Annotated in this window: 36 protein-coding genes and 1 other annotated feature (2 of these 37 cut by a window edge); of the genes, 10 read left to right on the plus strand and 26 right to left on the minus strand. The window is 38.0% G+C overall.

Annotation, left to right across the window (positions count from 1 at the left end; all coding sequences use genetic code 11):
* The 6 genes from WR164_RS06915 to WR164_RS06940 form a co-directional block, all read right to left on the minus strand.
* A protein-coding gene (locus tag WR164_RS06915; RefSeq protein WP_286136799.1) for an ABC transporter ATP-binding protein crosses the window boundary here: on the minus strand, positions 1-487 show its 5' portion. It extends 398 nt beyond the left edge of the window; 487 of the gene's 885 nt are visible here — the first part of the coding sequence; the start codon lies at positions 485-487; the stop codon falls past the left edge of the window.
* A gap of 31 nt (positions 488-518) precedes the next feature.
* The gene (locus WR164_RS06920) at positions 519-851 is read right to left on the minus strand and encodes a helix-turn-helix domain-containing protein (RefSeq protein WP_286136800.1); all 333 of its coding nucleotides are present in this window, start codon (positions 849-851) and stop codon (positions 519-521) included.
* Positions 852-1,120: 269 nt separating this feature from the next.
* A complete protein-coding gene (locus tag WR164_RS06925) occupies positions 1,121-1,993 on the minus strand; it encodes an SPFH domain-containing protein (RefSeq protein ID WP_286136801.1) in 873 nt (290 codons plus the stop codon).
* 100 nt (positions 1,994-2,093) lie between these two features.
* Positions 2,094-2,927 (minus strand): C39 family peptidase, encoded by an 834-nt coding sequence (locus WR164_RS06930; protein WP_286136802.1) that lies wholly within the window; start codon positions 2,925-2,927, stop codon positions 2,094-2,096.
* An 89-nt stretch (positions 2,928-3,016) separates the two neighbouring features.
* Positions 3,017-3,922, minus strand: a complete 906-nt coding sequence (locus tag WR164_RS06935) for a C40 family peptidase (protein ID WP_286136803.1) — start codon at positions 3,920-3,922, stop codon at positions 3,017-3,019.
* Between the two features lie 105 nt (positions 3,923-4,027).
* On the minus strand, positions 4,028-5,500 hold the full coding sequence (locus WR164_RS06940) for a peptide MFS transporter (protein WP_286136804.1): 1,473 nt from the start codon (positions 5,498-5,500) through the stop codon (positions 4,028-4,030).
* A gap of 189 nt (positions 5,501-5,689) precedes the next feature.
* On the opposite strand from WR164_RS06940, the gene WR164_RS06945 reads away from it, so the two are divergent.
* The gene (locus WR164_RS06945; protein WP_286136805.1) at positions 5,690-6,451 is read left to right on the plus strand and encodes a sulfite exporter TauE/SafE family protein; all 762 of its coding nucleotides are present in this window, start codon (positions 5,690-5,692) and stop codon (positions 6,449-6,451) included.
* A gap of 70 nt (positions 6,452-6,521) precedes the next feature.
* On the opposite strand, the gene WR164_RS06950 is transcribed toward WR164_RS06945, so the two are convergent.
* On the minus strand, positions 6,522-7,718 hold the full coding sequence (locus WR164_RS06950) for an aminotransferase-like domain-containing protein (RefSeq protein WP_286136806.1): 1,197 nt from the start codon (positions 7,716-7,718) through the stop codon (positions 6,522-6,524).
* A 302-nt stretch (positions 7,719-8,020) separates the two neighbouring features.
* Between WR164_RS06950 and WR164_RS06955 the strand changes: the two genes are divergently transcribed.
* A complete protein-coding gene (locus WR164_RS06955) occupies positions 8,021-8,512 on the plus strand; it encodes a DUF6568 family protein (protein WP_286136807.1) in 492 nt (163 codons plus the stop codon).
* 67 nt (positions 8,513-8,579) lie between these two features.
* Here WR164_RS06955 and WR164_RS06960 read toward each other — a convergent pair whose 3' ends face one another.
* The 7 genes from WR164_RS06960 to spx all read right to left on the minus strand — a co-directional run bounded on the left by WR164_RS06960 (position 8,580) and on the right by spx (position 13,196).
* Entirely contained in the window at positions 8,580-8,873 is a 294-nt protein-coding gene (locus WR164_RS06960; protein WP_286136809.1) for a hypothetical protein, read from the minus strand.
* A 154-nt stretch (positions 8,874-9,027) separates the two neighbouring features.
* Positions 9,028-9,315 carry a hypothetical protein gene (locus WR164_RS06965; protein ID WP_286136810.1) on the minus strand — a complete coding sequence of 96 codons (288 nt, stop codon included), beginning with the start codon at positions 9,313-9,315 and terminating at the stop codon, positions 9,028-9,030.
* A 10-nt stretch (positions 9,316-9,325) separates the two neighbouring features.
* Entirely contained in the window at positions 9,326-9,934 is a 609-nt protein-coding gene (locus WR164_RS06970) for a hypothetical protein (protein WP_286136812.1), read from the minus strand.
* A 200-nt stretch (positions 9,935-10,134) separates the two neighbouring features.
* Complete coding sequence (locus WR164_RS06975) at positions 10,135-10,755, minus strand: YdhK family protein (protein WP_286136813.1); 621 nt, start codon at positions 10,753-10,755, stop codon at positions 10,135-10,137.
* Positions 10,756-10,894: 139 nt separating this feature from the next.
* Positions 10,895-11,809 carry a putative bifunctional lysylphosphatidylglycerol flippase/synthetase gene (locus tag WR164_RS06980; protein ID WP_286136814.1) on the minus strand — a complete coding sequence of 305 codons (915 nt, stop codon included), beginning with the start codon at positions 11,807-11,809 and terminating at the stop codon, positions 10,895-10,897.
* Positions 11,810-11,857: 48 nt separating this feature from the next.
* A complete protein-coding gene (locus tag WR164_RS06985; protein ID WP_286136922.1) occupies positions 11,858-12,655 on the minus strand; it encodes a Cof-type HAD-IIB family hydrolase in 798 nt (265 codons plus the stop codon).
* Between the two features lie 142 nt (positions 12,656-12,797).
* A complete protein-coding gene (gene spx, locus WR164_RS06990) occupies positions 12,798-13,196 on the minus strand; it encodes a transcriptional regulator Spx (protein ID WP_286136815.1) in 399 nt (132 codons plus the stop codon).
* A 313-nt stretch (positions 13,197-13,509) separates the two neighbouring features.
* Between spx and WR164_RS06995 the strand changes: the two genes are divergently transcribed.
* On the plus strand, positions 13,510-15,072 hold the full coding sequence (locus WR164_RS06995) for a bifunctional metallophosphatase/5'-nucleotidase (protein WP_286136816.1): 1,563 nt from the start codon (positions 13,510-13,512) through the stop codon (positions 15,070-15,072).
* Between the two features lie 55 nt (positions 15,073-15,127).
* On the opposite strand, the gene WR164_RS07000 is transcribed toward WR164_RS06995, so the two are convergent.
* From WR164_RS07000 to WR164_RS07015, 4 genes are all read right to left on the minus strand, one after another.
* Positions 15,128-16,375 (minus strand): homoserine dehydrogenase, encoded by a 1,248-nt coding sequence (locus tag WR164_RS07000; RefSeq protein WP_286136817.1) that lies wholly within the window; start codon positions 16,373-16,375, stop codon positions 15,128-15,130.
* A 122-nt stretch (positions 16,376-16,497) separates the two neighbouring features.
* The gene (rny, locus tag WR164_RS07005; RefSeq protein WP_286136818.1) at positions 16,498-18,078 is read right to left on the minus strand and encodes a ribonuclease Y; all 1,581 of its coding nucleotides are present in this window, start codon (positions 18,076-18,078) and stop codon (positions 16,498-16,500) included.
* Between the two features lie 130 nt (positions 18,079-18,208).
* Entirely contained in the window at positions 18,209-18,892 is a 684-nt protein-coding gene (locus WR164_RS07010) for a type 1 glutamine amidotransferase (RefSeq protein WP_286136819.1), read from the minus strand.
* Positions 18,893-18,983: 91 nt separating this feature from the next.
* The gene (locus WR164_RS07015) at positions 18,984-19,940 is read right to left on the minus strand and encodes an alpha/beta hydrolase (RefSeq protein WP_286136821.1); all 957 of its coding nucleotides are present in this window, start codon (positions 19,938-19,940) and stop codon (positions 18,984-18,986) included.
* A 93-nt stretch (positions 19,941-20,033) separates the two neighbouring features.
* Here WR164_RS07015 and WR164_RS07020 point away from each other — a divergent pair, with 93 nt between their 5' ends.
* Together WR164_RS07020 and WR164_RS07025 are read left to right on the plus strand one after the other, a co-directional pair.
* On the plus strand, positions 20,034-20,450 hold the full coding sequence (locus WR164_RS07020; RefSeq protein WP_286136822.1) for a helix-turn-helix domain-containing protein: 417 nt from the start codon (positions 20,034-20,036) through the stop codon (positions 20,448-20,450).
* An 18-nt stretch (positions 20,451-20,468) separates the two neighbouring features.
* Entirely contained in the window at positions 20,469-21,311 is an 843-nt protein-coding gene (locus WR164_RS07025) for an SAM-dependent methyltransferase (protein ID WP_286136823.1), read from the plus strand.
* Positions 21,312-21,354: 43 nt separating this feature from the next.
* Here the strand turns inward: WR164_RS07025 and WR164_RS07030 are convergent, their stop codons facing one another.
* Positions 21,355-21,882, minus strand: coding sequence for a hypothetical protein (locus WR164_RS07030; protein ID WP_286136824.1), 528 nt, complete (start codon positions 21,880-21,882; stop codon positions 21,355-21,357).
* Between the two features lie 80 nt (positions 21,883-21,962).
* Here WR164_RS07030 and WR164_RS07035 point away from each other — a divergent pair, with 80 nt between their 5' ends.
* Positions 21,963-22,841: an RluA family pseudouridine synthase gene (locus WR164_RS07035; protein WP_286136826.1), complete on the plus strand. Its 879-nt coding sequence runs from the start codon at positions 21,963-21,965 to the stop codon at positions 22,839-22,841.
* Positions 22,842-22,886: 45 nt separating this feature from the next.
* On the opposite strand, the gene WR164_RS07040 is transcribed toward WR164_RS07035, so the two are convergent.
* The 5 genes from WR164_RS07040 to WR164_RS07060 all read right to left on the minus strand — a co-directional run bounded on the left by WR164_RS07040 (position 22,887) and on the right by WR164_RS07060 (position 41,832).
* Positions 22,887-23,288 (minus strand): MerR family transcriptional regulator, encoded by a 402-nt coding sequence (locus WR164_RS07040; protein ID WP_286136827.1) that lies wholly within the window; start codon positions 23,286-23,288, stop codon positions 22,887-22,889.
* A 2-nt stretch (positions 23,289-23,290) separates the two neighbouring features.
* Positions 23,291-24,034: an SDR family oxidoreductase gene (locus WR164_RS07045; protein ID WP_286136828.1), complete on the minus strand. Its 744-nt coding sequence runs from the start codon at positions 24,032-24,034 to the stop codon at positions 23,291-23,293.
* 131 nt (positions 24,035-24,165) lie between these two features.
* Positions 24,166-38,127, minus strand: a complete 13,962-nt coding sequence (locus WR164_RS07050; protein ID WP_286136830.1) for a DUF5776 domain-containing protein — start codon at positions 38,125-38,127, stop codon at positions 24,166-24,168.
* A 315-nt stretch (positions 38,128-38,442) separates the two neighbouring features.
* Positions 38,443-40,827 (minus strand): phosphoketolase family protein, encoded by a 2,385-nt coding sequence (locus tag WR164_RS07055; RefSeq protein ID WP_286136832.1) that lies wholly within the window; start codon positions 40,825-40,827, stop codon positions 38,443-38,445.
* Positions 40,828-41,106: 279 nt separating this feature from the next.
* Positions 41,107-41,832, minus strand: a complete 726-nt coding sequence (locus tag WR164_RS07060; protein ID WP_286136834.1) for a GntR family transcriptional regulator — start codon at positions 41,830-41,832, stop codon at positions 41,107-41,109.
* A gap of 142 nt (positions 41,833-41,974) precedes the next feature.
* Here WR164_RS07060 and ybaK point away from each other — a divergent pair, with 142 nt between their 5' ends.
* Positions 41,975-42,478: a Cys-tRNA(Pro) deacylase gene (ybaK, locus tag WR164_RS07065; protein WP_286136835.1), complete on the plus strand. Its 504-nt coding sequence runs from the start codon at positions 41,975-41,977 to the stop codon at positions 42,476-42,478.
* 3 nt (positions 42,479-42,481) lie between these two features.
* Here ybaK and WR164_RS07070 read toward each other — a convergent pair whose 3' ends face one another.
* Positions 42,482-43,120, minus strand: coding sequence for an HD domain-containing protein (locus tag WR164_RS07070; protein ID WP_286136836.1), 639 nt, complete (start codon positions 43,118-43,120; stop codon positions 42,482-42,484).
* Between the two features lie 41 nt (positions 43,121-43,161).
* Here WR164_RS07070 and WR164_RS07075 point away from each other — a divergent pair, with 41 nt between their 5' ends.
* The 3 genes from WR164_RS07075 (at position 43,162) to brnQ (ending at position 46,667) form a co-directional block, all read left to right on the plus strand.
* Positions 43,162-43,911, plus strand: coding sequence for a type I 3-dehydroquinate dehydratase (locus WR164_RS07075; RefSeq protein WP_286136837.1), 750 nt, complete (start codon positions 43,162-43,164; stop codon positions 43,909-43,911).
* 54 nt (positions 43,912-43,965) lie between these two features.
* A complete protein-coding gene (locus tag WR164_RS07080) occupies positions 43,966-44,811 on the plus strand; it encodes an aldo/keto reductase (RefSeq protein WP_286136838.1) in 846 nt (281 codons plus the stop codon).
* Positions 44,812-44,890: 79 nt separating this feature from the next.
* Positions 44,891-45,133: a binding site (T-box leader), on the plus strand.
* 136 nt (positions 45,134-45,269) lie between these two features.
* A complete protein-coding gene (gene brnQ / locus WR164_RS07085; protein WP_286136839.1) occupies positions 45,270-46,667 on the plus strand; it encodes a branched-chain amino acid transport system II carrier protein in 1,398 nt (465 codons plus the stop codon).
* A gap of 152 nt (positions 46,668-46,819) precedes the next feature.
* Here brnQ and WR164_RS07090 read toward each other — a convergent pair whose 3' ends face one another.
* Positions 46,820-57,671 carry the end of a DUF5776 domain-containing protein gene (locus tag WR164_RS07090; RefSeq protein ID WP_286136840.1) on the minus strand. The gene runs 11,813 nt beyond the window's last position, so only the last 10,852 of its 22,665 coding nucleotides appear in the window; its start codon lies beyond the right edge, outside the window; its stop codon occupies positions 46,820-46,822.

Raw genomic sequence — 57,671 nt, forward strand, 5'->3', positions numbered from 1 at the left:
GAACTAAAATGGTGGATTCGATATCTAATCCATTCATTGGTTCATCTAATATCACAAAATTTGGATTATTCAATAACGCCATTGCAATTCCTAATTTTTGCTTCATTCCTAATGAATAATTTTTAGCACGACTTTTGATATAATTTTGCATTTTTAATTGTTTGACTACCGTTTTCATGCTGTTTTTATCTTCAGTATATAGTTCAAGATTTTGTAATCCTGTTAAAAACGGGTAAATAGCTGGATTCTCAATTAGTGCTCCCACTTTAGATAGAGCCCGGTGGTTATCCTCAGTCACATTTCGATCAGCAACACTAACTTTACCGGTAAATTTTAATAATCCAAGGATCGTTTTCATTATAGTAGTTTTTCCAGCACCATTAGGACCAATAATACCGACAATTTCTCCAGGTTTGACTTGAAAAGAAACATTTTTAATAATATGTTTCTTCCCCATAAAAACATTAATATTATTTACTTTTACCATTAATATCACTCGATTTATATATTATTTTTAATTAGCCAAATGCAACCACAACCATCATCCAAAGAAAGAATATAATTATAATTGCCAAAATCCATCCTTTACGATTCATAAAATACCAAAAATCCGAAGATGAATGGTCATCAATGATGATGCTTTGTTTTAAATTTTGGTCACCTTTAATCAAACTGTCTAAGCTAACGTTAAAGAAATCACTAATTTGAATTAAACGTTCAATATCTGGATAAGCGGTACCTAATTCCCATTTAGAAATGGCTTGACGGCTAACATTCAGTTCCCTTGCTAACTCATTTTGCGTCATTGAATGTTTTTCACGTTCTTCTTTAATTCTGGTTCCTAAAATCATTTTTAAAATTCCCCTTTAATTTAAATGTAGTACTTTTAATTCTACTACATGTGAATTATTCATTACATCAATGATTAAGCATCACTCCTTACTTAAATTTCAATTCATTTTCATCATCACACCAATCACATCAAACGTCACGATAATCCTTAGAGCATTAGTGTCAACTAATGGTTGCATACCTATTATTACAGTATTGATAGCAGATTTAACCACAAAAAAAGATTGCCCATTTTTCATGGACAATCTAAAAATCATTTCAATTTTAACTAACTATTATCACTGCCAGTATTCATCACATTTTGAGTCCCACGTTCATTAATGATGGATACTAAAACGTTATTGATCATTCGGGCCTTTTGTTGTTCAGATAATTGAACTGAATTATCCTTTTCAAGTTTATCAATTGCATTTTCAGCAATGGAAACCGCACCGCGAACGATAATTTTTCGAGCAGACAAGACAGCACTAGCTTGCTGACGCTGTAACATGGCGCTAGCAATTTCGGTCGAGTAAGCTAAGTGGGTGATTCTAGTTTCTAGAATTTTTAGACCGGCCTTATCCAAACGGCTTTGCAATTCTCTCGTTAAAGCAGCGGAAACGTCAGATGCATTCCCACGTAAAGTCTTTGTATGATGATTATCAAAATTATCGTATGGATATTCACCAGCAATGTGTCTAATTGCCGATTCACTTTGCAAGCGAATAAACCGTTCGTAATTATCAACATTGAATCTAACTTTCGCAGTATCTTGAACTTGATAAACAATGACAGCCGCAATATCCACCGGGTTACCAACGGCATCATTGACTTTAATGGTCGGACTATTAAAATTTTGAATTCTTAATGAAACTTTTTCGGTACTGACTAGTGGATAGGTCATAAAGAATCCATTTTGTTTAATGGTTCCAATATATTTTCCCATAAAAGTAACGATTGCTGATTCATTCGGATTGATTGTAACCAATCTTCCAGTCACAATCCAAGCCAACAGAAAGACAATCGCACCAATCACAATCAAAGTTAAATTTGTTCGATCCATGGCTCCTAAACCAATTAATGCAATTCCAATTAACACCCCGATAATTTTAACCGCAAGCATTAAATAACCACTGATGTAAAAAGCTTTCTTTTCGTGCATACAATTCACCCTTTCATATTAAGGTAATTCCATTATACAATTAATCAAAATTAATCCGAAAACAAAAAGGATTGGAAAGCATCCAATCCCTTAATTAATTTTAGTAACTTAAAGTGCGATATGCATCTTTTTTACGATGACCATTAAATTCATTTGCATTCATGCTGGTTCGTTTATTCTTCCACGGATCATTATAGTAAATCCGGGTGGCATCATAACCATTCATTGTGACGGCATGGTTAGGAAAGCCATCAAAATTAGCAACCCAAACAACTACCGGATGATTACGGTTAATCTGCTGTTTTAAATTTTTGATTTGAGCACCAGTCATATTCTTAACGTGATGTAAATATCTCTTAACAACGGGCGCAATTCCCTTTGGAAAAACGTACCAGCCAGAAGCTTTCGTTGGATCACCAACAAATCCTTTGTTGGGATTCTTACTTCTTACCGTTGCTTTTGCAACCTGCATTTTATTAACTTTAACGCCAGCATAGCGTAACATCATCGTGACCGCCGTCATTTCACAACCAGTCGGCAATTGTGGCCGTTGTGAAATCAACGGAACATTTAACCAACGGGCATTATGATAAAAGGCATTGGCATTTAACCAACCCTTCGCATGCTTCGTCCGAAATTGAAGCCAAGTTCCATTAGCAGTTTGCTCAATCGCTTCAACTTGAATAATCCGGTGGCTAAATTTTTGAGTATGATACATTGGCTTCATATTATCTTGAGAAGTTCTCGGTGCTCCAGATGAGTAAACTGCATACTTACCGGATTTCACTTTTAAATCGTAGTTAATTTTCTGGTACTTAATAATGGCCTGATATTTCTGCGAAGGATGATTTTTAACTTGCTGATTGGATGTCGTCTGATTCTGATTACTACCATTAGCGGTCGTATCATCAGCGTAAGCTCCTACACTAGTCATCAATAAAAATGCCATACTAAAACTAATTATAAATAAAAATATTAATTTTTGTTTCATTTTTTAAAATAATCTTCTTTTTGATTTATTTATTAATCAACAAATGGACGGGCAACGCCAGCAATATCAGAACGTTGAGCATCCCGAATTGGTGAAACCATTGTCTTTGGTGGCCAGCTTTCGATTACTTTATTATGACCCAAGTAAATGGCAACGTGCCAGATAGTGCTAGTGCCAGGTTGGTAGTAGAAAATCAAATCACCACGACGCTTCTTAGCGTATGAAACGTGTTTGAATTTCTTACTTGCGAATAAATTTCTAGAATTCCATTCGTTACCTGGATAAGCATGGTGAATCGAACTAATGGGTGCTGGATTAATTCCGCCGGCATATAATGATTGCATGACTAAACCAGAACAATCAGTGCCATAACTTGGATTAGAAGATGATCCAACTAAGTATGGGTTACCCTTGTAGCGATAAGCTTGCTTAATCATGGCTTCAATGTGACCCCACCTTGTTTTTGCTTTCGTTGTTGGTGCCACGTAGCTATCGATTGATTTAAACTGGCTTGGCTTCAAACCTAATTTATTCCAGGTCTTTTGATCAACATCACCGGTTGCTTTTAAATGGTGACGACGCTGGAAATTTTTGACGGCATTGTAAGTTGTTGAATTATACTTATTATAACCATTATAAGTTCCCAAGCGTTTCATGATTTTATAGGTCTTGATGCCTTCAAATCCTGGTTTAACAGTGTAGCCAATTTTGCCGTCAGGTTTAATTTGCTGATATTGAACCTGGTAATAACGCTTTGGATTTTGAAATTTCTTCTTACTTTCCTTAGTAGATTGCTTAGCATGCTTCTTAACCACGCGATGGGTCTTAACATTTGTGTTCGCAGTCGTTGATTTTGATTGTGCCTCATACAATGCAGCCCCACTAAAAAGCAAAATGCCAAGTGATACTGTCGACATTAAAAATATCTTTTTCCTCATTATTATTCACACCCCTTTGTCATTATCTTATCATATTTATAATATATTTTAATGATTTTGCCAAACAAAAAACACCCCTAATAATTAAGGATGTTTTCAAACATTTTAGCGAATGCCCTGCATTAATTTTTTAAGTGGTTTGACAAACATAACTAATATTAAACCGGCAACGATGGCAAGCAGTCCGATGATGCCAAAGTACATCGCTTCATTTTGAGAGTAGGAGCCAACGATTTGAGAACTAATAGCCTGCCCGACTGCATCGGATAAAAACCACATACTCATCATTTCAGATGAAAATGCCTTCGGTGCTAACTTAGTCGTTACCGACAAACCAACTGGTGAAATTAACATTTCCGCAATTTCAATGATAGCCCAACTGCCGACTAACCATAATGGACTGACTAGTGATTTAGTACCAAACATAACAACTGGAATTACCATGAAAACGTATGATAAACCAGCAATCACCATTCCCATTGAGAATTTAACCGGTGAACCAGGTTGCCGTTTCCCAAGTTTACCCCATAACCAAGCAAAGATGGGTGAATAAATCAAAATGAAAAGCGGATTCAAAGTCTGGTAAAATGATGCTGGAATTGTTAGGCCCAAAACGTGGTTCTGGGTTTGGGTAGCAGCAAACATTGCTAAAATACTGGAGCCCTGTTCTTCAATCGCCCAGAAAATCGCGGAAGCAATAAATAATGGAATGTAGGCCCAAACATGTGAGCGTTCCACTGAATCAACTTTTTTACTAGTCAGCATAATCACAAAGTATACGACCGTTAATAGTAAAGTAATAATCGTAATCAAAGTGATGATATTGGCAATGTTCAAAGCATGATTAAGGCTCATGATGAAGATGATCACTGCCAGTGCAATAATTCCTAAAATAACCTTGGTAATAATTCCCCTTAATTCATTCGATTGAATGGGGTTACCTGGTTTCATACCATGCTGGCTGAGGGTCTTTTTACCTTCGACCACGTATTGGAATAGTCCGAAGAACATCCCGATTGCAGCCAGTGAAAAGCCTAAATGGAAATTAACATTCTGGCCTAACCAGCCGACTACTATCGGTGCAATTAATGCGCCAAGGTTAATCCCAAATGTAAAGATGGTAAAACCGGCATCACGACGGGTGTCACTAGGTCCATATAGATCACCGACCATGTCAGAAACATTGGGCTTTAAAAGACCGGTTCCCAAAGTAATCAGAACGATGGAGGTAAATAGTGCCGTTAATCCCAGTGGCAATGCCAATGCAATGTGACCAAACATGATCAAAATCCCACCATAGAAGACGGTGCGACGACTGCCTAAAATCCGGTCACTAATGTAACCACCCACAACGGAAGATACATATACAAGTGCACCATAAATGGACATAATGGACATTGAAAGTCCACGGTCTAACCCTAGTCCACCCTGGTTAATCGCATAGTACATATATAATAGTAGGATGGCGCGCATTCCATAGTAACTGAAACGTTCCCACATTTCAGTAAAGAACAGTGTTGATAATCCTTTGGGATGTCCTAAGAATGCCGTATCCATGTTGGGAGTCTGTTTTTTCATAAAAATTCTCCTATTCAATTTAAAAATAAAGACTGCAAAGTAAAGACAATTAATATTTTACTATATCAGTTCATCATATAGCAACAGATGTGTAAGATTTATTAACAAATTTTAATTTACTTTACTGATTTATAATATCAAGTGTATAATTATAAATATTATACTAATTTTTAGGAAGTGGTTGATTAAATGCATTTTGCAATTTGGCAAATCTTGGCATTTATTCCCGTCGGCATTGTTGCCGGCATTATCAGTAGTAGTGTTGGAATGGCCTCACTGGTCACTTATCCTTCACTATTATATCTTGGTGGTTTATCACCCGTTGTCGCAAACGTAACTAATACGTCATCGGTCATCTTTAACGGAATGGGTGCTGGATTATCCTCCATCCGTGAATTAAGGGGTCATATTAAACAAATGGTCTTTACGATGACGATGACTTTTCTTGGCAGTATTGTTGGTACATCCCTTCTATTGATGGGATCCAACCAGGCCTTTGCTAAGATCGTTCCATTTTTCATTTTCTTTGCCGGTGTTACAATTTTATGGCCAAGCAAAGATGATGGACAGCATACTGGAAAAGTTAGCCCTACTATGAAAGTCATTGCAACGATTGTCTTCCTATTAATGGGAGCCTACATGGGATACTTTGGTGCTGCCGCTGGAGTAGTTATGATTGCTGCACTATCGAAAACAACCAATGAACCGTACCCAATTTATAATGCAATTCGAAACGTGGCAGCATTATCAGCAAACCTTTTAGCAATGGTGGTCTACGCATTTAATGCCAACGTTCAATGGGTGTTAGTAGTTCCACTTGGGTTAGGACTATTTATTGGTGGTTATATTGGACCAAAGATTGTTAGGCGGGTTCCCCATAAAGTTTTAACAACCATTGTTGGTATTGGGGCCTTTGTCCTTGCCGTGATTTTATTTATTCAAGCATATTAAGATGGGACACAAAAAAAGCGATGAATTAAATTCATCGCTTTTTATTTGTCTTTATTAATCGTTTAATTTTTTATTTTTGCTTGGCAGTCATGAATTCATTCAATGCATCACAGAGCCTGTCGACACCCTTTTTGATGGTAGCTGAATCAACGTTTGAGAAGTTCAACCTGAATGTTCCTTGAGTAACCTCGTTTGGATAGAATGGTGCACCAGGAACGAAAGCAACGTGGTGCTTGATACATTCTTTGAATAGGTCAACGGTATTAACCGTTTCTGGAGCTTTAACCCATAGGAACATCCCACCTTCAGGAACACTATGGGTAACGCCCTTCGGTAACTTAGCATCCAATTCCTTCATCATTGTATTAGCACGCTTCTTATAAAGAGCACAGATTTGGTCAACATGTGGTTGAACATCATTTTCAGATAGGTATCTAGAAACGATGTATTGTGATAAGTTATCGGAATGTAAATCAGCAGATTGTTTCATGGGAAGTAATTTCTTCATGAATGCTGGATCAGCAACCATCCAACCTAAACGAACGCCGGGAACCAAGAACTTTGAGAAACTACTCATGTAGATAACGTTACCAGTATGATCAAAATGTTTAACTGGATATTGAGTCTTACCAGTATATCTGATCTTTCCATACGGGTCATCTTCTAAAACAACGACGTTATGGGCAGCTAATAATTTTTCTAATGCTTCCCTACGGTCGTTTGGCATCGTATGACCAGTTGGGTTTTGGAAGTTAGGAATCGTATAAAGCATTTTAGCATCTGGATGCTCTTTCAATGCTTGCTTTAATGAATCAACCCGCATTCCATCAGCATCCATATCAACACCAACTAATTTTGCGCCATAACTTCTTAAAACATCTAAGGTACAAAGATACGTTGGTTTTTCAACTAAAACGGTGTCGCCAGGATTAACTAATAATTTCCCAACTAAATCAATCGATTGTTCAGATCCAGTGGTAACCGCAACGTTATCAACTGTACAATCAACGCCACGTTCTCTTGTCATCTTAGCAATTTGTTCCCTTAATTTTTCATAACCAGCAGCTTGTCCATACTGTAAAGCTTCTTTAGCATCGTTATCAAAAACTTCATCGGCAGCCTTCTTAAGTTCCTTGACTGGGAATAAATCTGGTGATGGTAACCCACCGGCTAATGAAATAACCTTTGGATCAACCGCAGCCTTTAAGATACTACCAACTGCATCGTCATCATTTTTTGGTACGCGTTCGGAAAAATTAAATTTCATGATAAATCCTCCTAAATATGTAAATCAAATTCAAATGTTATATGTGATTTAAATATATAATAAGAGAACGGTAATAAAATGTCAATGGTATTTTAATAATTATTTAATTTTATTTTCATTTTAGGCAAATAAAAAGTATATAAATAAATTTGCGTCTTAATGAGAATTATCTTAAAAATATTTTAGAGAATAATAAAGAATAATATCATTAACAATTTTTAAATAGACAAATACCATATTATTAAAATTATTGAATTACAATAATTAATGAATTATTATAATAAAAAGGGGTTGATTTTATTTTGAAAACTATTTATAAATCTCTATGTATATCAATAATGTTATTATTAGCATTTATGTCAATAAATTTTAATAAATCATATGCTGATAATAATCATAATATTCCAAACGTTAGTGAACGTAACTATAATAAGAATGTAAAAAATATTAATAAAATAAGATACGAAGAATTAAAGAAAAAAATTAATAGAAAAAAATCATTTATCTTATTTATTGGATATAAAGAATGTAAATACTGCAGAGCTTCATCTCATTTACTAAAAAGATTTAATAATATATATCATAAAAAATTTTTTTACTTAGATTTAGATAAAATAAGTCACAAAGATATAAAAAATGGATTTTATAAATTTGCTAATTATAAACTAAAATTATTTGCAACTCCCACTATTATGCCTATTAAAAATGGTAAAATTAACTATAAATTTTCATTTGTAGGCTATGGATTTACAATGAAGAATCTTAAATTTATTTATAGTAAAATTTCATATTAAAAATAAGAGATCACAATTTAATTTTTATTATTAAATTGTGATCTTTTGTTTAGATTTAATTTTTTCATTATTTATTTTTTACATGATTTTTTATCAATTTATAAAATTGTAATGATAAAGAATAAGCATTAAGTAAAATTAAAGCCGGAATCCCTAATAATTTAGTATCTGTTACAAAATCATTAAGAGCATCCTTCAAATTATCTCTAAAAAGTAAAACTGGACCAATATCATAAGTTAAATTAAATATAATAATGCAAAAAATAACTAACAAATTTGCAAAAATTAAAGAACCCAAATAACTAGGGTGATTCCATTTATATTTTAATCTTTTTTTAGTTTTATTATTAATTTTAAACATCTTAAATCACCTATTTTTAAAAATAATATTTATTTATCCTTATCATTTATAAAAATTAAAACCAAAGTTAAAATAATAAGAAAATAAATTCCTAAAATAGACAATTTATTGTCCAATTTTAGGAATTTATTTCAAACTCTCTTTATTCATTATTCTATTTTTTATATTTTTTTAATAAATCATATATTTCTGATGATATTGAGCATACGTTTATAAATAACAAAACGGGAATGCCTAATAATTTATTATCAGTTACAAAATCATTAAAAGCATCTCTTAAATTATCTCTAAAAAGTAAGGCTGGACCAATATCATAAGTTAAATTAAATCCAACAATACAAAAAATAGCTAATGAATTGATAATAATTAAAGATTTAATGTAATTAGGATGATTAACTTTTCTTTTTATTTTTTTCTTAGTGTTATTTTTAATCTTAAACATTAAAAATCATCTACCTAGTTCTCCATAAACATTCACCAGTCCATATAGCTAATGATGTCCATCCAAAATATGGAGATACATATTTAGCAATAGCTTTTATTAAAATTCTTGCAATTTTCTTGGTTAATTTATGTTTAATATTATTCATAATCACTGCAGATGCTACTTTCCAGGCATGTGACTTTAAAGCCCGTATTACCTGTTTATTAAAAACATTCGTAACAAATGATTTTGCATAATATATACCCATTTTCTTAAAAAGACAATTACCAAAATTTTTCGCAGAAAAAGCAGATATGTAATAAGGATTTTGATTAGTTAAACTAGAATTAGTAGATGAATATTCCAATAATCCTTTTGCAGCATCTTCTTCAGAGAAATTTGAGTTATTTTTATGGTTAATATTATAAACTTTTTGCAGTCCAATAGCTAAACCGCTGATTGCTTTATTATAAGTATCTTGAGATACAATATTCGTATTGCTATCATTACTTGTATTATTAACTTCATCGGCATGAATAATACTACTAGAATACATTATTGGCGTAACAAACGTTATTAATGCAATAAGAAAAAGTGTACAATGGAAAAATTTATGTTTAACATATAAAGAATTCATGATTAATTCTTCCCTTCCTAATAATTTTATAATTATTTTATTAAATAATAACAATAAAATGATTATTTGTTAAGCAAATTATTAATATTTTCTAAAATAATTTTATTCTTCAAATAGTGTCTAAAATCACAAAAAATAAATCCCTAAAGCAGAGAATTTATTGTCCAACTTTAGGGATTTACTTTATTTCAGATCATTAATTATTTCTTAATTTCACTTTGAACTAACCACATATGATTCTTAACGACCTTGCCACCAGTAGTTGGCTTGTAGTTAATCATGTATGCAGGTCCCTTGTGGATGGCAACAATCTTAGCTTTAGCACCCTTCATCCCTTTCATATGATCAGTATTCAAGGTAACTTTTGTACCAACCTTCAAGGCATTATGGTTAGACTTCAATTCAGATTTAACTAGCCACTTATGATTCTTAACGACTTTACCACCAGTGGTTGGTTTGTAATCAACTTCATATAATTTAGTGTTATAAGCGTTAACAATCGTTGCCTTAGCACCCTTCATGCCCATCATATGATTAGCTAATGAAATGACTCGTTCACCCTTCTTGAACTTCGGGTGTTTAGCAACCTTTAAGCCCTTCAATGAAGATTTTAATGAAGATTTAGAACCCATGTTCATATTCATGTTACCCATTGAGCTCATTGATTTCTTAGAACTCTTTTTATGACTCATTCGCATTGTCTTTTCATGATGCATTGACATATGTGAAGCTTTCTTGGAACTTGCAAATGCTGGTGTTGAAAACAATAGTAGCAAACCAGCAGCAGTAGATACCTTAACTAATGAACGACTCATTTTCATCATAATTCCTCCTCATGGATATGTTTACAAATGTAAACTAAGTGGCTAAATAAAATGTAAATATTACAATTAATATTTACATTCTTAATGTTAATGATTTCAAAATAAAAATCAACTAAAACCTTCCTAAAATCTGCAACTATGATTTAGCGGAAGTAGATTGAATTCTTCTTCTAATGACCTTACCAGCCAATAGAACTAACCCAATCAAAAACGGAATAATGTAGTAGCATAACCGGTAAATCACAACCCAGAGTAAAGATTGGTTTAGACTTAATCCAGCCACTAGATGTAAAGTTGGAATCATGGTTCCATCAAAGGTTCCTAGACCACCAGGAATTAATGAAATGGCTCCAATAATTCCGGCTAAAACGACCCCAACATAGACGCCAACGATATCATAATGATAGTTTAAGAAAAATCCAATACTGGTGAAGAATGCCAAACAAGCAAGCCATTCAAAGGTCGAACCAATTAAAATTTTAATCACATCTTTTTTCTTCATCGTATTATTTTTCAAGAAGAATGGCACAATAATATAGAGCGGGAAGCAGTACAAGACTAATTGCATCGCAATATTAAACGAAAGGTGGTTGGTGAAGTATAATACGATGGCTAAAAGATCGTTTGTAACCAAGCCAGAAAGTGTGAATAAAGCAATTTGGGCGATAATCTTCACCGTTTCAACGTTCGATTCTAAATTACCAAATAGGAAAACTCGTAAACTTGCTCCAACTGCCCCACCGGAACCACCAATATTTGTAAAAGTATTGATAATATAACTACTGGTCATTAACTCTGGTTTGGACGTATGCAAATTCGTCTTGCTAGCGTAAATAAAGTCATAGACAAACATTGGTGTCACCGCCAACGCTCCTAAAATCACTAAAATAATTATTTTAGTGATTGATAATGAATGCATTGCTTCCATAAAATGTGGCCAAGAAATTTGACCATGGATTGAGTAAATGGCATAGAGAATAAAAATAATAATTAATCCAATGTAGACCCGTTTTAAAACCTTCTCATGCCGTTCAAAGAAATCTGTACACACTTTAATGAATGAATTTAATGTTTTTATGATATTTCTTCCTTTCAGTGATTAAAGATTAAAATAGTGCTTCAAATAAACGCCGACGCCATCTTCATCATTAGTTAACGTTTGATCATCCGCAATTGATTTAATTTCAGGTTGGGCATTGGCCATCGCAATTCCCTTTTCAGCTTTCTTAATCATGCCAGCATCATTTTCTGCATCCCCAAATGCCATTAATTGATCAAAATTCAAATGAAGATGTTTCAAAAGTTCTGCTAAGCCGACCGCTTTATCCATCTTTGGCGCCAAATATTCCATTAAATGGGGCTGGGATCTAACCACGTGGTAACGGTTCTTAATATCTTCCGGCAAATTTTGCTGGACATCATCTAATTTTTTAGGGTCGTTATCCGGCATCAATGCTTTGCTGTATCCAATATCCTTTAAATCATCAAAAGAAGTTGGAACGAATTGTAAAACATCGCGTAAATGTTGATTAAAATGAGCTTCTTTCAATCCAATGATTGGATAAACCCGTTTGAAATCTAGAATACCAAGGGCCAATGCTCGATTTTTAGCAAATTGATAAAGGCTTCTGAAATCTTCCTTTGCTAATGTATGTTTAAACAAAATTTTCTTAGTTGCATTATTAAGTACTAAGGCACCATTAAAAGTGATGGTAAAATCAAAATCAGTATTTAATCCCAATTGATCAATATATTGCTCCACCGCCTTAAGTGGCCGACCAGTACATAAAACAATTCTAATCCCGTTTCGATGTAATTGTCTTAAAATTTTTTCGTTAAAATGGCTAATCACTTTATCGCGGTTCAAAAGTGTATTATCCAAATCAAGTGCAATCATTTTTATCAATATTTTCCCTCCCAGGACGTAATATATAACTCAAATTATATCAGATTTTACGCAATATCAAAAAAAAGCATTAATTTCATTTAGAAATTAATGCTTAATCTTAATTTTATATTCAATTGTGGTCCGATTGAGCTTATGCGCCAAGTTCCATTTCCAACTTGTGGAGTTCTGCTTCACGAACTTTACGAGGTAAGAAACGACGGATTTCTTCTTCGTTATATCCAACTTCTAGGCGTTTGCCATCAAAGATAATTGGACGTTTAATTAAATCAGGGTATTTTACAACCAAGTTGATTAATTGTGAAACAGAGAGATTATCTAGGTCTAAGTTCAACTTCTTGTAAATGTTGGAACGGGTTGAAATAATATCTTCACTACCGTTTTCGGTTAAGCGAAGAATATTTTTAACTTCGTCAGCATTTAAAGGATTTGAATTAATGTTACGTTCCTTAAATGGAATATTATGAGCTTTTAACCAAGCCCTTGCTTTACGACTAGATGCACTACTTGGTGCGACATAAAGATTTAACATATTTACCACTCCTAACGTTCATAAAAATGAACTACCAAAACTATGGTACGTATTAGGAAACATGCAAAGTTGTAATAACAACTCACTATTACCTGCGGTTCGTCCATACCGCATCGCTACAGATATATATTATGCATTAGATATCCATAACTTACCTAAATACTATCATACTTTTTTAGATAGTCAATGCCCATTTAGCACTTTATTTTCAAACTGCTAAAGAAAAAGCGTTTACACTTCCTTGAAATAAGATTATAATTTTATTATGATATTTTTATTAAACGAGTTAAATTATAAAATGGAGGTGGAATAGATGAAATTAACAATTTTGGCCACAAGTGACACCCATGGCTACGTTTCACCTACTAATTATGTTAATTCAAACGCTAATATGCCCTTTGGATTAGAACGGGCTGCTTCATGTATTAAGGAACAGCAAGGGAAACATCCTAATAACATCACCATTGATAATGGTGATTTTTTAGAAGGCTCGCCGATGACTTATTACATGGCTAAAATTAAGCATCAAAAATCTGCCAAACAGCTTTGCGATGCGTTTAACTTGATCCATTATAATTATGGAATCGTTGGTAACCATGAATTCAACTACGGATTAAATTACTTAAAAAATACCATTCGCGATTCGAAACGCCAATTTTTATGTGCCAATGTGATTGATCAAGACGGTCACCACCCACTTGGCAAACCGTATGATATTAAAAATATCAATGGCGTCAAAGTTGGAATCTTGGGTGTTACCACTCAGGGTGCTACCAAATGGGAAAGTCCTTCTAATATTGCTGGCTTAAAATTTATCTCCGTTGTTAAATGCGCTAAGAAATACATCCCAATTTTAAGAAAGCAAGCGGATGTTGTCATCGTTGCATATCATGGTGGTTTTGAACGTGATATGAACGGTAAACCAACTGAAGTCATTAGAAACGAAAATGAATCAGAAAATGAAAGCTATTCCCTTTTAAAGAATGTTAAAGGCATTGATGCTTTGGTCAGCGGTCACCAACACCGTATTTTGCATGATCATTTATTTGGCGTTCCATTTATTCAGGCTGGCCACCGTGGTGCATATGTCGGAAGAATCACCTTGGACCTTAAAAAGCAGGGTCAACATTGGCAGGTCATTGATAGTCAGCCTGATTTAATCAAAACTGATACATATGAACCTGATCAATCAATTGTTAAAGAAATCCACCCCCTAAAAAATCAAGTTGAAGCCTGGCTAAACAAGCCATTAGCTAAAATTAACGGTAGTCTTGAATTTAACGATGCCTTTAAAGCTAGAACCCATGAAACTAATTACATTGAATTCATTCAAAAAGTCCAAATGGAAACAATGGGTGCAGATATATCAGCTACCGCTTTATTCAATAATGAAGCCCACGGATTTGAAAACCCAATTACGATGCGAAACATCATTACTAATTATATTTTCCCCAATAAATTAGCACTAGTTAAAATTACGGGAAAGGATTTAAAAGCTGCGATTGAAAAAAGCGCTCAGTATTTTGATGTCCGAAACGGCAAAATTACCATCAGTAAGGATTATTTATATCCAAAACCAAGGCATTATAATTATGATATGTATGAAGGCATTGATTATGTGATTAACGCATCTAAACCGCTTAATCATCGGGTCGTTAAACTAACATATCATGGTAAACCTGTTTCAGATGACCAAGAATTAAAAATTGTTTTAAATCAATACCGTGCTGCTGGTGGTGGTGATTTCACGATGTTTTCTAATCAAAAGGTAATCAAAAGGAATTCAGTCACAATGAGTCACACCATTGCAGACTACTTAGTCAAACATCCTGTGATCAATGCAACTAATAATCATAATTTTAAAGTCATTAAATGAACATTATAAATTGATCCAAATAAAAACTAGCTAATTAAATTAGCTAGTTTTTTGTTTATGATTTAAAAATTGGAAAAGCATGCACGATTGTTCCGGGATGAACATGGTTTTTAATTTTCTTCAAAAGTAATTGTAATTCTGGATACGAAATTTCATTTGTCATCATCGTACTGATATTATCAAATTTAATTTTTTGAATTGATTCAAGTTTGGCAACCGAATTAATTTGATTATCACGGAGATGAATAATAATTAAGTACTGACTCTTCCCACCATTTTTGATAATCTGATAATCATTATTATTATCATTTTGTAGCGCCATGCTGTAACCATTGGTTTCAGTATTAGCAGAAGCAATCAAATCACTTAAAACACTGTTGGCAGTCGGCAAACTACCAGCACCTGCACCAGTGTAAGTGGTTCTGCCAAGGGCATCACTGGTAACTTGAATGGCATTCTGGACACCGTCAACGTTGGCTAACTGTTCGTCCTTTTTGATTGCGGTTGGCACAACGGATGCCGTTAATTGCTTATGTTTGCGCTTCAAATTAGCAATCAATTTAATCTTGTAGCCATCATTTTGGGCTGCTTTCAAATCTTCAATGCTAATCTGGTCAATCCCCTGTAATCGGATTTTTGAAACTGGCAGGAATTGGCCAAAAATCAAATATGACAAAATCGATAACTTGTATGCAGCATCATATCCCTTAACGTCATTTCTCGGATTAGCCTCAGCATATCCTAATTGTTGAGCTGCTTCCAGAACCTGGTGGTAATCAGCTTGATTCGTTAACATTTCAGAAAGGATGTAGTTAGAAGTTCCGTTGATAATCCCATTCACCTGTTCAAAGGAGTCGGTTAAAATGCTTTCACTTAACACCCTTAAAATTGGGATTCCACCGGCAACACTGGCTTCATAAAAGAAGTTAACTTGGTTGTTTTTAGCGATGGTATTTAAATCATTAATGTGGGATGCAAGCATTTCTTTATTGGCGGTAATCACCGATTTACCAGACTGCATTGCTCTTTGAATTGCATGGTATGCACCATCGACATTGCCAGTTACTTCAATCACAATTTGAATATCCGGATCATCAATAACTTTTGAATCATCATCGCATAATTTTGTATTTGCAGGCAATTCAACGTTTCTTTTTTTATTAACGTCCCTAACTGCAATTGTTTTTAAATTAAAATGAACACCGTAAATATTTTTAATTTTAGCTTGACGTTTTTTAAGTAGTTGAACGATTCCAATGCCAACCGTTCCCAGTCCTAATATACCAATATTAATTTCTTTCATCATCATTCCCCCGTTTTTCAAAAGATAATTAATATCATCTTATCATAATGTGAAATCATTAGGAAAACTAAAAAGTGGATTAATCAATTAAGATTAATCCACTTTTTAATCATTCACTAATTTTAATTGGCCTTGGCAAAACGTTTATTTTTACGTTTTGGTCCGCCACCAACGTATTGAATTGATTTAAATTTGCGAATCGTAGTAACTTTAATTTTACCAGGATAAGATAATTCATTCTGAATCTGATTCCTGACATGATCGGTCAGACGGTCACTGGCACCATCGTCCAACTGCTTTGGATTAACGATGATCCGTAATTCACGGCCGGCTTGAATGGCATAGCTTTCTTTAACACCATCCTGCTTATCAGCAATTGCTTCTAAGCTCTTCAAGCGGTTAATGTATTCTTCAACCGATTCACTCCGGGCACCTGGTCTAGCACCAGAAATTCCATCAGCGGTTGAAACTAAGATGGCATATGGACTCTTTGGTTCAACGTCCCCATGATGGGCAGCAATTGCATTCACAATGATTGGATCTTCACGATACGTTTTAGCAAGTTTAACCCCTAACTCAACGTGGGTTCCATCAACTTCATGATCAATTGATTTACCAACATCATGCAACAGTCCGGCTCGTTTAGCCATTCTCGGATCTAAGCCTAATTCGTCAGCTAAAGCACCGGCTAATTGAGCAACTTCAATTGAATGATAAAGTACGTTCTGACCATAACTGGTTCTAAACTTCAATCGACCGATAATCTTCATGAATTCGGGGTGCATCCACCCCAATTTCAATTTTTCAACCGTATCTTCACCAGTCTTTCGCAAATCTTCCATGACTAATTTTTCAGCCTTATTGACCTGTGTTTCAATTGTATTATTAGTAATTTGGTTGGAAACGATTAAACTATTGATGGCAACTCTAGCAGTCTCTCTTCTGATGGCATCCGCTGAACTAATGTATAGACTCATTGGATTATCAGGATCAAAAATCAAATCAACCCCGCACAAAGTTTCAAGCAAACGTAAGTGTTCAAAGTCTTTCCCAATAATTTTACTTTTAACGACTTCGTTCGGAACGACAATGCTACGTTCAATGTGGCTTCTTGGAATGTCTTCTGGTCCGCATTGGATTGCATTGATAATGACAGTATTCGCAAGTTTAGGAGCTCTGGTTGCAATTAAATCCTCATCATATTTAACATTAACGTCACTTTCACGCTTTAATTGATTGGAAGTATCGTTAATAATCATTGTTTTAGCATCCATGTCATTTAAATGACCCTGCTCCTGCAAATTATGATGATACGTTTCAATCAATTGATCAGCATGTTGCAAAGTTTTATTGATTACTTCTTTTTGCTGATCATTTTTCAATTTCATTTCAGTTAAATGTTGTTTATGTTCATTGACACGTTTTTCAGTAATTCTTAAATAATTATCACGTTCATTTAACCGTTTTATACGGCTTTCATTATTATTGCTCTGAAGATCTAATTCATCATTGGTATTCCGGCGATACTCTTCAGCTTCACGCCGGTTGTCTGAATCAATTTTGGCAACTTGATGTTCCAATTTATTTTGATTGTTCCGAATCATTGAATTGGCTTCTTGATGAGCGTTGATTAAACGCTTTAACTTCATTTGTTTACCGACAAAAGCACCAATTGCAATGGCAACAATCATCGATAACAACAAGATTAAAACAAAGATTTAAACCCCTCCCTTCTTTTAAATTATCTAATATAATAATAACATTTTAGAAACTCAAATTGGCACAAAAAAAGCTTAAATTATCAAAAAATAATTTAAGCAATTATAATTTTAATTAATTTTTAGTAATTTGATCCAAAAGATAATCCAAAACTTTTTCATTATCGGATGGAATTTCTTTTGCATTCATTTCTTCAGCTGTTTGTTGAATGGCATTGGGTGCATCGGATTCCTTAATAAAATCAGCATCAAAATCAGTCAATTTTTTAACTTCTTCCGGCGTCATTTCAAGATGGAATTGTAGGGCAACAATATGATCACCAAGCATAAAGCCCTGTTTATCATCCACCTTCGTACTGAATAATAATTTAGCATTTGCTGGCAATGTGAAATCTTCACCATGCCAATGGAAGACAGTCATCTGATCCGGAATATTGGAATCACCAGATACATTCTTAACTGGTAACCAGCCGATTTCCTTAGCAGTGCTATGAACAACCATGCCGCCAAAGGCTTTGGAAATTTCCTGGCCACCTAAGCATGCACCATAAATTGGTAAGCCGGCTTTGGCAGTCCTTTTTATTAAATTCCGTTCATCCTGCAACCATTTTAATGGATCGTTAGCACTTTGATTGCCACCCAAAATTAATAGAAAATCAAATTGATCGGGTCTGATTTCAGCCAAAGAATCACCTTGATCAGGTCTTTTAATATCTAAATCGTAATGGTGCTTAATTGCCCAATTTTTGATTAATCCTGGCCCTTCAACATCATTATGTTGAACTACAATCATTTTCATCTTTTATCACTCCTACTAATTATTTTTTGCTAAATTCCGTTTCCTAAATACAGTTAAGATTACATTCTTAATTGTATCACTGATTTAAAAATTACTTGATATAGTGAGCTAGAAATTTTTGAATTGATTTTACATACAATTTTGGATCAGTTTGATATGAAGCTGCATGGGGAGCACGTTTAACAATCATCATTTCTTTGGGCCCCCGATCCGCTTGATAAACGACTTTAACCATTTTAGTTGGGACAAATTGATCGTTTGCACCATGAATGAACATCATCGGGCGATGGTTCCTTTTAACCTGGTTCACTGAACTAGCTTCTTTCAAATAGTAACCAGCCCGAACTTTAGCAATCCCACTTAGAATTGGCAGCAGTGGATACAATGGGAACGTCTTCATATGGTACATTTGCTGGGCTTGATACTTAATTTCATCATGAACGCTTGTATATCCACAATCTTCAATGTATGCTTTCACCTGTTTTGGAACATCGGGTTGACCACTAACCATCATCGTGGTGGCTCCACCCATGCTAACCCCAAACATAACAATTTGAGAATCACTGCCGTTTTTCTTTACGACCTTTTGAATCCATTTAACGTAGTCAAGGCGATCAGGCCAGCCATAACCAATGCTATTTCCCTGGCTCTTACCAGCACTTCGATCATCAGGGACTAAAACGTTGTAGCCCATCCGATGAAACATGGCGGCATAAATTCCCATTTTACTTTTATCACCCATAAAACCGTGGGCAATCACAGCCGTCTTGTTTGTTTTTCGTGCTGCTTTAATATAATTAGCATCTAGTTTAAAATGACCAGTCGCAGATGTTTCATGCCATACTTCAGGCTTGCTGTGGTGTAAATACCACTGATTATCTAAATCAAGTGGGCTATTTTTAGTGAAATGCTGACCTGAAATAAATGATTTATGTGATGGGATAAAGGCAACGTGATAGAAATACATCCCGGCACCAACGAAACCAATCCCGATTACAATGACCAAACTGAATAAAATGATGACAAAACGTTTTAATTTTCGATTCAAAATATCTTCCCCTAATTTCATGTTCAATACATTTAGAATACCATATTCAACGTCAAAAAGCGGTATAATAAGAATGTTAGGAGTGTGGTATGTTTGTTTGCACAACGATTAAGAGCATTAAGACGGGGGCAAAATTTAACTCTCAAGGGTCTTGCCAACGGTCTTAATAAAGCTTTTCCAAAGGATCCACATAAAAATACCAGTTCCCAAATTGGCAACTGGGAGCGTGGCTTACGGGCCCCATCATATTTAGAAATCAAGAAGTTAGCTAATTTTTTCGACGTTTCAATGGATTACATTGCTGGTAGAACCAACATTAATCAGCATGATTTAGCTAAAATGTTAATTGCCAATCATAATTTATTGTTTAACGATCAAGAATTGAACGATGAAGACCAGTATCAGATTTATCAGTTAATTGATGGTTATTTAACTGGTAAGAATCATCGTCAATATAAGAAACATAATGGTCATGATCAGCAAGAAGATTTAAACTTAAATTTAAAATAAGGAGGATCCTTTTGATTTATGAATAAAAAGAAACTCTTAAAACGAATGAAACACCAGCATAAAATTAAACGTGAAATTCCATACATGGATCAAATCAAAAAGTACTACCACATGTTTGATCACATCCCCGAAATTAAATTTATTTTAAACAATATTTTGGAAAGCAACCGTTTACTATCCAACAAAATTTTGCCACAAGATTTACCAGAATTATTGTTGCCGGATAACATTCAGCAAATTGTGATTAAACAACTTAATCAGCATTATGCTCAGAATGACCAGAAAGGTGATCAACATTGGAATGAATTATCGAAAGCACTTCCTAAGTTAGACAAATTGGTTCGTAACTTTCGTGACTATTTAGAGCAAGAATACGGAATGTGGGCATATATTTCAGCTCCATTTGCAAAGGATTTAGCAGAATATTGTGGCCGTGGTCCTGTTTTAGAGGTAATGGCCGGTAACGGCTACATTTCAAAGGGGCTTCGTGATAACGGGACAAAAGTCTTTTCCACCGATAGTCTCGCCTGGACAAAAGAAAATGAAACCGGTAAGCATTTAGTCACTAAAGTTGAAAAATTAAGTGCTATTGATGCATTTAATAAATATAAAGACCAAATTAAAGACGTCATCATGTGTTGGTCACCAGACGGAGTCGAAGATGACTGGCAATTACTTCAAGCCATTCGAAAATCAAAGTTGAATTTACCATTGATTACGATTGGCGAAAAGAATGGTGCGACCGATTCAAAAGTCTTTTGGCAAAATGCTAAATTTATTAAGCAGGAAGATGCCAAGCATTTGAATCGTCACCACCAACCATTTGATTTAATTCATGATCAAGTTTATATTATTAAATAATTAAAAAAGCCCCTAAAGATTTATTCTTTAGGGGTATTCATCACTATTTTTTAGTTGTTTTCTTTTTGGTTGAAGTTTTTTTATTTGAAGTCGCTTTTTGGGTCTCTTTTTTACTTCCGCTCTGTTTATTATCATCAATCTGTTCAAATTGATTGTTGACCCAGGCTTTAAATTTCGGTAAATATTGGTCGGGATTTTGATTAAAATCGTCAGCAGATGCTAATTCATCAATCCTTAATTTAGAGCGGTTAACGTCCGGTGATTCAATCACCATGTAAACGTTTAAATCGTAATTAGCATCATCTTTAGTTACCTTTCCAATGTTTTTAGCATAACGAAGTGGTAAGTTAATGACGTTTAATTCTAGTCGAATGCTTGTTTCAGGACGCTTCGTCACTAATTCAGCTTGTGCAATTTGATTTTTTTTAATATTTTGAACGATAAAATTAACGGCTGATTTAATGGTTGCATTGAAGTGTTTGGTTAAATTTCCTTTCGTTGTTGATTGACTTTGTTTTTGAAATTTTTCATCGGTTATTTCTGAAATGAAATTTTTGATGTTGATTTGCATTAATTTTCACCCATCTTTATATTATTTATCATGCTTAACAAAATTATCTTAAATCAAGAATAGAAAGAAGACAAGCATCTTTGAAATGGCAATATAATTTAATCGTAACACATATACATACTAAAACGAGTGTCAGGAAGTACCTAAGCCAGCGCTTACTCATCCCGAAACACTTGATTTTTCAACTAAGAAAGCATTATCGGGTCACAATTAATCACAAATATTTACCAATGAATTTCGCAGTTCATAATCAGGATCAGCTTCAATTAACATTTGTTACTAATGATTTTAAACACCCGTTTCCAAACATCATTCCTGATTCAAGCGTTAAACTATCGATCCCATTTGAAAACGATGATTTAATGGTCGTCAATAAACCAAGGGGCTATAAAACCCATCCCAATCAACCACATGAATCCGGCACCGTTTTAAATTTTGCCGCTGCTTACCTTCGAAAAAAGCATCAATTACCATATATTGTTCACCGTTTGGACATGGAGACATCTGGCGCTCTAATTATTGCTAAAACACCACCCGTTGTGCCAATTTTAGTCCGTTTAATTGCGGATAAAGTAATCCAACGCTCTTATTTAACATGGGTTTCAGGAACTGGATTGCCAAAGAGTGGTCAAATCAATGCACCGATTGGTTTTGATTTATCAGACCAACGCAAACGGAAGGTCAATGGTGTAAAAGCCAAAAAGGCAATTACTAATTATAAAGTAATAAGGAAAATAAACGGCAACACCCTTTTGGAAGTAAAACTAGAAACGGGCCGCACCCACCAAATCAGAGTTCATTTAGCATCCATCGGCCACTCCATTATTGGTGACCCGTTGTATAATCCAAATGAAAATAAGGGACCAATGTTATTACATTCATGGAAAGTGAAATTAGTCCTCCCATTTGAAATGAATTCAAAAGTAATTACAGTTCCGGTTCCAGAAGAATTTAAATAAAAAGTCCGCTAAAATATGGAAATTTCCATCCTTAGCGGAATTTTATTACCCTTTAATTTTAGATTTTGATTGATTCTTTTCATCAACATAATCAACCCGCCCTAACTGATCATAATGTTTAATTTTATAAGATAACAGTTGGTGAGCTGATTTCATCCGGTCCATCTTTCGATCCATTTCATGTAATTGATCAATTAAAATTTGTTTCCGTTGATCCATGGTCTGATTGCCCTGTTGAAATAACTGCATGTATTTAGCAAGATGATTAACATTCACACCAGCATTGCGCATGCAGATAACAAACTCCAATTGACCAATATTTTTTTGATCATAATCCCGATATCCATTGGCATTCCGATGAACGTTAGTTAATAAACCAATATTTTCCCAGTAATGAAGGTTAGAGATGGTTAAATGATATTTTTTAGCAACTTGTGAAATGAGCATGATTAAACTTCTTGTCCGGTTGGTCGAACCAAAATTTCGTTAATATCAACATTAGATGGTTGGTCCATCATGAAGACAGCTGATCTGGCAATGTCCTCAGGTAATAGGACGGCGTTTTTGCCATTCCACATTTTCTTAATGGCACTTATAATTTGTTGATTTCCAATGGTGGAAGTTAAATTGGTTTTAACGCCACCTGGTGAAATGATACCAGTTTTGATATTATTGGCATGTTCTTCTTGTCTTAAGCCTTCCATAATGGCACGGACGGCAAACTTAGTTCCATTGTAGACAGCTGAACCGGGGTATAATACGTGCCCAGCAACTGAATCGGTTGCCATAATTAAACCGTGCTTTTGTTTTCTCATAATTGGCAAAACTGCTTTGATACCATTCAAAACCCCAATCACATTCGTATCAAGCATTGCTTTCCATGACTTTGGATCACTATCAATCAACATATCTTGTGGCATAATGCCGGCATTATTATAAATAATATCCACTTGGCCGAATTTATCTTGAGCAAGCTTAACCAATGATTTAACATCGTCTAAATTTTGAACATCGGTTACTTGGGTTACAATGTTTTCAGGATGTTCAGTGGATTTAGCAACCTGTTGTAATTTTTCTTGATTTCTAGCACCAATGACTAATTTAGCACCTTTAGAAACAGCTAATTTAGTGGTCGCAGCACCCATGCCGGAACTAGCGCCAGTCAAAACAATAACTTTATTCTTTAAGCTCATTTAAAATTCCTCCTTAATGATTATTTCGATTCGTAGTATAAACCCTACAGTAGACTATAGGGCAAAAAAATAACCCCTAAAAAGTTTAATTTACTTTTTAGGGGTTATTTTGATTTATGATTTAATCATCATTATTTAATTTCTTTAACGATGGTCTTATTACTTGAAATGTATTCACCATTGCCAATGTAAAATCTAGTTAAATGACCTAGTTTAACGGCATATTTAACGTGAATTTTAGTTCCAGTCTTCAAGAATCTGACCGTGGTCTGATCATTGAACTGTTTATCACTATAAATATAGGTTCCACCGTTCTTAATGACTTTGACCCTGCGACTATCAGATCCGTCATGACTGTGACGGTAATAAGCATCAGCAACTTTTAGTTGATTAGAAGTAATCCAATTTCCGTCTGCCAATCTGTATACTAATCTTCCAGTACTAGTTCTCCTGAACCCAACGACTCTAAATACGGTTCGGTTCGGTCGAGAAGTCTTCTTGTACCGTTTAATCCGATTACCATTCGTAAATCTAGATGAACTATAAGTGTAGATGGTTCCGATGTTATAAACATAACGTGGAATGACCTGTCTTAAAGCTCTCCTGTATGCCTGACTATAGAACTGAGCATAAACTGAAGATTTATTTGATAAATCAGCAAAGTTATTCATATTCTTCGCATCGCGGGCACCAATCTGACTTCCTGCACGTGAATCATCCTGATAAATTCCATAAGCACGGGCATAAGTCTGTTGATAGAATTTACCATAAGTTGAAGACATCGTATTAAGAACATTCGGATCAAGTTGCTTGCCTTGAATTCCTTGACGATAAGCATCATAAGCGATGTTGTATGCACGACTGGCATTACTTTGACGTGGTCTACCCTGGGTTGCATCAAGTGAACCAGCTTTATAATCTTGAGCTGCTTGATAACCACCACTGTATGAATCATCGTCTTGATAATTATTTGGCAAACCATTCATGCCATCAAGGAAACCATCCCTTGTTCGATCATACGAATCATTAAATGCGGTTTGATAATCCGATTTTTTATTAGCAAGATTAGCAGCATTTTCTGCATCGGGAACACCGTTGATAAATGCCTGTTTTCCTGAAATTTGTCCATTAATCTTATCCATATTCTTTGGTGGAACTTGATTAGATAAGAATTGTTGATATCCAGATTTATTAGCAAAGATATTCTTTTTAGCATCGGGACTATTGGTATCACCGGATAATCCGGCTTTATATGCTTTCTGAGCATCAGCATAAGCTGATTTTTCAGGTTCATTTGGATAGTTCTTCGAATTATCTTTACCAGACTTAGCATCATCAATCCCGGCTTTAGCAGCTGCACCGGTCTTATTAGCAACTGGATTTAATTTAGCATCCTCGCCACTTGTATCACCAGATAGCCCAGCATGGTATGCTTTTTGAGCATTCTCATAAGCGGTTTTTTCCGGACCATCAGGATATTTCTTCGAATTATCCTGACCCATCGGAGCATCGTCCATGCCGGCTTTAGCAGCGTTACCAGTTGAGTTAGCAGTCGGATCAAGTTTGGCAGTTGCACTGCTGGTATCACCATTTTGACCAGCTTGATATGCTTTCTGGGCATTTTCATAGGCGGTCTTTTCTGGATCATTTGGATAGTGCTTTGAATTATCTTGCCCGGCTTGGGCATCGTTCATTCCAGAAGTCGCAGCAGCACCAGCAGCGTTGGCAGCTGAATTAGATTTAGCAGTCGCACTATTCATATCACCTGATTTACCAGCTCGATATGCCTTTTGGGCATTTTCATAAGCTGATTTTTCAGGATCATTTAGATAATGCTTTGAATTATCTATGCCAGCTTGGGCATCATTGATTCCCGCCTTAGATGCAGCTCCGGCTGAATTAGCAACCGGATTAGATTTGGCAGTTGTGCTGTTGGTATCACCGGTTAAACCAGCTTGATATGCTTTCTGGGCATTTTCATAAGCAGTCTTAGCAGGCCCGTTAGTATAATTTTTAGAGTTATCTTGACCAGTTTGAGCATCATCCATCCCAGCTTTAGCAGCATTACCTGCGGTGTTGGCGTATGGATTCAACTTAGCAGTTGCACTATTCGTATCACCAGATTGGCCGGCTTGATATGCCTTTTGAGCATTTTCATAAGCGGTCTTTTCCGGATCATTTGGATAATTTCTGGAATTATCTTGGCCGGCTTGAGCATCAGCAAGTCCTTCTTTAGCGGCATTACCGGCAGCATTAGCAGTTGGATTTAATTTAGCAGTTGCACTATTTGTATCACCGGTTTGGCCAGCATTATATGCTTTTTGGGCATTGGCATAAGCAGTCTTTTCAGGGTCGTTTGGATATTTATTCGGATCATTAACACCAGCTTGCGCGTCATCCATTCCTGCCTTAGCAGCATTTCCGGTTGCATTCGCATATGGATTTAACTTAGCAGTTGCACTATTCGTATCGCCGGTTTGACCAGCTTGGTATGCCTTTTGGGCATTGGCATAAGCGGTCTTCTCGGGTTCATTTGGATAATTCTTTGAATTATCTTGACCAGCTTGCGCATCGTCCATTCCGGCCTTTACGGCATTACCGGCAGCATTCGCATACGGATTGGACTTGGCAGTTGCGCTGGTTGTATCTCCCGTCTGACCAGCTTGGTATGCCTTCTGTGCATTGGCATAGGCAGTCTTCTCGGGATCGTTTGGATATTTATTCGGATCATTAACACCAGCTTGGGAATCATCCATTCCAGCCTTAGCAGCGTTACCAGCGGCATTCGCATATGGATTAGATTTAGCTGCTGCACTGGTTGTATCTCCCGTTTGCCCAGCTTGATATGCCTTTTGGGCATTGGCATAAGCGGTCTTCTCGGGATCATTTGGATAATTCTTAGAATTATCCTTTCCAGCTTGCGCATCATCCATCCCAGCTTTAGCAGCATTTCCGGCTGCATTCGCATATGGATTGGACTTGGCGGTTGCACTGGTTGTATCACCAGATTGACCAGCTTGGTATGCCTTCTGTGCATTTGCATAGGCGGTCTTTTCTGGATCATTTGGATAATTCTTAGAGTTATCCTTTCCAACTTGCGCATCATCCATTCCAGCTTTAGCTGCATTTCCGGCTGCATTCGCATACGGATTAGATTTTGCATCAGCACTGGTTGTATCACCCGTTTGACCGGCTTGGTATGCTTTTTGAGCATTCTCATAGGCGGTCTTTTCCGGATCGTTTGGATATTTATTCGGATCATTAACACCAGATTGAGCGTCATCCATTCCAGCCTTAGCAGCACTACCAGCTGTATTCGCATACGGATTTAACTTAGCAGTTGAACTGGTTGTATCGCCAGTTTGCCCAGCTTGATATGCTTTTTGAGCGTTAGCATATGCAGTCTTCTCTGGATCATTTGGATAATTCTTGGAATTATCCTGACCAGCTTGAGCATCATCCATTCCGGCCTTTGCAGCTAATCCAGCTGAATTGGCGGTTGGATTTAATTTAGCCATGTCATTATCTTTAGACCCATCTAAACCAGCCTGATATGCTTTTTTAGCATTCGCATATGCAGTCTTCTCTGGATCATTTGGATAATTTCTAGAATTATCCTGACCGTTTTGGGCGTCAGCAATTCCCTGTTTAACCGCAGCACCGGTTGAATTAGCAACTGGGCTTGCTTTGGCAGCGTCAGTATTAGATTTACCATTGAATCCATCTTGATATGCTTGTTTGGCATCAGCATAAGCAGCTTTTTCTGAATCATTTGGATAATTTCTAGAATTATCCTGACCAGTTTGAGCATCGTTAATTCCAGCTTTAGTGGCAAGACCAGTCTGGTTTGCAGTGGTATCACCTTTAGCGGAATCACTAATTGCATCACCAGATAAACCAGCTTGGTATGCATTTTTAGCATTTGAATAAGCTGTACTTGCTGGTTCTGTTTGATAATCTTTAGAATGATTTTGCCCTGTTTTAGCGTCATTTAAACCGGCTCTGGCGGCTAATCCATTTTCATTTGCAACTGAATTGGCTTTCGCAGCATCAGTATTCTTATCACCATTGAATCCAGCATTATATGCTTTTTTAGCATTATTATAAACGGAATTGGCAGGCTCTGTTTGATAATCTTTAGAATGATCTTGACCCGTTTGGGCATCGTCCATCCCAGCTTTAGAAGCTAAACCAGCCATATTGGCAGTTGGATTATCTTTAGCAGCATCACTACCTTTATCCCCGTTTTGACCAGCTTGATAAGCAGCTCTTGCTTTTTCATAAGCTGTCTTCTCGGGATCACTTGAATAGGTAGTATTTTGACCGGTCTGAGCATCAACAATTGCTTGTTTAACAACTGAACCAGTTGAATTAGCAACTGGACTTGCTTTGGCGGCATCGGTGTTTGATTTACCATCTAAGCCATCTTGATATGCTTGTTTAGCATTGGCATAGGCGGATTTTGCCGGATCATCTGGATAATTTCTAGCGTTATCTTGCCCATCTTGGGCGTCGGCAATACCGGCCTTAGTAGCCATCCCAGCAGCATTTGCAGCTGGATCACTTTTAGCTGCATCACTTGATGTTGTCCCATTCAATCCATCTTGGTATGCTTTCCTAGCATTTTCATAAGCTTGAGTTGCCGGACCACTAAAGCTTCCTGAATTATCTTTCTGATTAGATTCAGCATCTTTCAAACCAGCTTGGGCAGCAACCCCAGCTTTATAAGCAAATGGATTGTTAGTTGCATCTGAGTTACTATTATCATTTTTCAAACCGGCTTGATATGCTTGTTTAGCATTGGCATAGGCAGATTTTTGTGGATCGTTTGGATAGTTACCAGAATTATCTTGCCCGGATTGAGCATCTCTAATTCCAGCTTGGGTAGCTACACCAGTATCATTAGCTAACGGATTAGCTTTAGCATCACCACTAGTTGTGTCACCAGATAAACCAGCTTGATATGCCTTCCTAGCATTTTCATAAGCAGTTAATTCAGAACCCTTATAGTTCTTAGGATTATCTTGGTCTTTTTCGGCATCGTTGATTCCTGATTTAGTAACAGCTCCAATTGAATTAGCAACCGGACTTGCTAGTGCATCGGGACTAGTAGTATCACCATTGAATCCATCTTGATATGCCTTTTGGGCTTTTTCATAAGCTGATTGCTCTTCACTGGTCTTATAATCACTGGAATGATGTTGGCCAACTTGAGCATCACTAATTCCATTCTTAGTAGCAATCCCGGCAGCGTTAGCAATTGAATCACCTTTAGCATTATCACCATTACGATCACCTGATAAACCTGCTTGGTATGCACTTTGAGCACGATCATAAGCGATTTTATCTAATCCATTGAGACCGTCGGAATGATTTTGACCAATTTCTGCATCATTCAAACCATTCTTAGCAGTTGCACCAACATTACTAGCGGAGACGTTAGATTGTGCAGCATCACTATTAGGATTACCACTGTATCCTGCTTGATATGCGGCTTTCGCATTGGCATAGGCAGTCTTTTCCGGATCATTTGGATAGTTCTTCGAATTATCTTGTCCGGTTTGAGCATCATTGATTCCGGCTTGTGCGGCAAGACCACTTTGGTTAGCAATTTGGTTAGATTTGGCATCCTTACCACTTGTATCGTTATTTAACCCAGCTTGGTATGCTTTCTTAGCATTATTATAAGCGGTCTGTTCAGGTTCACTATAGCTCGTCTGATGATTAGTCTGAGCATCACTAATCCCCTGTTTAACAGCCGCTCCAATTTTAGCAGCGGTTGGACTCGCATTTGAAGCAGCAGTATTAGGTTTACCGTCAACCCCATCTTGATATGCTTGTTGGGCGTTGGCATAGGCAGTGTGTTCCGGATCATTTGGATAATTCTTTAGATTATCTTGACCAGTTTGAGCATCATTAATTCCAGCCCTAGTAGCCGTTCCAGTCTTAGTTGCTACTGAATCTTTTTTAGCATCATCACTGGTTTGGTTACCATCTAAACCAGCCTGGTATGCATGATAAGCATTAGCGTACACAGTTTTCTGCGGTTCACTATATTTATCAGGATTATAATTTCCAATTTGAGAATCCATTAATCCAGCTTTAGCAGCAGCACCATCGGCACTTGATGTTAAATTCAATTTGCCAGCATCACTGCCAGTTTTACCATCAAATCCAGCTTGGTATGCAGCTTTAGCATTGGCATAGGCTGTCTTTTCCGGATCAGTTGGATATTGGCCCGAATGATCCTGACCAGTTTGAGCATCATCGGTTCCGGCTTTGGCGGCTAAACCGATCGAATTAGCAGCTCCATTTAACTTAGCATTTGAACCGGTCGAATCACCAGAAACACCCGCCTGATATGCAGCTTTGGCATTCGCATAAGCGCTCTTTTCCGGATCAGTTGGATAATTTCCAGAATGGTCTTGACCAGTTTGAGCGTCGTTTACCGCATCTTTAGCAGCTAATCCGGCATAATTAGCAGTCGGGCTATTAAGAGCAGCCTGGCTCTTAGCATTTCCAGCGAATCCGTCGTTGAATGCCTGTTTAGCATTATTATATGCAGATTGTGCTGGATCCGTCTTATATTTACCAGAATTATCCTGGCCATTCTGGGCATCATTAATTCCATCCTTAGTAGCAGCCCCCGCCTGGTTAGCGGTAAAGTCAGATGGATTATTGGTATTACCGGCTAAACCAGCCTGGTATGAATTATGAGCATTCTCGTAAGCAGTTTGGTCAGTTCCTTTATAATTTTTAGAATTATTTTGATTTAATTCAGCGTCCTTTAAACCAGCTTGAGCAGCAAGACCATTAGAATAAGCAGACTTGTTCAAACTAGCATCGGCACTGTTATTTTTACCTGAAGCACCAGCTTGATATGCTTTTTTAGCATTGTCATAGGATGCTTGATCAATGTCATTATAGGTGTTGGCCTGTTTTCGATTAGCTTGGGCATCGTTCACCCCAGCTTGAGCAGCAAGACCGGCCTCATTAGCAGCTAAATTAGCTTTAGCGGTGTCACCATGATCATCGCCATTTTGACCAGCTTGATATGCGGCCTTAGCATTCGCATAGGCAGTCTTTTCTGGATCATTTTGATATTGATTAGAACTATCGTTACCAGTTTGAGCATCGTTAATTCCAGCTCGAACGGCAGCTCCAGTGGAACTAGCAGTTGGATTTAGTTTACCTGTAGCGCTGTCCGATTGATTATTTAAACCGGCTTGATATGCAGCTTTTGCATTATCATAAGCAGCTTTTTCAGATGGATCCGAATAAGCAGTTGATTTTCCGGTTTGAGCATCGGCAATTCCAGTTTTAGCAGCTTGACCAATTTTATCGGCAGTTTGATCTAATTTAGCATTATCAGGATTATCATTATTTAAACCGGCTTGGTATGCCTTTTGAGCATTCTCATAAGCAGTTTTTTCTAAATCACTGTAATTACTTGACGGCTGATTCTGGCCTAATTGGGCGTCGTGCAAACCAGTTTTAGCAGCAGCACCATTCCTAGCGGCAACCGGACTGTTAGCTGCATCAGAATTATTTTGGCCGTTAAAGCCAGCTTGGTATGCCTTTCTAGCATCCTCATAGGCGGCTCTTCTCTGGTCATCTGGATAGCTAGTTGGATTGTCTTGTCCAGCTTGAGCATCCAACATTCCGGCCCTGGTAGCAGCTCCAGTATTATTGGCTAATACGTTTGAACCGTTACTTTTACCATCTAAGCCAGATTGATATGCAGATTGAGCATTCGCATAGGCTGACTTCTCAGGGTCATTTTGATAAGTGTTATGATGCTGATCTAATTTAGCATCATTAATGGCCTTTTGAACGGCAGCACCGGTTGAATTAGCAACAGGACTAGCAATTGCGGTTGGACTCTTTGTATCGTTGTTTAAACCGGCTTGGTATGCGGATTGAGCCTTATTATAAGCATCTTTTTCGGTTTGACTATTATAATTAGGTTCCTTTTGGCCGGTTTGGGCATCGGCAATTCCCTGTTTAGTAGCACTACCAGCTGCATTTGCGATTGAATCAGCAGAATTAGCGGAACTTCCATTAGTTAAACCAGCTTCGTATGCCTTTTGAGCATTTTCATAGGCCGTCTTTTGGATATTATCATAGCCACTATCAGGAGTATCATGGTTCATTTCAGCATCATGGAGTCCTGCTTGGGCAGCAATGGCACTCTTGTAGGCAGTCGGATTATTAGCAGCATCAGTACTGGTGGCGGAATCGCCATTTAAACCAGCTTGATATGCTTTCTTAGCATTTTGATATGCTTCTTTAGCGGTGTCATTGTCATATGACGTTGGATCGGCTTGATTAGACTGGGCATGTAAAATTCCATCCCGAGCAGCAGATCCAGTTTGGCTAGCTAACTGATTAACCTTAGCATTATCACTGTTTGGATTACCTTCCAAACTATCATGGTAAGCTTGTTGAGCATTAACATAGGCAGTCTTTTCAGGATCACTCATTGATTTTGAATTATCTTGACCAAGTTGAGCATCATGGATTGCTTGTTTAACAGCGGCACCCATTCGACTAGCAGTTGGGTTTAACTTCGCATCATTGTCGTTGGGGTCACCCTTTAGGCCAGCAGCATAAGCTTTTTGAGCATTTTGATAAACGGTTTTGGCGGGCCCATTATAATCTTTAGAATTATCTTGACCGGCTTGGGCATCTTTAATTGCGGTCTGAGCAGCACCACCAGTTTTACTTGCATTTGAATCTAATTTTGCATCGGGACTGTTAAGATCACCCTTTTGACCAGCTTGGTATGCCTTTTGGGCATTACTATAAGCAATCTTTTGAAGGTCGCTATAATCACTAGGTGGGGTACTCTTACCAGCTTCAGCATCACTTAAACCTTTTTGAGCAGCAACGGCATTTTTAGCAGCGTCAGGACTGTTAAGTGCATCCTGATTGTTAGGAGTACCTGATAAAACAGCATGATAAGCTTTTTCAGCATTTTCATAAGCTTCTTTTTCTTGCGGGCTATAATTTGAATTGGGCGAATCATTACCAGCTTGAGCATCAAGCATTCCAGTTCTTGTTGCTGCTCCAATTTTACTTACGTATGGATTACTACTATCCGAATTTCCATTCAAGCCAGCTTTGTAAGCACTTTGGGCGTTATCGTAAGCTTCTTTTCGAAGTCCACTATAATTACCAGTATTATTCTGATTTTTCTCAGCGTCTTGGATACTATTTTTAACTGCGGTTCCAACGTCATTGGCAATTGGACTATTGGAATTCGTATTACCGTTCAAGCCAGCTTGATAAGCAGCTTTGGCATTATCATACGCAGTCTGTTGTGATGAATCGGTATACTTATGCTGATTACCAGTTTGGGAATCTTCAATTCCAGTCTTAGTAACGGAACCCATTTGAGCAGCGTTCGAATCTAATTTAGCATCATCTGGATTGTTATTATTTAATCCAGCTTGAAATGCTTTTCTGGCATTTTCATAGGCATCTTTAGCGGCACCAGTATATCCTTTCGGATTATCTTGGGTATTAGACTGGGCGTCTTTTAAACCGTCCTTAGCTGCAACACCATTTTGGTAGGCGGACGGACTATTCTTTTCATTTTGACCATTTGTAACGCCATCGTATCCATCAGTATATGCTTTTTGAGCATCGGAATAAGCTTTAGATGCGGTATCACTATTACTATAGTTACCAGAATGATTTTGCCCTGTTTGAGCGTCGTCCATTCCAGCTTTAGTAGCTGAACCGGTCAAGTTAGCATTTGAATCTAGCTTAGCATCTCCATTATCAGTATTACCATCTAGTCCAGCTTGATATGCTTTTCTGGCATTTTCGTAGGCGTTAGCTGCCGGTCCACTATAATGATTAGAATTATCCTTACCATTAGTTTTAGCATCATTTAATCCTGCTTTAGCAGCAACCCCAGCTTCATTAGCTGCCGGGCTGTTAGTGGCATTAGGACCAGTTGTCGTCCCGTCATATCCAGCCTGATATGCTTTTTTGGCATTAGCATAGGCAGTCTTACCTGGATCAGTTAGATATTGATCAGAATGATTTTGCCCCGTTTGAGCATCACTAATTCCATTTCTAACGGCAATTCCAGTCGCATTCGCATTTGAATCTAATTTAGCGTCTGCTGAATTATTACCTTGATCACCATTTAAACCAGCTTGATATGCTTTCTGAGCATTCTGATAAGCAGTTCGGTCTAAATTCTGATCATTATAATGATTAGCATTATTTTGATTAATTTGAGCATCACTCAAACCTGCTTTAGCAGCAATTCCAGCTGAATTAGCAAACGGGTTTGCTGTTGCAGTTGCACTATTATTATTGCCAGCGAGTCCAGTTTGGTATGCTTTTTGAGCGTTCACATAGGCTGAGTTTTGCGGATCGTTGGGATAGTTTTTAGCAGCATTATTCTGACCAGCTTGAGCATCAGACACTGCTGATCGAACGGCAATTCCTGTGGAATTAGCACCTGGATCAGCTAATGCATCTTCACTTGATGTATCATTCCTTAAACCAGCTTGGTATGATCTTTGAGCATCACTATAGGCTGATTTACCAGGATCGGTTGGATATTTAGAAGCATTATTCGTATTATTTGCAATTGCATCTTTCAAACCATCACGGGCAGCATTACCAACAACATTGGGTGTAACAAATGGCGTCCCAGTTGAAGTCGTATCAATTGGATCACTTCCCTTAATTGGGTTTTCCAATGAATTACTGATATTACCGTTACCCATGGCATCCTTTGTCAAAACCTGTTTTTGATCAGCAACGGAGTAATGAACCTGAACACTAACGCTTGTCTGTGGTTGGCCTGGTAATTGATAACTGAATTTAATTCTTGATCCATTTGGAATATCATTATTAGGTAAATCAATTGAATCCGAATACTGGATGTTTCCAACCTTTGCACCACCGTTTGAAACCCCATTCGGATCAGTATCACCAACTTTATGATTCAAAATGATTGGTTGTCCGTTGGACCCAATAATTGGTTTACCATTAGCATCAACTAACGTTAATTTAACTGAATTTGATGATGTTACTTGTTGACCATCAGAACGGATATCAACATAAATTTTGCCATTATTTTTATTCGTAGTATAAGGGTCATTACTTGGTAAACCGTCCAAGCCTAACGTTCCATTCACGTAATAATTATCTTTTGAACTATAGTTATCCCCAGTATTAGGTTGAACATAAATCTTACCATCAAAGTAGGCATTTGGTGTTGATGAGAATGCTAAGTATTTAGCACCATTCATTGAATCACTAGAATTAACTAATCCAGCTTTATCGAGACTATAATATTTAAGATAACCACCATTAGGTGAAGAAACTTGATAATATGGTCCCTTATAGTTAGTAGTTGCATTTCCGGTATTATTAGTATCATATCGAACTGAATAAGCATTAATTGGACTTGAATACAATGTCCCACTACCTGGATTACCTTTAACCGGTTTGATTTGAAGAATAACACTCAATGGGTTATCAATGTTAAAAGTACCACCATTTTGTAGCAAGGTTGGATTGTTTCCACTACCATCAGTTACAATTTGAAAACTACCACGGTTAGTAACATCCAAAGTTGAACCAACGTTTAAAATGGGGCCGGTATAACTACCTAAATTATTGGCATTTATATTAAAGGAACCTTTATTTTTAATCACAATGGTACCACCATCATAGTTAGATGATATTGGTTGACCATCCATATTAATATTTAAATTACCACCATCAATCGTAATGGAACCACTAACCATATAAAGTGGTTGGGCAGTTCCGGTTCCGTAGTACCCTTTCTTAGGAACGATGGTTAAATTAGCACCCTGGTTGATATTAACTTGTGAATTAGATCCATTAAGGTATAATCCATTTGCACCATTACCACCACTGGCGGCACCGGAACCACTCAATGGAACCAACTTCATATTTGAATCATGATCTAAGGTTAACGTTCCGGACAAATTAACAACGGTTCCACCAGTGGTTGAACCGTAGTAACTACTGCCAGGTTTTAATTCCAAATTATTGGCTTCGAAATTTTCCTGGTTGTTACCGTAAGTTCCTGAAGAACTTCCATTAGCATAGTTAGATGAAGTTGCTCCAGTGGTAGTAGCGCTTTGAAATGGACTAGTATAATTTCCAACTGAAAAAGCATTTAAATGACCGTAAACATTAACGGTTGCATTGGCACCAGCACTACTCATTAATTGGGGACCAACGTAGGTAACATTATCATAATTAATGGTACCGGTCCCCGTTTGAACTTTAACCGGTCCATAATAGTTAGTTCCGTAAGCGGCATTAAAGTTTTTCATTGTAACTGAAGAATTTGAATTACCAAAAGTAAAGCAATAAGATAATCCATTAAAATCAGTATTATGGTTTTGACCATCAAATGTGAGATCAGTTCTATTACTTGTTGAATATCCGACGTATGAATACGTGGTTCCAATATTATAATTAATATCAGTTAAGAAACGAATATTTTTAATGGTTCCGTTAGAAGTAAAAGATGCACCAATTGTTTGAGGGGGATTTCCAACTCCGCTAATTGAATTATTAATTTGTTGAGCATTGGAAACAAACGTCGTTCCATTTTGAACTTTTTGAACAACGTCCGAAAAACCATAGCTGTAATCAATATTAGAAGAATTGCTATTAGTCGGATGGAAACCATTGCTACCATTTCCTAATGATGAGTAGGTAAAGTTATTATTACTGTTAAACTGTTGACCCATTGCCGATTGAGCACCTAAGTATGACTGATCATAAGCGTTGCTAGAATTATTTGCTGGCTTATAAGCACTATATGAACCATTTTTATCTGCACCGTTCCAACGACCAGTTTCAGCATCATAAGCACCCTGTCTAGACAAATAGTGACTGACACCTTGGTTATACGCTAAATTACCTTGAATCGTCGAACCATTTTGGGTTTCAGTCTGATAACCATTTTTAGTTGGATCGTATGGAATCACAACGTTTTGATTATTAGATACACTGGCTTTACCAGTATTTAAATGATTTGGATCCACGCTACTTGGATCGTTAGGATTAGCAGCGGCATTCTTGGTGTAATCTGATGTAGCTTGGGTGCCCTTGGAACTATTCTGTGAATTATATTGACTCCAGGCATCTTTAGCACCATTATAACCATCGATATAGTCTGAATCACTGGTGTTAGCTCCACTAACGCTCTTAGCATCGTCAGAATGAATACTGTTCCAAAATGCATCGGCACCATTATCGGCTTGTGATTGTTGAGCTGAATTTAATGAGGAATTATCAGCAACTAATTTCTTCACATTCGCTGCTAATTTAGCGATTCTTGGATCCTTAGCATTACTGGATGAATTACCAGAACTTTTAATTGCGTTCGAAGAACCAGATAAACTAGGGTTGTCTGAACTCTTTAAATTAGCAGAAGGACTGCCAGCAACACTTTGAGAACCACTTTTCACGTTACTCGTTAAACTAGAAGCATTTGAACTAGTTGTGCTACCAATATGATTGGATGAATTATTAGCCGAACTAGAACTTAATGAACCAGTTGAGCTAGGTGTTGATGAATTAACTGAACTGGTTGAATTAGTTGATGCTGAAGAATTAGAACTAGCATCTGATAATCCGGTTGAATTTTGACTAGCTGAACCTTGTAAATTTCGCGGTTCACTAGATGAACTAGTTGAATCCTTATTTGAAGAACCACTTACATTTGATGGTTCAATTGAATTTGAACTGGATAAGTTTTGTGAATTATTGGATGAATTTGAATTTACATTTGACGAAGTTTCTGAACTATTAGTTGAATTACTGCCAGAACTATCAGCAGATTTTGAATCGTCTGAAGCATTTGATCCGCCCTTTATGACATGTAAGGGCTTCTGATCAGTTTTTACATCAGCTTTGACTGAAATTGAACTTTTTGAAAAGAAATTTGAAATTTCAGATGCAGAAAAGCCACCTAAGGTCGCTAAAGTTGCAACTGATACGACGACCCATTGCTTCTTGACCTTCTTCATTCTTTTCTTATCGTCTACCTTATGAAATTGCCTTTTATTGTATTGCATTAGGATAAACATCCCCATCTATTTCTCAGATTGTAAAAATCATTTATAGGCATTTATAAACAATTCTTATTCATATATACATTTATAATAACATTCTATATCTTTAAATTATAGTAACTAATTTTACTAATATATTAATAAAAAATTAATTATTATTTTTAAAAGGCAATTTTATAAGCTAAACAAAATAAGAAATAATTTTTGATAATAAAAATCAAATGAATTTTACATTAAATCAATCCAAACAAAAAAATGCCTCCGATCAAATGATCGAAGACATTTTTATTTTAAATAATTAAATTGTAATGATTTAAATTACTTTAATGGTTTCCATTGCCAGTTAACTACTTCAGGCATGTCGGTACCATGATCTCTGATGTATTGGTTATGCTTAGCAACTTTGTCATCCATCTTACTAATGAATGATACGCCCTTTTGAGCATAAGCAGGAACATCAGAAACAACTTCTTTAGCTAAGTGGTATCTGTCTAAGTGGTTTAATACACGCATGTCGAATGGAGTGGTAATATCACCATTTTCTCTGTAACCATGAACATGTAAGTTATGGTTATGACGATCGAAGAATAAGTCTTTGACTAAGCCTTCGAAGCCGTGGAATGCGAATACAACTGGTTTATCAGTAGTGAATAATGAATCAAATTCCTTATCACTGATAGCACGAGGGTCATATTTAGGTGAACGTAATTTGAGTAAGTCAACCACGTTAATAAATCTGATCTTCATGTCAGGGAATGCATTATGCAACAATGAAATTGAAGCTAATGATTCTAATGTTGGTTCAACACCAGCAGCAGCGATAACGACATCTGGTTCAGCACCTTGGTCAGTAGATGCCCAGTCAACGTAGCCTAAGCCATTCTTAACTAACTTAGAAGCTTCATCAATTGAGAACCATTGTGGACGTGGGTGTTTAGAAGTAACTAACAAGTTAATTGTTTCGTAACTTCTGAATGCAACGTCACCAACAGCTAACAATGTATTAGCATCAGCTGGTAAGTATTCACGAATGAATGCAGGTTTCTTTTCAGCTAAGTGAGTTAAAAGACCTGGATCTTGGTGGGTATAACCATTATGATCTTGCTGGAATGAAGTTGAAGTATCAACAAAGTTCAATGATGGGTACTTTCTTCTCCATGATTGTTCAGCAGCTTTACGTAACCACTTGAAGTGTTGAGTTAACATTGAGTCAACTACACGACCGAATGCTTCGTAAGTAGCAAAGAATCCATGACGACCAGTAAGAACGTAACCTTCTAACCAACCTTCGTCTTGGTGTTCAGACAATTGTGAATCGATCAAACGACCTTCATGACCAATGTATTGATCATTTGGAGTATGAACTCTTTCCATCCATTGTCTGTTAGTTTTATCAAATACACCATATAGACGGTTAGACATTGATTCATCAGGACCAAAGGCACGGAAGTTCTTAGGGTTAGCCTTCATAACATCACCAAGCCATTTAGACCAGATAATCATATCTTGACCAACAACGGAACCGTGTTGTTTAACGTCAACAGCATAGTCTCTGTAATCAGGTAACTTCAATGGTTCTGGATCGATACCACCATTAGTGATAGGATTCTTAGCCATTCTTTGGTCACCCTTAGGAGCCATGTCTCTAATTTCCTTCTTAACAGTACCATCAGAGTTGAATAATTCTTCTGGTTTGTATGACTTCAACCAGTTAGTGATTAAATCAGCATGTTCCATGTTCTTAGATGAAACTGGTAAAGGAATTTGGTGAGCTCTAAATGAATTTTCAATTGGTTCGCCATCTAAGTTCTTCTTAGGACCAGTCCAGCCCTTAGGAGTTCTTAAGATGATCATTGGCCAAATTGGTTCTTTGGCATCTTCAGCAGTTTCGTTTTCTCTAGCATTCTTTTGGATTGCTTTGATTTCTGGAATAACAGTATCCATTGTCTTAGCCATCTTTTCATGTAATGCCATGTGATCTTCAGGATCACCTTCAACGAAATGAGGATCCCAACCCATACCTTCGAAGTACTTAGTTAATTCTTCATCGGACATCCGAGAAAGAATTGTTGGGTTAGAAATCTTAAATCCATTCATGTTAATAATTGGTAATACAGCACCATCAGTAACAGGGTTAATGAATTTATCTGAGAACCATGATGCAGCTAAAGGACCAGTTTCGGCTTCACCATCACCAATTTCAACGGCAGCAATAACATCTGGGTTATCTAAGATAGCACCAGTACCATGTGATAGTGAGTAACCTAATTCTCCACCTTCATGGATAGAACCTGGAGTTTCAGGGGCAGCATGTGAAGCAACTCCACCTGGGAATGAGAATTGCTTGAATAATTTAGCCATACCCTTTTCATCTTGGCTGATGTTAGGGTAAATTTCAGTATAACTACCATCAAGGTAAGAGTTGGAAACCATAACTTGGCCACCATGACCGGAACCTTCAATGTAGAACATGTTTAAGTTGTACTTCTTAATTGCTCGGTTCAAATGAGCGTAAATGAAGTTTTGAGATACGATGGTACCCCAATGTCCAATTGGTTTAACTTTAACGTCTTTTGCAGTTAATGGTCTCTTCAATAATGGATTGTTACGTAAGTATAATTGGCCAACTGATAGATAGTTAGCAGCACGCCAGTATTTATCTACGCCTTCCAAATATTGTTTAGAATCAAAATCTTCTGACATAAGCACACTCCTTTGTGTGAAATAAATAAAATATGAATATACAAATCCACGGGTCTAATTATACATTATCATGGATAAAAGTTTCAAAATTTTCTTCCCAATTTTAATGAGAAATTAGACCACATTTAAATTAAACAAAGGTATCAATTACTCTATGTTTACTATTAATATGGTAACCTTTTTTCAACAAAAGTCAACCTTTTTACTAATTGATACGGTCCAATTTTTAGATAATTTTTTAACCCCTGATATCATAGGCATCCAAGGGGTTATAAAAATCTATTTTCCAATCATGACGAAGGTATTATACTTCATATATTTATAGTGAAGACGCATATTTGAAACTTCAAAAGGTGTTCCATCATCTAAAAAGAAAATTCCCTCCATCACGCCAACGGGTTCATTCATTTTTAAATTCAAACGCTTTTGGTCCTCAGAATTAGACGGTGCCGCTTTAATCGACATGAATGATCTCGTGACGGTTTTATGGATTGTTTTTTCCAAATAATTAAAAATTGAGCCTGACACAATTTCCTTCGATAGTGTTGGCGTCACCCGAATGGGAATATATCCGGTTTCAATCATAAAGGGTTTGTCTTGAAACAACCGCAAGCGTTTAATTTCGTAGACGAAATCATCGTCCTTCAAAAACAAATCCTGTTTCAAAGCTTCTGTCGTTGGAATGACTTTAAAACTAAGTAATTTAATTTTGGGGGTCATCCCCTTATTTTTCAAACTATCAGTAATGCCCAAATTGGATCCATCGTAATGAAAAATTGTCTTGTTCTTCATATATAATGGATTGATAAAAGTTCCAGACCCACGCTTCTTAAAGATAATGCCCTGGTCGACTAGGACACTCAAAGCCCGTTTAATGGAACTGCGGCTGACATGGTAATGATCACTTAAGCTACGTTCGTCTGGTAATTTTTTATCGGGAAATTGGCCACCATTGATTTTATTTTTTAAATCGTGCATAACAGTACGATAAACTAAATCGGTCATATTTTCTCCTCTAGTTACAGTTATCGAATTAATTATAACAAATTTTGCGATGGTTTTTATTAATTGACGTCTAGCAATCGCTTGTAACGATAATTAATATATCACATAATAGTATGGTAGATTAATTATTGGAGGCGAAATTATGTCAAAAAAGAATAAAAATAAGATCAAAAAGACATTGGTTGAGAAAATGTTGGACCGTGCAAAAGTTCCATACAAACAGTTCGTCTTCCCAACTCACGAAGAAGGCGACGTTGCTCAAATGGATGTCGATCATTCTGGTGTTGATGAACATCATATCTATAAAACACTAGTTCTAGAAGGTAAAAAAACAGGTCCATTAGTTGGTGTCGTTCCATTGGACAATCATTTAGATGAAAAAGAATTGGCTAGGGTTTCTGGCAATAAAAAAGTTGAAATGATTCCACTAAAGAAACTGTTGAAGACTACCGGTTACGCCCACGGTGCGAATACCCCGATTGGGATTTGGGAAAAATTCAAGTACCCGGTCTTCATTGACAAAGAAGCTCAAAAACAAGGTCAAATCATTGTTTCATCAGGACAAATTGGCCGATCCGTTGAAGTCGATGCTGAACAATTAAAGAATTTAGTCCACGCTCAATTTGCCGATTTAGAAATGAAATAAGTTTTAGCCGTTCCATTCATTTTTAAAAGCTTTCAAGAACATTTTCATTTCTTGATTTCGCTTTTCAGCAATTCGTTTAGCAGGTTCCGTATTCATCTGATTTTTTAATTTTAATAGTTTTTCATAAAAATGATTATATGTCGTTGTCGGCTGATGACGATACTGCTGTTTTGTCATTTTTGATCGAATCGGGATTTGAGGATTATACATGCTCTCCCCTTTGTGGCCGGCATAGTAAAATGCCCTTGCAATTCCAATTACACCGATGGCATCTAATCGATCGGCGTCTTGGACAATTTGACCTTCAATCGGCAATTGATAATGATGAATTAGGTTCTTGCTAAACGACATTTGGGTAATGATTTGAAAAATCATTTTAATTTGGAATGGGGTAAATTTCCATTGGACTAGATGCTGCTTCAATTCAACTTGTTGCTGTTTCGGATCATCGGTTAGTTTATCATCAATCACATCATGTAAATATGCAGCAGCAAGTGTAATCAAAGAATCCGCATCTATCCGTTTCAATAATTTTTGAGAAGTTCTGACCACCCGTCGAATATGGCTCATATTGTGACCAGTATGGTCATTTTCCAAATGTTTTCGGACGTATTGTTCAACTAAATTTAATTTTGAATTCATAACAAGTTTCCTTTCAATATATAATAATCGAGGAATTAATAATGACAACTTTAACAATTAATAATTTAAAAATCGGCGCGGGCAAACCTAAGGTCTGTGTCCCTATCACCGCTGCAACTAGTGACGAAGTGATTGCAGAGGGTAGTAAACTATTAACTACTTCTGCTGATTTAGTCTTACTCAGATTGGATTATTTAGAAAACATCAAAGATGCTGACAAAACCATCCAGACGATTCAAACTTTAAGGCACTGGACTACTGGATTACCATTAATCGTTGATTTAAGAACAAAGGCAAGTGGTGCTAACATTGCCCTTTCTGATGAAGATATTCAAAGCGTTTTAATTCAGATTATCACCGCCAAAGTTGCTGATGCAATCAAAATTGATGACCGCTTGGATCCTAAGATTCAAAATCGGATTAAGAACGCTGCTAACAATAATCAAATTAGAATTATCACAGCTCATTACTACTTAATGCAGCGCCCTACTAAAGATCAAATGGTGGATAAAATCGATCAACTTGAACAAACCAAATTATCCGATTTAGTCGAAATTTCAACCATCCCAACTAATAAAGAACAGGTCCTAGATTTGATGCAAGCATGTCTAACCGCAAGTCGCAATCAATCCCACCCAATTATTATCACTGCCGTGGGTCCACTTGGCAAAACCATTCAACTTGCCAGTGTTGCTTGTAATAATAGCATCATTTATGAACCATTAAAAGATGCTAATTACTTAGGTCAATATAGTATTACTCAACTTAGCAAAATGAACAAGATGCTGTAATTTGTATCATAACTATATTATGATAGATTAAACCGTATGATTGGAGGAATTATAATGGTGCAATCAATTAAAGATACTACCACCCTTGCTGACGGTACTAAAATGCCGATGGAAGGATTTGGAACCTATAAAATTACTGAGCAAGATCAAATGAATCAAGCAGTAAAAGCTGCCTTTGAAGATGGCTACCGCTTATTCGATACCGCTCAATTTTATAATAATGAACAAGTTTTAGGAAACGCAATTAAAAAATTAGGAATTAACCGTGAACATATTTTTATTACCACTAAAATTCCTGAACCTAAACAAGGTTACGAAAGCACTTTAAAGGCGGTTGATGAATCACTAACGAGACTTCAAACTGATTATTTAAACCTCGTTTTGATTCACTGGCCAATTCACTCCCAATTCTTCAATACTTGGCGAGCTTTAGAAGACGCTAAAAAAGCAGGTAAAATTAAATCAATCGGGGTCAGTAATTATCACCGGACCCATTTAGAACTATTAAAGACCCAGGCAAAAGAAATGCCCGTTGTTAATCAAATTGAAAATCATCCGTACTTAACACAGGAACCACTGGTTAAATTCGATCAACAGTCTAACATTCAAAATCAAGCTTGGAGTCCATTAGGCCGTGGATTAGTATTGCATGATGAAACCATTCAAAAAATTGCAAAGCAACACAACAAATCCATTGCCCAAGTGGTCCTAAGATGGCACTTGCAACGTGGCATTGCCATTATTCCTAAATCTACCCACCCAGCAAGAATTAAAGCTAATGCCGATTTATACGATTTTAATTTATCAGATGATGAAATGAAATCCATCAATAAATTAAACCGTAATCACCGGACTGGTGACGATCCTGAACTAGTCTATGAAATTGAACACCAATATTAAATTAATCTTTTTCTAATTTAATGTTGACAATTTTAATTTTATTGATTATTCTATTAATTGTTGAATAAAAACGATTTTAATAAAAGCTTAGATAAAGTTGAGTAATAAATTATGATTCTTAAAAGCGAGCTTGGGTTGGTGAAAGCAAGCAGATAGTAATTTATGAAAATCCCTTTAGAGCTATGTACCGAACTTTAATCAAGTAACGTACATTGGGCACACCCATTATAGTGTTAGCGGATTAGCAATTGCTGTCCGTGAAGTGATAGGTATTCGTTTACCTATAATCAAGGTGGTACCGTGCCGATAAAGCACCCTTAATCTAATGAAAGTTAGATTATGGGTGCTTTTTTTTATACATAAAATTAAATCAAAAGGTGATGATGACTTGGAAGTTCAGATTAAGGTTCAGATTAGAAGTTTAAAACAGATGCAAAATATTTGGGAGGAATTTACATATGGAAAACGTCAAAGACTTGAATCACAAGCCATTATCAGTCAAACAGTATGCAATTGTTAGTTCATTACTATTCGGATTATTCTTTGGAGCCGGGAATTTAATTTTCCCAGTCCATTTGGGGCAATTATCAGGTGCCCACTGGGTTGTTGCCATGCTCGGCTTTCTATGTACCGCCGTTGCGTTACCACTACTTTCAGTTCTAGCCATTAGTGTCACCCGTTCCAAAGGGGTTTATGACATCGGGCGTCCACTTGGCCCTGCTTTTGCCCTCGGTTTTATGATCTTAATTCATGCTACCATCGGACCGCTCTTTGGAACCCCCAGAACGGCAACCGTTTCATTCACTGTGGGTGTTCAGCCACTGTTACCCAAGAATGCTGTTCACCTCGGTTTGCTAGTCTTTTCAGGATTATTCTTCTTGGCAGCGTTCCTATGTTCATATAAGCAATCCAACATTATGACTAGTATTGGAAAATTATTGAACCCGCTATTCTTAGTTTTATTATTTGCAACCTTTCTCCTTGGATTCCTATCACCAATGGGACACGCTGCTAGCCAAACCGTCACTTCCGCTTACGTCAATGGATCATTCTTCAATGGTTTTTTACAGGGTTATAACACGATGGATGCCTTGTCTGGATTAGCATTCGGGGTCACCGTGGTTACTGCCGTCAATGAAATGGGTAAAACCAACCCGATCAGTAATTCCAAGGTCACTGCTAAGGCAGGTGTGTTTGCTGTCGGCACGATTGGTTTAATTTACGTTGGATTAGTATGGTTAGGTGCCACCAGTTTAGGTAAATTCAACGTCTCACCTGATGGTGGGGTTGCTTTCAACCAGATCATGAATTACTACTTGGGCGGCGTTGGTCATGCCTTCCTAGCTACCCTATTAACTTTAGCTTGTATCACCACCGCCATTGGACTCGTTGGTGCTTTTGCCCAAGATTTTCACAAACATTTTCCAAAAGTCAGCTACAAAGTTTGGTTAGGCCTCATGTGTTTAGCATCATTTTTGACCGCTAACTTTGGTTTAGATCAAATCATTGCATGGTCAACACCAATGTTGATGTTCTTATACCCATTCGCAATGGTTTTGATCCTTTTATCAGTCACATCACCACTCTTCCACCGCGATCCAGTCGTTTACGCATGGACAGTTGTCTGTACCGCCGTTCCAGCATTCCTAGAAATGATCAGTTCATTCCCACCGGTTGTTAGCCAGAGTGGCTTCGGTAAGGCCGTTACCACCTTCCAAAGTAACTACTTGCCATTTGCTAGCGCCGGCATGGATTGGGTGGTTCCAGCATTAGTTGGTGCTATTCTTGGGGTTACATTCCACTTGGTTTTGAAGGCAAAACGGAATGGTGCCGTTGAAAGTGAAAAAGAAGATTAATTTTAAAAACATATTTTATTTCAACTGAGCTAGCTTAATTGCTAGTTCTTTTTATTTTCAAAAATAAAGACCATGATTTAATTTTTTAAACCATGGTTTTCATATTATATACAAAAAATGCTGGGTAAAATTACCCAGCATTTTTTAGTTTATTATTTAATCTTCTTAACGAAAGTCTTATTACTAGTGATATAACTACCATCACTCAATACAAATCTGGTAATGCCATAGTACTTAATTGTCTTCACAATTCTTACTTTGGCACCCTTTCTAAGTTCATGAACAACATCATGTTCTGAGAATTTCTTGCTTGAGTGGACCCAAATCCCAGTATCACGAATGACACGAACCTGTTTAGCATGTGACTTTGGACGGTAGTATGCATCATGGGTATCGTTAGCATTGATGAAACCACCATTAGCTAAGCGGTATCTGATGTGACCGGCTTTCGTTCTAATAATTCCAATGACTTTGAATACCTTAGCGCGATTTCTTGGTTCTTTCTTGTATTCACGAATCAAGTTTTCGTCATTAAAGTAGTACTGACTGTGTTTATAGATATTAGCACTTCCGTAAACATAGAGTGGGAACTTAGCACGAGCAGCACGGTAGGCCTTGTCATAGTAATGAACGAATACTGATGACTTACCAATTAGATTTGGCTGGCCAAAGTAACCCATCCCAATCTTGTGACCTAAAGCAGATCCTGCTTTGCGGTCGTTGCGGTACTGGATCTTACCAGCTTGGTAACCTTGCAAGTAAGCCTTCTTATAAGCATCAGACTTACCATTCAATAGATTATTAACCGTTGATTGAGATTGGTTCATCATCCCATGCTTATGACCATCTTCATAGGCGTTATAACCATAATTATAGTTATAATCGTTCAATGAACGACGAGCCTTTGGCATGTTATTGCCGGCATCTTGGAGACCGGATAGATATTGTTTACCATCCTGGTATCCAATGTCATATCCAACACTTGGATTCGTTGGTTCTGGAACACTGTTAATGGCATCATGGAAACCATCCTTGGCATCTTGGTAACCCTTGATGTAGCGATTGGTATAGTCTTCACTCTTACCATTCAGTGGATTTGGATCAAATGGTTCACCAACATGGTAGCTCTTGGCACCATTTTCTTCAGCATGATCATCAACCTGTGGCTGGTTAGCAGCAGCAGCTTCGGCAGCTTCTTCGGATTCTAATGAATTCTTGAATTTAGCAGCGTTACTGTTAACTTGAGAATTTTCATTTGAAAGAACGACGCTTTCACTTGAAGCAGCAGATGCAGCTTTAGATGCAATTTCTGCGTATGATGCGGCTGAGTTCGGATTATTTGTCTTGTAACCTTCACTCGTTGCCGATGAAGCAATGGATGCTTGTTCAGAAACGGCATGAGCGGCACTGTTGGCAGCAGATGCAGCGGAACTAACAGCCTTAGAGTTTGAACTAACCACACTCTTGGCTTCATCATCAGCAGATTTGTATGCACTGTTGACTGAATTAGCAACTGATGAAATCTGTTGAGCCGTTTGACTAGCAGCTGAATTATAACCGGCGGCAACTGAGTTAGCATGGCTTGCGAAACTGTGATCCATATTGGCAGCGTGTTGAGATACGACTCTATCAGCATTTTCTGCCACATTATTATCATCAGATGCTTGACTAGCAGCAGTTGATGCTGCTTTAGCATATTCAGATGCCAATAAATCGTCAGAAGTCAATTTAGCTTGACTGACTGCGGTTGATGCAATTGATATTTGTTTATCAGCATCTTTAGCAGCACTCGTTGCAGTTGATGCAGCAGAGCTAACGGCGGATGAATCCAATCTAGCAGCACTCTGAACATCTGGCGTTGCACTATGGTAAGCACTTGCGGCAGATTGAGCAATGGATGTTGCATCCTGTGCAGCCTTATTAGTTAATGCACCATAGCTATTAGCTGCAGTACTGAATTTATCAGCTTCAGCATTAGCATGTTGATCAAATGCATGGTGGACATTGGCAGTATGACTTGCGATATCCTTATTAGCATTTGCAGCAGTACTGTTATCTGCAGCGGCTTGTGATGCAGCGGCTGATGCTGTATTAGCATATGAAGCAGCTTGGCTTGGATCATTAGTTAGTTTACCAGCACTAGCAGCTGATGATGCAATTGATGATTGTTTAGATGCATCATTATGAGCACTCTCAGCAACCGATGCAGCAGAACTGATTGCTGATGAATCAGCACTAATTGCTTTCTTCACATCGGGGGTAGCTGAATTATAAGCACTTGTTACCGAGTTAGCAATTGATGATGCCTGTTGAGCACCTAGACTAGCAGTTTGGTTAGCATCACTTGCATTCGAACTAGCGTGGCTAGCAAATGTGTGATCCATGTTAGCGGCATGTTGTTTCTCAGTAGCATTTTCGTCCGATGCATTATTACTATCTAAGGCAGCTTGTGATGCAGCATTTGATGCGTTCTGAGCATACGATGCGGCTAAGCTTGGATTGTCTGTCTTCTGGGCCTCACTTGCATTTAATGAAGCAATCGATGATTGTTTAGATGCATCCGCTGCATAGCTATTTGCAGCAGTTGAGGCTGAATTAACAGCACTTGAATCGGCCTTAGTAGCGTTTCTAACATCAGAAATTGCTGAAGCATAAGCTTGATTGGCTGAACTAGCAAGTTTAGATGCATCCTGATTCGTTTGTTCAGCTAACCTTGAAGCATCACTAGCGTTTGAACTAGCGTGACTGGCAAAACTGTGATCCATGTTGGCAGCATGTAGGCTAGCATTGCTATTGGCATTAGCTGCTGAAGCTTCGTCATCAGCAGCCTTTGATGCGGCTTCGGATGCAGTCTTTGCATACCCTGATGCTAATGAATCATCAGAAGTTTGTTTAACGGCCTTAACTGCGGCTGCAGCAATATCTGATTGCTTAGTAGCATCAGCGGCATAACTATCAGCATCCGAGGTTGCTGAACTAACGGCGGATGAATCAGCACTAGTTGCGACCTTAACATCCGGTGCCGCAGATTGATATGCAGCGTTAGCAGACGAGGATACTGTTGATGCAGCCTTAGCAGCTTGATTTGCTGAATTGTTTGCAGTATCAGCAGCAGCACTGTAACGATTGGTTTCAGCACTAGCATGATTATAGAAAGCATGGTGAATGTTAGCAACATTTTGATTAATCTTACTATTTTCATCTGCAATCTTTTGATCATCTATCTTAGCTTTTGCAGCAGCATCAGATGCAGTCTTAGCATATGAATCAGTTTGCCCCGGATCATTAGCCTGATTACCGGCAACAACAGCATCAGATGCAATCCTGGATTGTTTATATGCATCGTCAGCATCGTCACTTGCTAATGAAGCGGCGGTACTAACAGCAGCTGCATCAGAACTAGTTGCACTTTGAACATCAGACGGTGCATTTTGATATGCCCCCGATACCGAATTGGCAACCCTAGATGCTTGTTGAGCACCCTGATCAGCGGATACATTTGCATCACTTGCAACCGAACTAGCGTAGCTACCGAAACTATGGTTCATATTGGCAGCATGCTGATTTTCCATTGAAATTGCATCAGATGCATTCTGGTTATCAACCGCTGCCTTTGATGCGGCGGTTGAAGCATTATCCTTATAAGTTGCGGCTTGATTTGGATCATTAGTCTGATTAGCAAGTTTAGCATATGAATCAGCACTTGATGCTTGTTCAGCTGCTTCTTGATTAGCAAGGTTGGCATTGGAAGCGGCAGAATTAACAGCGGATGAATCAGCACTAACGGCATTCTTAACATCAGGCGTTGCTGATTGATAAGCAGCACTCGCTGAATTAGAAAGACCAGTGGCTGAATCTGCCGTTTGTTTAGCAGCATCAGATGCATTGTTGGCATTGAAACTAGCATGGTTAGCAAAGATATGATCCATGTTAGCAGCATGTGACTTTACAATATTATCATCATTAGCAGCATTGGTACTATCAGTTAATGCTTTAGCAGCAGCATCAGATGCGGTACCAGCATACTTGGATGCTAATATATCATCTGAAGTTTCGTTAGCGTCACTAACCGCAGTCGATGCAATCGATGATTGTTTGGAAGCGTCCTGAGCGGCATCACTTGCAGCTTGAGCAGCGGAACTAACGGCGGATGAATCTGCACTGGCTGATGCTTGTACAGCCGGAACAGCACTATCATAAGCAGTATTAGCCGAACTAGCAATTGCGGATGCATCTTGGGCAGCTTTATCAGCAGCAATCTTGTAATCATTTGCAGATGAACTGAACTTACTTGCTTGACCCTTAGCATGTTGTGCAAATGCATAGTGAATGTTAAATGTATGCTGATCAATCGTTACGTTTGCACTTGATGCGGCCGAACTATCTAAGGCAGCCTGCGAAGCAGCTGATGATGCAGTTGATGCGTATGAACTAGCGGAACTTTGATCAGTGGCATTAGCGCCATCACTCGCAGCTGCTGATGCAATCGATGCTTCTGATGAGGCATCCTGAGCAGCACTAGTAGCAGAATTGGTGGCATCGCTAATGGCATTTGAATCAGCATAAATTGACTTTTGAACATCAGAGGTTGCACTAGCATAGGCATTAGCAACCGAACCATTAATGGTGGTTGCCCTTTGAGCTGCCTTGCTAGCAGCCACACTATCATCATAAGCAGTAACGCTAGCAGCACTCCCAAATACATGGTACATATTGGCCGCATGCTGATTAACATTGGTGGCTTCTTTAGCTGCAGTATTATTATCAGCCAAAGCTTTAGCAGCCGCTTGAGCAGCGTTAGCAGCATACGAAGAACTGACATCCGCACTAATTGCCCGGTCGGCATCATTGGCATTCGTTGCTGCAATAGCATTTTGACTAGATGCATCTTTAGAAGCAGCGTTAATAGCGTCAGTTGCAGCTTTCAATGCAGCAGAATCAGAATTTACGGTTCCTTGAACAGCTGGTGATGCTGCATTGTAGGCATCATTAGCTGAACTAGAAGCTGCATTTGCAAATTTAGCAATCTTACTAGTGGCACCATTATAACCACTTGCCATTTCACTAGCATGGTTAGCGTAAACATGGTTCATATTGGCGGCATGAATTTCTTCTTGTACTTCCGCACTGGATGCTAATTTGTAATATGTCTCAGCGTTAGATGCAGCCTGGGATGCACCAGCAGCATAAGAAGACGTAGTGTTTGGATCTTGATTTTGTGCTGCTTGTTTTGCATCCAATGCTGCAACGTCAGATTGATCAGCAGCATTATTAGCGGCATTATTAGCAACCCCAGATTCAAAGTTAACGACAGTTGAATCAGAACTAGTTGCTTTCTGAATATCTGGTGTAGAGTTGTTATAGGCTGTCGCAGCCGAACTAGCAATTGAATTGACCCTTTGAACAGTTTGAGCAGCTGAACCAGCATAGTCACTAGCGGCAGAACTAGCATGATTAGCAAAGATTTGATTTACCTTTGCTGTATGCTGATTAACAATTACATTAGCATTTGCTGCATCGGTATTATAAGTAGCGGCACTTGATGCGGCATCCGATGCTAAGCTAGCAAAGTGGGCAGCTTTATCTGGATCATTAGTTCTGTAACCGTCATTTGCATATGAAGATGCACTTGCAGCTTGATCAGAAGCTGACTTAGTAGCGTTTGAAACATTAGTATATGCAGAACTAACGGCGGCAGCATCAGAACTAGCTAATTTTTGAACGTCAGAGGTTGCACTTCCGTAAGCAATCGCAACTGAACTAGCGTTTGATGATGCACCCTTTTGGGTCTGATTAGCAGCTGTATAGGCATTGCTTGCATTAGAACTAGCAAAGCTCCCAAAGCTATGATCCATATAGGCAGCATGTTTATTAACACTTGCATCAGCAGAACTAGCAGTTGAATCATCCGCTTTAGCGCTTGCGGCAGCTTCTGATGCTGTTTTAGCATATTCAGAAGCTAACTTAGCATCAGAGGTTTGGTTAGCCTCACTAACGGCTGTCGAAGTGGTAGCTACTTGATTATGTGCATCTAAAGCAGCTGAATTGGCAACCGATGAGTTATAGCTGACGTATGATGAATCCAAACTAGTGGCACTTTCGACGCCATCCGTTGTCGCATTATATGCAGAGTTAGCGGAACTAGCTACCGATGAAGCATTTTGAGCATCAGCACTCGCTGTGGCACTATAATTTTGAGCTGAAGTATTAAATCCACTAATTTGACCTTTGGCATGCTGTGCAAAGGCATGGTTAATATTATTTGCATATTGATTAATTTTATCGTTAGCTGTCTTGGCAATGGTACTGTCTAAAGTAGCCTGTGATGCAGCAGATGAAGCTTGTTTAGTAAACTCAGCAGCAGAACTAGGATCATTCGTCTTTTTAGCTAAATCGGCAGCTGAGGATGCGGATTGATTTTCTGAAGAAGCATCCTGAGCGGCACTAGTAGCAGTATTAGCTTCATTATTGATTGCATTTGAATCAGCACTAATTTCATTTTGAACGTTAGCTGGTGCTGAATCATAAGCAGTTGATACAGAATTAGATGTTGCTATAGCACTCTGAGCCGTTAAACTAGTAGCACTTGATGCATCACTAGCAACTGAACTAAAGTGACTGGCAAAGATGTGATCCATGTTAGCAGCATGTTGGTTAACAATGTCATTTTCATCCGATGCACTGGCATTATAATCAGCAGCACTCGATGCGGCATCTGATGCTAAGCTAGCAAAGTGAGCAGCACTATCTGGGTTACTATTTTGTTGAGCTTGTTGAGCATAACCCCTAGCACTGACGGCCTGGTCAGATGCTGATTTTGCATCGGCATTTGCTGCTGCTTCAGCTGTATCAATAGCTTTAGAATCAGGTCTAGCGGCATTTTGAACATCCTGTGGAGATGATCCGTACTCTGTACTTGCTGAATTAGAAGTGTTAGTAGCACTTCCAGCAGTCTGGCTAGCAGCACTTGAAGCCGTATCCGCACTCGAACTAGCATAGCTAGCGAAGCTATGATCCATGTAGGCAGCATGCTGATCCACGATACTATCAGCATTTTGAACGGCAACATTATCATTTGAAGCACTTGCGGCAGCGTCTGAAGCCTCCGCAGCATACTTGGCAGCCGATGAATCATCTGAAGTTTCATTAGCTGATTTAACTGCATCAGCGGCTGATGCGGATTGATTGGCGGCATCCTGAGCGGCTGCCTTAGCAATCGCAGCGTATGAACTCACTTCGGATGAATCAGAACTGGTGGCAGATTGAACATCGGACGTGGCACTACTATAAGCAGTAGCAGCCGAAGCGGCAACCGATGCGGCATCCTTATTAGCAGTGGCAGCAGCGTCTCCATAATTCTTAGCAGTAGTTCCATACTGGTTAGCCTGGCCCTTCGCATGCTGATCAAAAATCTTATGGATATTATCAGTATGCTGAGCCATATCATTATTGGCATCCGTGGCGGTCTTGTTATCAGCGGCGGCTTTGGCAGCGGCATCCGATGCTTGAGAAGCATACGATGATGCAACCCTTGGATCAGTCACTGAACTAGCAGAAGCAGCGGCGTCCGAAGCATTCTTGGACTGCTGAAAAGCATCCTTAGCAGCAGCATCCGCTTTAGCAGCATCATTATTGATAGCCGTTGAATCAGCAGCCATTGAAGACTGAACAGCAGATGGTGCGGACTTATATGCATCAGCAACTGACTTATTAGTTGTATCAGCGTTATTAGCTGCTTGGGTTGCAGCAGTCGAAGCGGTATTTGCTGATGAACTAGCATAACTAGCGTAACGATGGTACATATTAGCAGCGTGTTGATCAGCTGCAATACTATCATTTTGAGCAGTAAGGCTATCTGAAGCAGCATTAGATGCCGCGGTTGATGCCTCACCAGCTAGCTTAGCAGCAGTATCTGGATCACTAGCCTGTTTAGCTTGCTGAGCATACCCTCGGGCACTTGCAGCTTGTTCAGATGCATCCGAAGCGGCACTGTTAGCGTCTGAAGCAGCAGAACTAACGGCTGATGAATCAGCACTAGTAATTTTTTGCATTTCAGGCGTAGCTGATTGATATGCGGCATTGGCTGAATCAGCAATATCACTAGCACTCTGAGCTGTTGTACTAGTAGCAGTTGAAGCAACATCTGCATTTGAACTAGCACGGCTAGCAAAGATATGATTAATAATTGTAGCATTTTTTCTTTCTTGGTTATTAAGGTCAGCAACATCGGAACTATCATCTGAAGCAGTTGATGCGGCAGCAGCTGCACTTTGAGCATACGATGCGGTCGTTCCTTCATCAATTGATTGTCCTGCTAAATTAGCATTTGATGATGCTAGATATGATTGTTGATTGGCATCTTGAGATTTAACGGCAATTTTTGAAGCAGCGGAACTGACAACTGCAGCGGCGGAACTGATTTCAGATTGAATATCAGATGGCGCATTGCTGTAGGCATCACTTACAGAAGTAGCCATTGACGATGCTGATTTATTAATTTGATTAATTGCGGAACTATATCCATTAGCAGCTGCACTATCATGATTAGCAAAGATGTGATTCATATTAGCGGCAAATGAATTGGCATCCGAAGCAGCACTCGATACTAATTTATTATACGTTAAAGCATTCGAAGTGGCAGTTGAAGCTTCAGCAGCGTATGATGATGCACTATTAGGATCGGTAGCTGCAATCGCATAACTAGCATCAGATGAGGCATTCGAAGCATATTGATCTGCGGTTTGAGCATCATGGTTAGCAAGTGTAGCCTTTAAACCAAGTGCAGCTGAATCGGAACTAGCCATGTTCTGGACGTCAGACGGAGCGGCATTATAAACATTCGTAGCGGAATTGGATACCGTTGTAGCTTGCTGAGCAGAACCATTAGCACTATCTCTATATCCACTTGCCATCATACTAGAGTAGCTTGCAAAACGATGGTACATGTTAGCAGCATGCTGATTTTCAGTTGATAGTGCATTGGCTGCACCATTATTAGCATCGATTGCATTCGATGCAGCTTCAGAAGCACTCTGTGCATATTTAGCAGCTTGATCTGGATCACTAGTCTGTTTAGCCTGATTAGCGAATGCATCAGCACTCGATGCTTGCTTTGATGCAATTGCAGCTTCACTTCGAACGGTCGAAGCAGCTGAACTAACGGTATTTGAATCTGAACTAGTAGCATTCTGAACGTCAGGTGTTTCCGATTGATAAGCAGCGCTGGCAGCATTGGAAATTGAATTAGCACTTTGAACATTTTGAACAGCGGCCTTTGAAGCATTATCGGCGTTAGAACTGTAATGATTAGCAAAGATTCGATCAACATTTACAGCGTGCTGATCAACAATACTATCAGCAACACTCGCATTACTGTTATCAATCGATGCACTTTGAGCTGCGGTTGAGGCGGTATCTGCATACTGGGATGCTAACTTGGCATCAGAAGTATTATTAGCACTAACGACAGCGTCTGAAGCGGCTTTTAATTGGTTAACCGCATCACTGGCTGCAGAACTAGCGGTTGTTTCAGCTGAACTAACGTATGATGAATCTGAATATGCTGATGTTTGAACATCAGACGTTGCACTACTGTAGGCAGTAGCAACTGATGAAGCGACTGCTGAAGCATCCTTAGCGTATGCTTGAGCGGAATCATTATAGTCCTTAGCAGAATCTTCATACTGATTAGCCTGACCCTTAGCATGTTGATTAAATGTTTGCTGAATATTGGCAAGGTGTTTATTAATATCTGCATTAGCAGTGGCAGCCGTGGTATTATCAGCAGCAGCTTTAGCAGCAGCATCCGATGCTTGATTTGCATATGACGATGCCATATTTGGATCAGTTGCGTCATTTCCTAAACTAGCAGCTGTTGATGCAAGCTGAGCTTCATGAACGGCATCATTAGCGGCGTTATTAGCAACTCCCGCTGCCGTCTTAACGGCAGTTGAATCAGCATTCATGGAATCCTGAACATCCGCTGGTGCACTCTTGTATTCATTGGCGACCGAATTGTTAGCCGTAGTGGCATTTTGTGCAGCTTGAGTTGCAGCACCTGAAGCAGTATTAGCTGATGAACTAGCGTAACTACCAAAACTATGGTACATGTTAGCAGCATGCTGGTTTTCAGTATCGAAATCATCTGATACTTTAGAATTGTAGTAAGCAGCACTTGATGCAGCATCCGATGCTAAACTAGCAAAATGAGCAGCACTACCTGGATTACTATTTTGTTGAGCCTGTTGAGTATAATCTCTAGCACTTGAAGCTTGTTCAGATGCGAGACTGGAATAACTATTGGCCTCAGATGCAGCTGAACTGACAGCTGATGAATCCATATTAGTAGCGTACTGAACATCAGACGTTGCAGAATGATAAGATGCGTTAACCGCATTTGAAACAGATGTGGCACTTGAAGCTGTATCACTAGCGGCACTTGAAGCTGTATCAGCACTCGAACTAGCATAGCTAGCAAAGCTGTGATCCATGTAGGCAGCGTGCTGATCGACGATACTATCAGCCTGTTGAATAGTTGCATTATCATTTGAAACATTTGCAGCAGCAGTTGAAGTCGCAGCAGCATACTTAGCGGCCGATGAATCATCTGAAGTTGCATTAGCTAATTTTACTGCATCAGCAGTTGATGCAGCTTGATTAACGGCATCTTTAGCAGCGGCACTAGCAGTGGCTGCGTATGAGCTAACAATGTATGAATCAGAACTAGTGGCCGTTTGAACATCAGAAGTAGCACTATTATAAGCTGTGGCAGCTGATGAAGCCACAGTTGAAGCATCCTGATTAGCAGTAGTGGCTGCGTTTTCATAATTCTTAGCGTTAGTTCCATACTGGTTAGCCTGACCCTTCGCATGCTGATCAAAAATCTTATGAATATTAGCGGTATGCTGGGCAATATCATTATTGGCATTCCCAGCAGCAACATTATCAGCAGCAGCTTGAGCAGCAGCATTGGATGCCTGAGCAGCATATGATGATGCAACCCTT

It is taken from the genome of Philodulcilactobacillus myokonensis (genome assembly GCF_027923585.1).
GTDB classification, from domain to species: domain Bacteria; phylum Bacillota; class Bacilli; order Lactobacillales; family Lactobacillaceae; genus Philodulcilactobacillus; species Philodulcilactobacillus myokonensis.

Excerpts from the sequence above, each read along its gene's own strand:
- WR164_RS07030 (WP_286136824.1), bottom strand. The coding sequence starts at position 21,882 with ATGCAAATCAACATCAAAAATTTCATTTCAGAAATAACCGATGAAAAA.
- WR164_RS07080 (WP_286136838.1), top strand. The coding sequence starts at position 43,966 with ATGGTGCAATCAATTAAAGATACTACCACCCTTGCTGACGGTACTAAA.
- WR164_RS07075 (WP_286136837.1), top strand. The coding sequence starts at position 43,162 with ATGACAACTTTAACAATTAATAATTTAAAAATCGGCGCGGGCAAACCT.
- WR164_RS07055 (WP_286136832.1), bottom strand. The coding sequence starts at position 40,827 with ATGTCAGAAGATTTTGATTCTAAACAATATTTGGAAGGCGTAGATAAA.
- spx (WP_286136815.1), bottom strand. The coding sequence starts at position 13,196 with ATGTTAAATCTTTATGTCGCACCAAGTAGTGCATCTAGTCGTAAAGCA.
- WR164_RS06975 (WP_286136813.1), bottom strand. The coding sequence starts at position 10,755 with ATGAAAATGAGTCGTTCATTAGTTAAGGTATCTACTGCTGCTGGTTTG.
- WR164_RS07025 (WP_286136823.1), top strand. The coding sequence starts at position 20,469 with ATGAATAAAAAGAAACTCTTAAAACGAATGAAACACCAGCATAAAATT.
- WR164_RS06945 (WP_286136805.1), top strand. The coding sequence starts at position 5,690 with ATGCATTTTGCAATTTGGCAAATCTTGGCATTTATTCCCGTCGGCATT.
- WR164_RS06985 (WP_286136922.1), bottom strand. The coding sequence starts at position 12,655 with ATGATTGCACTTGATTTGGATAATACACTTTTGAACCGCGATAAAGTG.
- WR164_RS07070 (WP_286136836.1), bottom strand. The coding sequence starts at position 43,120 with ATGAATTCAAAATTAAATTTAGTTGAACAATACGTCCGAAAACATTTG.
- WR164_RS07050 (WP_286136830.1), bottom strand. The coding sequence starts at position 38,127 with ATGCAATACAATAAAAGGCAATTTCATAAGGTAGACGATAAGAAAAGA.
- WR164_RS06970 (WP_286136812.1), bottom strand. The coding sequence starts at position 9,934 with ATGAATTCTTTATATGTTAAACATAAATTTTTCCATTGTACACTTTTT.
- WR164_RS07010 (WP_286136819.1), bottom strand. The coding sequence starts at position 18,892 with ATGAAAATGATTGTAGTTCAACATAATGATGTTGAAGGGCCAGGATTA.
- WR164_RS06935 (WP_286136803.1), bottom strand. The coding sequence starts at position 3,922 with ATGAGGAAAAAGATATTTTTAATGTCGACAGTATCACTTGGCATTTTG.
- WR164_RS06925 (WP_286136801.1), bottom strand. The coding sequence starts at position 1,993 with ATGCACGAAAAGAAAGCTTTTTACATCAGTGGTTATTTAATGCTTGCG.
- WR164_RS07045 (WP_286136828.1), bottom strand. The coding sequence starts at position 24,034 with ATGAGCTTAAAGAATAAAGTTATTGTTTTGACTGGCGCTAGTTCCGGC.
- WR164_RS06940 (WP_286136804.1), bottom strand. The coding sequence starts at position 5,500 with ATGAAAAAACAGACTCCCAACATGGATACGGCATTCTTAGGACATCCC.
- ybaK (WP_286136835.1), top strand. The coding sequence starts at position 41,975 with ATGTCAAAAAAGAATAAAAATAAGATCAAAAAGACATTGGTTGAGAAA.
- WR164_RS07000 (WP_286136817.1), bottom strand. The coding sequence starts at position 16,375 with ATGAAAGAAATTAATATTGGTATATTAGGACTGGGAACGGTTGGCATT.
- WR164_RS06960 (WP_286136809.1), bottom strand. The coding sequence starts at position 8,873 with ATGTTTAAAATTAATAATAAAACTAAAAAAAGATTAAAATATAAATGG.
- WR164_RS06965 (WP_286136810.1), bottom strand. The coding sequence starts at position 9,315 with ATGTTTAAGATTAAAAATAACACTAAGAAAAAAATAAAAAGAAAAGTT.
- WR164_RS06920 (WP_286136800.1), bottom strand. The coding sequence starts at position 851 with ATGATTTTAGGAACCAGAATTAAAGAAGAACGTGAAAAACATTCAATG.
- WR164_RS06930 (WP_286136802.1), bottom strand. The coding sequence starts at position 2,927 with ATGACTAGTGTAGGAGCTTACGCTGATGATACGACCGCTAATGGTAGT.
- WR164_RS07060 (WP_286136834.1), bottom strand. The coding sequence starts at position 41,832 with ATGACCGATTTAGTTTATCGTACTGTTATGCACGATTTAAAAAATAAA.
- WR164_RS06950 (WP_286136806.1), bottom strand. The coding sequence starts at position 7,718 with ATGAAATTTAATTTTTCCGAACGCGTACCAAAAAATGATGACGATGCA.
- brnQ (WP_286136839.1), top strand. The coding sequence starts at position 45,270 with ATGGAAAACGTCAAAGACTTGAATCACAAGCCATTATCAGTCAAACAG.
- WR164_RS07040 (WP_286136827.1), bottom strand. The coding sequence starts at position 23,288 with ATGCTCATTTCACAAGTTGCTAAAAAATATCATTTAACCATCTCTAAC.
- WR164_RS06995 (WP_286136816.1), top strand. The coding sequence starts at position 13,510 with ATGAAATTAACAATTTTGGCCACAAGTGACACCCATGGCTACGTTTCA.